Below are 55,887 nucleotides of genomic sequence, written 5' to 3' on the forward strand. Positions count from 1 at the left end.
GATCGGCGCGGGTGCGCAGCCAGGCTGGCGGCGATTCGACCAGATCAGGTAGTCGGTATCGCCCGCCGGTGCGCCGATCGCCTGGTAGACCTGCGGCAAGATCGGCACATGGTCACCGAAGAAGCACAGCAGCGCCTCGTTCGGCTGGGCCATCAGCGTGTCGCGGAGCATGCCGAGCATGCGATCGGCGTTGCCGATGTGCCGCAGGTAAGGCGCCAGGTCGCTCATGCCCGGTTGCAGCGGGCGCTCGAACCAGGCTGGCAGCTCGCTGTCGGCCACAGTCTCCAGGTGCAGCGGGCCGTGGTTCTCCATGGTCACGGCATGGATGAACAGCGGCTGCTCGCGGCCTGGCGCCTGCAGCAGTTCGCGGATCTTCTGCGCCACCGCGCAGTCGCCAATGAATGGCCCGGCCTTGTGCGAGGCGTCGAAGGCGCGCACATCGATGAAGGCGTCGAAGCCCAAGGCCGGTAGCACCTTGTCGCGGCCATAGAAACTGCCGTCGTAGGGGTGGATGCAGACCGTGCGATAGCCTTGCGCCTTGAGTGCCGAGGCGATGCTCGGCAGGCCCTGGCGAGCCAGCACGCGGTAGGGGTTGAAACGGTGCACGCCAAGGCGCCCGGCAGGGATGCCGGTGAGGTAGGCGAACTCGGTACGCACGGTGTTGGCCCCCCAGGCCGCCACCTGCAGCTTGCCCCGTGCCAGGGACTCGCGGCCCAGGCGGTCGAATTCGCCGAGGACGTCCCGGCGCACGCCGGGCCACAGGTCGCGGACGTCGAAGAACGACTCGCTCTGGATCGAGACCAGGTCGGGGAGAGGGCCTGTGGCGGTCTGCGCTGCCGTGCAGGCAAACGGCGACCCCAGCCCCGCCCGATCCACCGGCACCCGCGCCGCCCAGAAATACCGCCACAGGCTGGCTGCCAACCCCCACGTCCGTACATCCTGCTCGGCGTCGAAGCTCGGCGTCACCCGCCGGCTGCCCAGCCGCAACAACCCCAGCCCCAGCGCCAGTGGAACCAGCGCCTCCAGCCGCGCGCCCGGCGTCTCGAAGCTCAAGCCCGCCCACAGGTACACCAGGAACCCCAGCGCCAGCAGCGCCGCCTTGCCGAAGCCGAAGAACGGCAGGTACAGGCGCGGAAAGCGCACCGCGTCGCTGAAGTACTCGAAGTCGGCGCACACGAAGGGCTCGCGCAACGAGTGGTACTTGGCGTTGCTCACCAGCACGATCAGCAACCACAGCAGCAGCAGGTTCACGCCGCTGAACAGGGGCCGCGCGGTGAGCCCGTACAGCAGCCCCAACCCCACGCACCACAGCCCCGCATGCAGCATCCAGCAACTGGCCGGGCGACGCAGGGCAGGTCGGGGCACCAGCAAGCGCTCCACCAGCACGGTCAACGACAGGCCGATCAGCGCGACCGGCAGGAGAGAAACGTCAATCACTGTACTTCAGCCCACGCAGGATCATCGAAGAAAGCCACTGCGGGATCAGCCCCAGCAGCCAGGTACCCAGGTTGAGCGGGAAGGGGAAACTGATGCGCGCCTGGTTCGCCGCCAACCCGCGCTTGATGCGCCGGGCGGCCTTCTCGGCGGTCCACAGGAAGGGCTTGGGCCCAGGCATCTCGAAGCACATCTTCGACTCCACGTAGCCCGGCACGATGACGTTCACCTTGATCCCCTCCGGCGCCAGCCAATCGCGGATCGCTTCGCCATACACGCGGATCGCCGCCTTGCTGGCGCTGTAGGTGGGCGTCACCGGCAGGCCGCGCCAGCCAGCCAAGGAGCTGAACAGCGCAATTTGCCCATGGCCGCGGCTGCGCATGGTGGGCAGTGCCGCCTCCACCGTAGCCAGGGCCGCCAGCACGTTGACCTCCAGCAGCGCACGGCTGTCGTCCCAGTGCTCGGCCTCGCCATTGCTGCCGACTGCCGTGTTGAGGCCGGCACCGACCAGCACCAGGTCTGGCTGCTCCTGTTCGCTGACGCGCCGCACCATGGCGCGCAGGGCATCGAGGTCGCGCACGTCGATGGCTTCGAGCAGCACGCGGGCACCGAGGGCACGGCATTGCTCGGCCATTTCATCCAGCCGGTCCTGGCGGCGGCCTTGCAGGATCAGGGTCACGCCCGGTGCGGCATAGGCCGGCGCCAGCGCGCCACCGATGCCGCCGGTAGCGCCGGTGATGAGGATGCAGCGAGGCGAAGCGGTGTGGTTCATAGGTAGTTTTCGATTCTCGACGTTCTGGCCATCAGGACTTCCAGGCAGTTGGCCACGGCCATGTCGATGCCGCAGCGGGTGTAGAAACCGCCATTGACCTGGGTGGTGTGGATGACCGTGTTGCGAAAGCGATGGAACAGGGTGTTGTCGGGCGCCTCGGGGTTCTGCCAGAAGTCGTCCAGATGGCCCTGGTGGGTGAGCCCCGGCATGGCGTAGATCGGGTCGGCCAGCACGCACGTCGGGCGGTGGTGCAGCAACGCCGAGGCACCGGCAGTGCTGTTGACCGTGATCAGCCCGGCAATGTGCGACAGCAGCGTGGGCATGTGCCCGCTTTCGAGGAAGTCGACCCGTTCGGCCACATCGTATTCGCGTGCCAGGCGCTCGGTGACCTTGCGGTAGTTGACCAGGCCCGGGGTCAGGGGATGGTTCTTGATCAGCAGCCGTGCATCGAACGGGGCATTGAGCGAGAACGAGTTGATCACGTGGTCGATCACCTCGGTCATGTTCTGGAATGGCGAGTGGTCGCGGATCTGCGCATCGCTGTCCAGCTGCAGCGGCAGCAGGAAGGTCGGGTGTCGCTCACGGGCCACTTCCGCCACCAGCGCATCGTCATGCACCCGCGCGCGCAGCAGGCGCAGGCCCTGACGGACGAACCCCGCGTATTCCACCGCCGCGTTGAAAGGCGCATGGGTGCGGTACCTGGGGAAGCACAGCGCGTTGAGCGCACCGCCGGCGTGGTACAGCACATCGTGGGTGGCGCGGGCGGTGAACGACAGCTTGAAGGCGTTGCCGTTCTGGTAGCGCGGGATGTGCTTGCCGACCTGGCGGTACCAGTCCGGGTCGCGCGGCAGGCGCGAGTTGTTGTTGACCCCATCGCGCTCCAAGGTGACCCAGTAGGGGCGGAAATAGCCCTCCTCGAACACATGCACGCGAATGCCCAGCGTCCGTGCCAGGCTCACCGCTGGTTGGTGCACCGGCCGGCAATCGCCGAACAACACCAGGTCGGTGATATCCAGTTCGTGGAACACCTGGGCGTAATAGGCGTGCAGTTCTTCCTGGCGCTGCATGCAGGTGCGCACCGATCCACCGGCGCCGTAGAGCACGTCGCCGACGTTGAAGCGGATGCTGTGCACATGCTGCCCGATATCGCGCAGCGCCTTGGCCAACTGACGGAAGAACGGCGAGCTCACACCCTGCAGGAACAAGAAGTTGTTGCACGGAAGGCGCAGCAGCGGACCGCGCGGCGCCTTCGCATTCAGTTCGCTGGGCGCTTCATGCCCAACAAACTGCTCAAGCGTCGTATCAAGTCCTGCCATCGGGAGGGTGCTCCTGGCTGCGGTAGCGCGTGCCAATGTTGTAGTTCGTAAAGGGTCTGTTCAGCGGTGGTGAAACGGTTGGTGATGCGGCTGACATAGGTGGGGTAGAGCAGTAGCGTCCCCGCCACCAGTTCGTCGAGGGTGAGTCGGCGGCTGCGCCGGGCCTGCACCTGGGGATCCAGGTCGCGGTCTTCGGTAAGCCCCCAACCGGCGTAGAACGGCTGGCCGTAGGTTGTGACCGGTACGCCACGCAGCAGCGCCTCGAAGCCGGATTGCGACGTCAGCACGTGTACCTCGTCGACTACCTCCAGCAACTGTTGCAGCGGCGTATCGCCGATCACCTCGTTGCACCAGTGCACGGTCTGCGCCTCGTCGTCGCCGCGCGCGCGGGTGCCGGCCAGGACTTCCGGGTGCGGCTTGTACAGCACCCAGGCCTGCGGGTTGGCCTCGCGCACCGCACGCAGCAACTGCAGGTTGCTGCGAATACGGTTGCCACCGAAACGAATCGATGCATCGCCCTCGACCTGGCCCGTCACCAGGATCACCTGGTGCGCGTCGGCCGGCCGCTGCCAATGGGCACCGGGCAGGTTGTACTTGGTCAGCCCGGCGCGGCAGATGGCCAGGCGCAGGGCCGCGGCGCGCGCCAGCAGGTCGCTGTCGAACGCCTGGGTGGCGAGAATCCGCTCCAGGCGGGAAGGGCGCGTGGCGTCGTAGTAGATGCCCAGGTCATCGACCACCCACGACAACGGCCGGGCCTTGCCCGCGCCCAGGCCGACCGATCGCAGGAAGCCGTCTTCGACGCGGTTGATGGCGTGAGGGTGGTCGTGCAGGTCGTCGTCGTGCTTGCAGCCCCAGGTCACTACCGGCAGGTCGCGGGTCAGTGGTTGCTCGGGCTTGACGAAGCGAATGGCCGCGCCGTTGAAGAACAGGTCTGCCAGCGGCTCCTTCCAGCGGCTGAAACCGAGCATCTGCACCTGTTGTGGTAGAGCGCTGCGGTGATGACGCTGCAGGCCCAGCCACTCGATCAGCGCTTCTGGCGTGCACGGCTCGCCGCGCTCCGGGCACACATAGCGCGGGTAGCGCACCAGGCTGGCGTGGATCAGTTGGGCCAGGTTCACCGGCTGGCGCCGTGCCGGTGCCGGCAGACGGTCGTCGGTCAGGCCCCAGCCGGCGTAGAAGGGCATGCCCCAGGTGTGCACCGGCACATCCCACAGCAGTGCATCGAAGCCGAGTTGCGAGGTCATCACGAATACCGCGCGCATGCGTGGCAGCAGTTCGGCCGGATGGACATTGCGCGCCAGCACCTGCACCCGCGGATTGCCGGCCAGCGCTGCCAGGTCGAAGTGCCCAGCCTTACGGCCTGCCACCACGTCTGGATGCACCTTGAGCAGGATCGTGCTGTGTGGATAGCGCGCCAGTGCCGCCTCGAGCATGGCGCGAAAGTCATCGGCTCCGGCGCCCTGCAAGGACGCATCGGCGCAAGTCTGGTCGGCCACCAGTACACAGTCGTCGGGCAACTCCAGCGTTTCGATGCGCGCATCGTTGTACTTGGAAACCCGCTGGCGCTGCCACAGCGCCTGCAGGGCCAGGGCCCGTTCGGTTTCCTGCGCGGTGAGCGGCGTGGCGATCAACTGCTCCAGGCGCGAGGGCGCGCTGGCATCGTAGTACACGCCCACATCGTCGACGATCAGCGACAACGGCGGGTCGTCGGCACCGAGCCCCACCGAGCGGAGAAAGCCGTCCTCGAGCGTCAGCACCGGCTTGCCGGCCTTGCGCGCCTCGGCGATGGCCTTGAGTGCACTCGGCTTGCGTCCCCAGGCCATGATCCAATCCGCCTGCGGCACGTCGCGCACGGCACCGTTATGCAGCGCGTAATCGGGCAGCAGGGCGGGCAGTGTCGTGATGCTTTGGGCCCCCTTGGAAAGGACCAGCAGGCGTGGGCGGGACGAAGCGTCATCCATAGAAGTGAAGCGGCTTTCCGTGCGAAATGGGACGGTTTGGGCGTAGGCCCAATGGATCCAGAGGAGGAAGATTTAGTGCGCGGAATCTTAATACAAATTCACAGATTGTAGGATCTGTTCGACAGGAAATCGTATGAATAATTCCGGCATACCAGACATCGGTCAATGAATGATGTCAAAATGACAGTTTTACAGCAAGCTCAGCAGGTACTCGTACTTGTCGCGCAGCAGCGGCATACGCTCGCGAGCCTGGTACTCCTCGAGGGTTTCCGGGCGCAGGCAGTGGAAGAGGGCGGTCAGCAGGAACACATAGCGCAGATTGCCTAGCGCCTGCTCTCCCTCGAAATGCGCCGGCAGCGCCTCCCGGTAGGCTTCGGTAAACTCCGACTGGGCGGTGAGAAACATCGCCATTTCCTTGCGCCGGAACAAGCTGCCCAGGTACGCCCCCCCATCGAACCCCACCCGCCCGATTTTCACCTCGCTCCAGTCGATCAGGTGCAACTGGCCCTTGTCGATGAACAGGTTCTTGCGCAAATAGTCCATGTGGCTGATGCAGCGCGGGCTGCGCCGCGCCTGGCTGGCCAGGTGACGGACCAACGGCACGAAGCCGCTGAAACGCTCGGCCAGGCCGGCAAAACGCGCATCCTCCTGCCCCAGCTGTTGCAGCCCCGGCAGGCAACGGGCGAAGTTGAAGCGCGGGCGCAGCAGGAACCACGGCCGGAAGAAGTCCATGCTCCACAGCAGTGGCGCCTTGCCTAGCGGTTGCGCTGCCAGGTATTCATGGCTGCGGCTTTCCAGTTCCGCGATACCCAAGGCCAGTTGATGCGCGATCGCCTGCATGCGCGGCGGCTTGCCACGCACGAACTCGGTGAAGATCAGGCTCTCGAAGGGCGTTTCGATCACGCCCAGGCAGGATGGGTAGCGAAAGTGCGTGCTACCCGCCAGCATGCCTTCGGCGCGGTGGAAGCGGGCTTCCTGGCTGCTGATGAAGGCCAGCTTGCGGATCGACTTTTCCACCAACTCCACTGGCTGCCCCGTGCAGGGGTCGAGCAGGCGGTGATGGCGCACGTAATTGACGAACGACGCATTCGACGCCAGGTCCTGGCTGGTGATCGCCAACGGGAGCTCGCCCCAGTGGGGCATCAGTGCGCGCAGGTGATTTTCGAGAGGGGCCCGTTGCCAGCGGTAGAGCGTCTTGCGCTGCGCGGGCGAGGGAGAAGGGGCATTCATGACATCCAATCAGGCAGCGCCGTACGTCCGATTTGTAACTGTTCTGGTAACAATATGCTGCGTCATACGTCGGCGACACACAACGAAAAGTTTCAACAACGTATTGATTTGCAACGTCGCAGCTTGTCAGTTGCGCTGTCCGGCGGGCTGATTCAGCCACTCTGGAGCAGAGAAGAACCGCCGGCTGACGGCAGGCCCTGAGCTTTCTATCTGACAGGGAGCCCTGTGAGGGATTACCCAGCTCTCCGAACTGCCCTGCCGCGCAGAGAACGGGACCGAAAGCACAACGGGCACTCAAGGGGCGAGCTTGGCCACGAATAGGTCGGTCCTGGCACCACCGGTGTATGGCAAGCGCTCGCCACACGTCCTGACACTCCGCTAGAGCAGAACGAAGTTTCGCTCCATGAGCAGTCCGTCAACTGGCCAGACAGTCTGCGAGCAAATAACGTCTGCCTGAGAGGGAACCCTGTGGGAACGAGCTTGTCCCACTGCTGATCGGTTAAGACTTCCAACCGCCAGTTGATGTTGTGAAACAGGCCTAGGATTGCAAGGCTCCACTTAACTGACCGGCATTGGGGCTTGCCCCGTGAATAGGCTAACCCACTGATGTATGGAAAACCGCCTTCTCATTGGCAATGCAAGCCTCCAACCATCTGCTTAGCGACTGCGGTTCCGGCTTCCTCCGTGACCCACTAGTCATATTTCGCTTCAATTCCCATCATCGCGCTTTGCTTATATTTGCAAAATCTTTACCATTCGCCGTTTCTCAACTATCTGCAGTCTTCAAGGACGAACATGAATCACCTCACGATTGCCAAAGAAGCCCTCATCGCTCAGGCCCAAGCCGTTACCCAGCTGGCCGAGCGCATCAATGGCGAATTCCAGAGCGCCGTCGAACTCATCCTAGGCTGCAAGGGGCGCACGGTCGTCTGTGGCATGGGCAAATCCGGCCTGATCGGCCAGAAGATGGTCGCCACCTTCGCCTCCACTGGTACCCCGAGTTTCTTTCTGCACCCAGCCGAAGCCTTCCACGGTGACCTGGGCATGCTCAAGCCGATCGACGTGCTGATCCTCATCAGCTACAGCGGAGAGACCGAAGAGCTGATCAAGCTCATCCCAAGCCTCAAGTCGTTCGGCAACAAGTTCATCGCCATGACCGGTAACGGCAACTCCACACTGGCCAAGCACGCCGATATCTGGCTTGACATCTCCGTCGAGCGTGAGGTTTGCCCGAACAACCTGGCCCCGACTACCTCTACCCTGGCTACCATGGCCATGGGCGATGCGTTGGCAGTAGCCCTGATCGAGGCCATCCAGTTCAAGCCGATGGACTTCGCCCGCTACCACCCCGGTGGCAGCCTCGGCCGCAGGCTGCTGACCCGCGTGCGCGATGTTATGCATTCGCCTGCCCCAGTCGTGACGCCGAGCACCAGCTTCCACGATTGCTTGCTGGTAATGACCCAGAGCCGCCTCGGCCTGACCGTGGTGATGGACGGCGACAAGCTAGTCGGCATCGTCACCGACGGCGATCTGCGCCGAGCGTTACTGGAGGATGAAGGGATCGTTCATTCCACGGTCGAGCAGTTCATGACCGCAAGGCCGCACACCATCAAGGAGGATGCGCAACTGTCTGAGGCCGAGGCCTATATGCTGGATAACAAGATCCGAGCGTTGGCGGTGACTGATGCTGAGAATAATGTGATGGGCGTGGTTGAAATTTTTGACTAATCCCAAATCATGAAACAGGGCCGATAGGCGAAAGCGTCGGCCCTGTTTCATGTGTGATTAGGCTAGACATACCCTATCCGTTCTCGAGTAGATATAGATAATTTTCGTGTCATGGGCATGGCTTATGCACTGAAAAGTCATTTTCCAGATGAGCGGGCTCTCGGTCGTCCTGATAGATCAGGACTGTTTTGGTGGTGCGTGCAAGCTATCTTTTTTAGCTTGCCGTACATTAATCGCTTCATCAATCGACAAGCTTCGAAGCCAGTAACGGATATATCTTCAAAACCTCTACCGTTGGAGGTTGTCATGGCCATCTTCAGAAAGACATGCGTGCAGCTTTGAGTCTGACACCGCTCGGATAGTGGTTGAGTTTCGATTGGCCTGACGGCTGGCGTTTCTTATCCATAGTCAGAGTGAGTACCTTATCCACTACTCCAGATATCAGGCAAAAGTCATATGACTTCCTGGTATGTTGTTGTCTATTTTTTGTGTGCGAATATTTTGCTCAGGCTGATGGGGTAGCACCATCCAGCGGCTCTACCTTGTATTACTGTGGCTAGCGCTGTACCGTGGCATTGATAAAGAAAAGCTAAATGACATTAGCCTTTGGTCAGCAGTCATCTTGCGGATCATGAACTTGAATTGGTGTGCGCTCTACTCGACTATATATGCCGCCCAAACTACGGTTGCTAAGCAGCTGCTTTAGCCAAGACGTAATCGTCTTAGGAGGGCCGGACTGAGCCATAACGAGCAGCGGGCTGGTTGGCTAACATTTTACTTTGCATATCATGAAATTGGTAAGGAGTCAATAGTCATGACGTGGCAGCTTGCACACCGTGAGTTCACACCGAGCATTAGTGGGGCGCCAATAACTGAGACCAAGCTCCCTGTGAGGCAGTGGTGCCTGTCGCTGGACTGAAATATGCGGGATGAAATGGCAGGGGTAGCGCAGTCTCTTGAGTGATGGCAGAATGACTCCAGGGCGGTAGGCATCCATTCATCTGGCGGGCGACTGCCATAGTTTAAATAGTGTATTAGAGAGCTTTTTAGATATGCCAGTTACCGTAAATGATAAAGGTGTTAATAATAAAATTGATGTTCCTGATGATGCCCAAGGTGTTATTACAATACAGGTTGAAGGTAATGGGAATGTTGTAAAAATTGGAAACTTACAAAGGGTAGGGAAGCTTAATATCACGATTTCCGGTGATGGTGGCGTTTTCGAAGCCGATCCTCGGCGCTTGGGGGATCTGCGGGTGCTTATAAAAAATGGTGCGAAAGTTGTTATTGGTGAGGATACTAGTATTGAGGGGGCTTACATACTAGCAGATAATGGACGAGAGGTACGCATCGGTAGGGACTGCATGATCTCTTTTAATGTCCAGTTGCGAACAACTGATGCGCACGGAATATATAGTGTTGAGACGGGAGAGAGATTGAATTCTCCTGGGGATATTTTAATCGAAGATCACGTTTGGGTTGGGCAGGCAGCTTTAATCAGTAAGGGTACGCAGATCGGTAGGAACTCGATAGTTGGGGCTTCTTCATTTTTGCAAAATAAGGAATACCCAGCCTCTTGTATAGTCGCCGGTACTCCAGGAAAGCTGATTCGTACTGGGGTGGTTTGGGATAGAAGGCAGGCAGAAAAAGTTACTTTTGAAGGTGAAAGCATGGATCCAAATTTTCAGCATTGGTGGCATGCTGCGCAGGAAGACTATGCTGCTGAAGCCGAGTCTTCCGCTGATAAGATTGATTGAGTTGCTTATTCATATAAGGGGGCGTCGCGATATCGGAATTTGCCCCCTTGATCCAATATCTATAAGGTGGCTCGAACAGGGAGCTTGATTACTTAGCTATGAAGCTAGGTCCTCGTTTCAAGAAAGCGAACTGAGTTCGAGCGGTGGCTTCATTAGTCAGTCGAATAGTTCAAGAGTCTCGTTCGATAAGATAAATTTGTTTCTTTTGGCAATTGGCTTGTGTTTCATCTCGCTTAGTTGCTCAAGTGCCCTTTGTGGGTTCGTGAATTCGATCTTCTTGATAACAGAAAGGTCGTAGGTCCACCATTTGCTTTTGATAAGTGCATCTATCAAATTATCATCGAATCGATATTTTATGATTTTTGCAGGTGCGCCGCCAACTATAGCATATGGAGGTACGTCTTTGGTCACAATGGAGTTGGCCGCTACAACGGCTCCAAGGCCGATAGTAACTCCTCGCATAATTTTGACGCCTGCTCCAATCCAAACATCATGTCTGATTATTGGAGGGGTCTTGCTATCGCTCCATGGTTGGATCGGAAAATTTCTCGACTCCGCAAAAAAACCATACTTATTTTTCTGATAAAAAATCCCGCTTGTTCCTAGCCACGGTGTAGGATGATTTCCTTCTCCCATCATTACATCTGGGGCGATAGAGCAATAGTCACCAATGATTGCAGATATGCGCCCGCCACGAACTACTGAATACCTGCCAACGCTTGATGAATTTAGCACCTTTGTATCAATCAAGCTAATTGGCAACGCACCTTGGAGTTTCTGTCCTTTTCTGATGTGGCTATTCTCGTACTGGATTCCTTTGCTAAGAAGAAAGTCACTCCAATCTTGATCGTTTCTTCCAGCCCTTTCGAATATCATGCGTCCTCCTTGATCATTTTTAGGTATTACTAGCTTTTATGATGGGCATATTAAACAACAAAAAACATCATAAAATCAACAGGTTAATAGCCGTGTGCTCATGGTGTGCTTGGGAAGGTATTTCGAAATACTGATTCGCTACTGCGCGAAATAGGTTCGAGGTTTGACCATTTTTCGTATGGGGTGAGAGGTTGGTCAGAGTTATTACCGCATCGCTGGTTCGGATAGCTCGCCGATGTGGTGTGAAGCCTGAGTATTTTTCTGCGAAAAAATAACTCTGTTTAGCGTCGACTGAAGAGTTTTATCGTGGCAACCGGTAAAGGCGCTGACACTGACGATTAGGGCGCTACACAAATGCATTGCGCTAGTAGTTTCGTTTTTAAAAAAAAGGGGTATTTAAACCCCTTTGTGTTACTGTGCCATTTTGGCCATTATTCTCGCATATCCTTCCGCTGTGCCAAGCACGGCGTCTTTGCCTTGAGCAAAGAGAATAGCATCAGCGACCTCACGGAATGCTCCGGTACCACCAGATGCAGACAGCGTCTGAGTTGCCGCAGCCTTTACGTAAGTCGGTGCATCTGCTACAGCAAATGAAATTCCGCAAGCTGCAAATGCTGGCAAGTCGATGCAGTCGTCGCCAATGCAGAGGGTCTGCTCAGGCTTCACTCCGGCATCAGCCATCAACTGACTGCAGGCTGCCAGCTTGTCCTTCACGCCAAACTGAAAAAGGGTCACACCCAGATCAGCCACGCGCTTGCGCAAGGTCGCCGAATCACGTCCCGACAGTACCGCCACCCGTACGCCATTTTCTTCCAGCAGACGCATGCCCATGCCATCACGAACATGGAAGCGTTTGAGGCATTCCCCCGTGGCGTCGTAGTAGATGCCGCCATCGGTCAATACGCCATCCACATCAGTGATCACCAAGCGGATATCTGCCAAGGTCGGTTTCGGTGGAGGGACTTGTCCGCTGATCAGTGCTCGTACCTGTTCCAGGCACTCAGGCGTATCGACACCCGGGCCGGTGGGTTCGACCTGGTAGGCGCGGATGCAGTAACCGGCAGCCAACAAGCGCAGTTGCTCGAGCTTCTCGGCATGCTCCATTATCGGCTGCGGCAGGCTTGCATATTCGGCCAGCACTTCGCGGCGATAGGCATACACACCCACGTGTTTGAGGTAGCGAGCTGCCTCGTCGTCACGCGGGTAGGGGATCGGCGAGCGGCTGAAGTACAGCGCATTGCCATTGGCTGCCAGCACTACCTTGACGGTATTGGGATTGCTGGCTTCATGCGCGTCTATCGGGTGGCACAGGGTACCGACATTGACGCTGGTATCGGCCAGCATGCCAACCGCCAAGGCCTCGATGTCCGATGGGCGCACCAGCGGCTCGTCACCTTGCAGGTTGATGTAGATGTCTGCATCGACTTGGCCCATGACTTCCGCAAGACGGTCGGTACCGGACGGATGATCCGGCGAAGTCATCACGCATTCACCGCCGAAGCCACGTACCGCTGTGGCAACGCGCTCATCGTCGGTGGCGATGATCACCACATCGGCATTCGTTACCTGCAGGGCCCGTTCATAGACATGTTGCACCATGGGTTTGCCGGCGATGTCGGCCAATGGTTTGCCCGGTAGGCGGGTGGAGCCATAGCGGGCCGGAATGACGATCGCGACCCGTTGTTCAGAACTTGCCATGTTCACAATCCTTGCTAAGGCAGACGCGGGGTTAGGCGATGACCAACGGCGGGAAGGACTTGACCAGATCATCCAGCGCCTTGATCTGTGCCAGGAACGGTTCCAGCTTATCCAGCGGCAGAGCACTCGGGCCGTCGCACTTGGCCTGGTCCGGGTTCGGGTGCGCTTCCAGGAACAGGCCGGCGAGGCCGACACCCATGCCTGCACGTGCCAGATCGACGACTTGTTCGCGGCGGCCACCGGAGGCTGCGCCGGAGGGGTCGCGGTTCTGCAGGGCGTGGGTTACGTCGAAGATGATCGGCAGGTCTTCGCAGGTGCGTTTCATTACGCCGAAGCCGAGCATGTCCACTACCAGATTGTCGTAGCCCATGCAGGTACCACGATCGCATAGGATCAGTTGGTCGTTACCGGCTTCCTTGAACTTGTGCACGATGTTTTGCACTTGCGATGGGCTCAGGAACTGCGGCTTCTTGATGTTGACCGGTTTGCCGGTCTTGGCCAGAGCAATTACTAGGTCGGTTTGGCGGGCCAGAAAGGCGGGCAATTGCAGCACGTCGGCCACTTCGGCGACAGGTGCGGCCTGGAATATCTCATGGACGTCGGTGATTACCGGTACGCCGAACTCGGCCTTCACTTTCTCAAAGATGCGCAGGCCTTCTTCCATGCCTGGACCACGGTAGGAGTGGATCGAGGAGCGGTTGGCCTTATCGAAGCTGGCCTTGAAGACGTAGGGGATGCCTAGTTTCTCGGTGACGCGTACGTACTCAGCGCAGGCGGTCAGGGCCAATTCTTCGGACTCGAGGACGTTGATACCGCCGAAAAGGACGAAAGGCGCGGTGTTAGAGCATTGAATATCTTTAGTGATTTGAATCATAAAATTAATCTCTAGTGCGTACTCGACTCAATGTTGAGCAGCAAAGTAGTTGAAAAGCTCGCGATAAACGTTTTTGTTCGAGAATAAGCTTTGAGCTTTGTTCTGGTTGTGGGTCCGAACGCCGGTATCCTTTTTGATATCGAACTCATATTTTTTCAAGAAAGACCGAATGTCCGACTCACTTGAAATTATTGTAGAGGGGAAATCAGTGCCCAGGCATTCTTGTCCGAGTTTATTGGTAAACAAGTGTTTGCCGGCAAATACTGCTTCAACACTTTTGAAGTTTAAACCTCCCTGAACAACAACAGGGTTGAGGGAAACTTCGATACGATCGTAAAAGTCGCTGATGTTATCAACGAAACCTAGTGCTTCAATGTTGTTGTCGAAGAATATCTTGGGTAGGATGTCCGGCGCATTGCATACGGAACCCGCAATGTAAAACTTGCTGTCCGGTGAGTATTTTTTTATAGCAGGCCACCATTCGTCCAAGATAAAGCTCAGGGATTTTACGTTGGCGGACATCTGGCCACCAATAAAGCCAAAGGCTAATGGTCTACCATGAGGACGTCTTTTTACTGGTGCGAGCGCGTAATCGAAGCCAGAGGAGGCTTTGATTACTTTAACGTGTGCAGGTAGCGTCTCAGCAAGAATTTGTTCATCAGACTCTGAAATGGCAATTACCGAGTCGCAAATTTTTAATTTTTTCAGCTCGCAGCGTTTTTCTCTAGAAGCACTGAAAAACAAACGTTCGCTGCGATTAAGGATTTGCTCATTACGAGTGAACTGCACGTCATGGGTGTCGCAAATTAACTTGAAATTTTCGCGGTCATGCTTTATATATTTGACGGCGTCCATCATCCAAGCATATGAGACGATAATGGACTGGTAGCGATTTGCGACGTGTAGTGAGTTAGCCCAACGTTTGCATGATTCAGTTGGTCTAAATTTTGCGCGCTCAGAAAATAAATCGGGAAGGTCTGCCGTTTTTCCCAACGCCTTGCGTGCTTTTATTTCTATGGCACGTGTATATTGCTCAAGTTTTGAAGGTTTTTTCTTGTTGTTTTTATAGAAGTAAACGTTATTGCAGAAGGTTTCAAGGGCGGTTTTGAAACGCGACTGTTTGACGTTTTTGGGCGTGGTTATCAGCAAATCAACAGCGACACCTTGCTTGCTTAAATTGAAAAGCAAGTTGAATGCGCGCTGATGTGAGCCCAGAGTCAGAGGCAATATGGATCCGGGGAAAATCAAAAGTACAGATGCTTTACGACGCGGATTTAAGCGATATTGCTTGGTTTCGCCATCTGGGAGCATGTGCCAAACATTGCCTAGGCGATGAGAATAAAAGCTATTTAGCATCTTCTCATCAATTTGGAAATCAACATCTGCAAGGATAATCAGGTCATCGGCATCACCGCATATGTTCAAAAAATCGGCTTGCTCGCTAACTTGCTTTATATTCTCGCCCTTGATGTTTGCTCCCTGCAGGAAAAATTGATTGTTAGGTTCACGTTCGGCGAGGCTTGCAATGCTTTCAAGCTGTACGGTAGTGGTTGATGATGCAAATATGGCAATTTTTTTCATGGCTCTTCCTTACCGTACAAGATTCCCGTAAATATCAATGGTTTTGCTATATCGCGGATCCGCTTTAGCCGTCTTTTCCTCGCTTATTATTTTTATAGCAGTAGGGGATGCTGGAGCCGAACCGCAAAGACTTATCGAGTAGCTTTTGGCTGCGATATGCTTCTGGGCAATCGATATGATCCAGGCCTGATCTATCTTTACCTTGTTTTTTCGATATGTTAAGTCGACTGTTGTGTTAAGTGGAAGGTCCACTTCAATAACAGCCTTCTCAGCAAATGGAATCGGTTCGCAATGATTTTTTTTAGTTGGCGTATATTGTTCGATAGGGATGTCAAGTTGCTTAGAGACAGCGATATGGTTTTCCTCACTGTCAGGGAGTAGTAAGTTTGACTTGGTCAGGTAGGCTAAGTACTTTATCAGCCTGGCACGTATTTGGCTGTTGCTCAGGTTGAGCTCTTTGGATAGGCTTGATGTCAGGCCCGCAGACGAATATATTGACCCGCCAAGAGATATTACTCTTTTCCCTTTGATCAGTGCTTCCAAACCAACCGTACTGTTGATGGTCACTACTAAGTCCGACCATTCCAGCCAGTAGTCAAGTGTTTCATCGGTAGAGACCTTGACATTCTCAAAGCGAGGGATGTTGGGTAGAGTATCAGGTAGCTCTTCAGGGTGTGGGCGCACCAAAAAGTTGCTCGTACTGTTGTTTAGAGCTTCATATATTTCAAAAAAAGTCTCACGCATCGATCTGTACTTACTGTACATGATGATGTTTGTGTCTAACTGAACCTGAAGTGGGAAAAAAATATTTCTTCTGTTGCCAGATTGCTCGGGTTGCTCGGGTGGTATCTTGAAAAGTTCGATGATTTTTTGGGTTTCAAGATCTGAGATGGCCAGGTTGTCGAGCCAGTCACCGTTTATTTCGTTGAGAGAGGATGCACCATTCACACCTAGACGATCAATAAATAGCGAGTTTTTCAGCAAGCCTCGTTCAAGAAATGCGCTAGGGATTTTTCTATTTGCAGCTATAAGCCTAAGTATGTTGGCAATGTAGCCAGTAAAGCCATTCCATACAACAATCTTATCTGGCTTGCACGTGGCAATAATAGAGTTAAGTGCGTTGTAATGTCGGTGAATATCGCGGATTGATCGGGCGCGCTGACCTGGCCAGCCAACTTTTGGACGGCGGCGTTGCTCAGGTTGTAGGACATCATTATAGGTGATGCCATCTTCCAGTGAGCTTTCAATCGTTGTGCCGCTATCAACAGGGGTGGCGGTTACATGATCTTCAAAGGCAACGGTTCTTATACCTGCGTTTTCGAAGTAGCGACCTTTTTTGTTTGAATACAACAAAACAATAGGCTCGCACCCGAAGTTCTTCAGGGTTGCAGCCAGGGTCATGATCCTGTTTTGGTTCTCTAAATGATCGCCACACTGAATAAGTATTTTCATGAGTACTCTAAATGGGCAAAATTTCTTACGCGGCGAAGCTCGCAGATCGTAATGCCATCATTTGATGGCATTGTTAGGAGGGCTAAGAGGCCGTTGCCTCAAGCGGAGTGACGCGGCCATATCTATCGGAGAACCGTACAATATCGTCCTCTCCTAAATAAGACCCTGATTGCACTTCAATCATTTCCAACGGGATCTTGCCTGGGTTCTCAAGGGCATGAACCACGCCAACGGGGATATAAGTCGACTGGTTTTCTGTCAGAAGGAGATCGTCGCCACCTATAGTTACTTTTGCTGTGCCGGTAACCACGATCCAGTGCTCTGCCCTATGGTGGTGCATCTGAACAGATAGTTTTTGGCCAGGTGCTACAGTGATACGTTTAACTTGATATCTTTCGCTCGCATCGATGGAGTCGTAAGCCCCCCACGGTCGATAAACTTTTCGGTGGGAGGTTGCCTCTGAACGATAGTTCTTTTTCAGCGTATCAACGAGCTTTTTTACATCTTGTGCTTTGTCTTTGGCGGCCACCATGACTGCGTCTGCAGTTTCAACAACTACCACATCTTTCAGGCCGAGGACGGACACCAGTCTATGTTCAGCATGAACGTACGCGTCCACGGTGTCTTCCAAGATCACATCCCCGCGGCTTGCATTGCCGTGATCGTCCTTTTCTGCGATCTCCCACACAGCAGACCACGATCCGATATCATTCCAGCCCGCATCGAGAGGAACAACAGTAACAATGTCGGATTTTTCCATGACAGCGTAGTCAATAGAGATATCGGGAGCTTTGGCAAATGCCGTTGGATCCAAGCGCTGGAAGTCTAGGTCAGTAGAAACACTGCTCAGAGCGCTATCCACAGCATTTAATACATCTGGAGCATATTTTTGAAGCTGGGTAAGCATGGTGCTCGCTTTGAACAGGAACATCCCGCTATTCCAGAAATAGCGCCCATCATTCAGGTATTGCTGAGCTGTTTCAAGGTCAGGTTTTTCAACGAAAGCCGCTACAGCCTGAGCGTGTGTACCCTTCTCTTCTACTCGTATATAACCGTAGCCTGTTTCAGGCTTGTCGGGAGTAATGCCGAAAGTAACAATTCGGCCACTCTCCGCTTCTGGAACGCCTTGTTGGAAGGCCTCTTTCAGTGTTGCTAGGTCGCTGATGTCATGGTCAGCAGGTAGAACAAGCAGCAGTTCGTCTTTCTTTAAGCTAAGGGCTGTCAATGTAGCCGCTGCTATTGCAGGGGCTGTGTTTCGTCCAATTGACTCCAAGAGAATGGCGCTGGGTTTAACGCCCAGTGCTCTGCACTGTTCAGCGACCAAGAAACGATGGTCTTCATTGCTGACGATAATCGGGGAAATGGATTCCTCAACTACTTTTTCCAGCCGTGTCAGTGTTGTCTGAAAAAGCGACTGCTCGGCATTGATGTTCAAAAATTGCTTTGGGTGAAGAGCACGTGATAGTGGCCAGAGCCTAGAGCCTGAGCCACCCGAGAGGATTACGGGGATCATATAATTTCCCTATCGTTGATCAATGTATTATTACTTGTATGCACCAGTGGTGCTCCCCAGCAACATGGTCTGCACAATTGGCGAAATGACTTTTTGCCATTCATACACAGCTGCGTTGGTTACATAAATCGTGTCATCAGGCTTGATAGCGATCTGCCGTGCGTAGAATACAGCTGCCGGATCACGCATGTTTAAACGCAGGACGGTGGGTTTATTATTCGTGCCGCTCCCCATGCGGAATATGAATACACCTTCTGGGTTGGCATTGGCCTCGCGTAGCCCGCCCACACTACCCAGAGCATCAAGCAGGCTAGTATTCTGGCTTGGGAGATCCTTCAAGCCTGGCTCACCCACTGCGCCCATTGCTACAAATCGCTGGCGCGCACGGTCCAGCACTACTTCCGAGTTTGGTCGTAGCACCATGTTATTGCCCGCCAATACGTCCTCATAGTTGAACTGCTGTACTTGGCTACCATTGCGTACAGTCACGTTAACCAGATGCGGCTCCATTACCGGCCCCCCTGCTTGGTTAACGGCATCCAACAGAGTCAGTGGACCTTGCAGGGTGCTGAAGCGACCCGGGCTCTTTACTGCGCCGGCAACCAGCACCGATCCTGACAGGTCGCCTACCAGCTCGACATGAGTCTGGACGTCAGTGGTGATGCCTTTGAGCTGACGCCGAATCATGTTCTCGACATCATTGAGCGTCATGCCTGCAACAAATTGGCGACCTACATAAGGCAGCGACAGCATGCCATTAGCATCAATGCGCGACTTCAACTGGGTGCCCCCAGTCGCCAGTGGGGCAAACAGGGCAGAGCCTTCGGGTGCGGTATCTGCAATCAGCACATTCAGCGTATCGCCCGGCGCCAGGCGCACTTCCGGCGACAGCGGCTTGGTGATGCTTGCCAGGGCAGGGCGTGGGGCACCGGCCATGTACGGTCCGATGGTGCTGGCGTTGATGTCGACGAGGTTGTACGTCTCGTTCTTGCTTTCGATTTCTCCCTTGTAGGGGCCTGCGCCCGACAAGGTGCCACCGCAGCCCGCTAGGCCCAAGGTCGCCAGGGCCAATGCTGCCAATTTCAGGTTGAACGTCTTGGAGACAGCCAGGGATTTAATCACGATGATCCTCGATCGAAGCCAGAATGAAGCGGGTGATGCCGTACACCATCAGCAGGCCAAGCAGGATGGTTGCCAGGTTGTACAAGCGCTCCGGGTACAGGGCGAGTTGCGGGGTATTGGGGCTGACCACGGTGACCAGCGTGCGGATCTTCTTACTGGCCTCGATGCGGGCGTTGTCCAGCGCAGCGACGGCGGTCTTGTAGGTTTCTTCGGCGATGCCGGCGTCGAGCATCAGTTGCTGATAGCGCGAGGCGACCACGTTGAGTTGTGAGCCCTGTGGCGAGGAGACGAGCAGGCGTTTTTCCTTGGCCAGTTGCTGGGTGATGGCTTCGACCTTCTGCTTCTGCTGGCGGATCTGCGGGGCGTCGGCGCGTAGCTTGAAGGACATCTCGGTGAGCGCGGCTTGTTCGGCGGTGTACTGCCCTTCTAAGTTGGCGATGATGGTCGCGCGACTCTGAGCAGTATTGCCGCCGTCGAGCACCTTGTTCTCGTTCTGGAAGTTCAGCAGCTGGGTCTTGCGCTTGGAGTAGTTCACGCGTGCGGTTTCCAGCTCGCCTTGGGCGAACTTCATCTGCTCACGGGCGATATTGTGGCTGACTTCGTTCACGAAGTGCTCGCTGGCCTGGAGGATCACGCGCAGCATCTGCTCGGACAGCTCAGGCGTGAACGCCTGGACTTCGACGCGCAGCAGGCCAGTGGTTTCGTCGTAGTGGGCCGAGACCATGCGCTGGTAGTACTCGAGCAGATCTTCGCGTGGAGCGTCCTTGTCGAGCCAGAAGAACATGTCGCGGCTCTGGTCAGCGTACTGCTCGATCCAGTGCACGCGGTCTTCGAGCAGCAGCATCATGTCCATCGAGGTGATGTACTCGCGCAGGTAGAGGGTCTCTTCCCGCGAGGCCGGATTGGTGCCGGTCAACAGGGTCGCAAGCCCCGGCACTTGGGCGGCCGGGTTGGTGCCATCCTGGCGGACCACCACCTGGGCGGAGCTGACATAACGATCGATGGCGAAGATGCCGTAGTAGATGGCCGCAAGGACCATTGGCACGACGACCATGGCGATCGCCAGGCCCCAGCCCTTGTGTTTACCCGTACTGCTCATAGTGTGATGCATCCTTGATGTGGAACGGTGCTGCGAAGCGGTAATGGTGTGATCAGTTGTTGTAGGCCTTGATGCCTTCGGCGACGTCGTCATAGACCTGGATGCCGCCGTCACGCACCAGCAGGACGATGTCGCAGAGCTTCTCGATCTCCGGCATGGAGTGGGAAACGAGCACGACATTGGATTTCTGCAGTTTTTCCTTGAACACTGCGGCGCACTTGCGCTTGAACTGCGCATCGCCCACCGACATCACTTCGTCGATCAGGTAGTAGTCGAAGTCGAACGCCATGCTCAGGCCGAAGGCCACCCGCGAGCGCATGCCCGAGGAGTAGGTCTTGATCGGCTCGTCTATCCAGTCGCCGATCTCGGCGAACTCCTGCACGTAGCGGACCTTCTCGCGCATGGCGTCGCCGGTGGCGCCGTAGATGTGGCAGACGAACTTGATGTTGTCGCGACCGGTCATGCTGCCCTGGAAGCCACCGGTCAGGCCTACCGGCCAGGAGATGCTGCGGTCGGTGACGATGGTGCCGGAGTCAGGCACATCGGCGCCGCCGAGCAGGCGCATCAGGGTCGACTTGCCGGCGCCATTGCGGCCGATCAGGCCGATGTTCTTGCCGGGCGGAATGGCCAGCGACAGGTTGCGAAAGACATAACGCCGCCCCTTGGGCGTGAGGTACGACTTGGTGACGTTTCTGAGCTCGAACACGTGGGGCCTGTAGTTAACCGTTCTTGGTGGAAATCAGGTGCATCCTGCGGGCGCGATAGGCGCCGAGGGAGAGGAACAGCAATGCCAAGGTGAAGGCGATCACATAGGTTTCGGACACGCCATCGACCGGGGTGTAGTGGGGCAGTACCTCGGCGCGGATCAGTTCGAGGATGTGCAGGAAGGGGTTGAGCAGCAGCACGGGCATCATCGCTTGGGGCAGGTAGGCTGCAGGGATGAGCACGCCGGAGACAAAATACAGGGGGAAAAAAGCCATGCGGATGATGATTTTCAGGCTCGGTAGAGCATGGGTAATGAGGGCCAGAAGCATCCCCAAGCCAAAGGCGAACAGCAGGCCGAGGAACAGGTTGGCGACCCATTGCAGTGGGCTGTGCACCGACATGTCGAAGCCGAACCAGGCGAAGCCGAACACAAGGATGGCGTAGACCGTGGCAGCGATGCAGGTTTCCACGATGACGCGGGCGACGTAGGTGTCCAGGGGCTTGATCTGTTTGTAACCGAACAGCGAGCGGTTTTCTCGCAAGCTGTCCATTAGGCGCAGGGCGGTGTTGCGGTAGAGCAGGAAGGGGGCCATGCCGACCAGGACGAATACCGGGTATTCGACCCCTGAGACGGTGCGCCCGCGCAGCATGGCGAATAGTAGTGAGAAGACCAACAAGTGGCAGATGGGTTCGATCAGCATCCAGACCGCCCCCATACGACGGTCACCGAAGCGGGCACGGGCTTCACGCAGGACCAAGGCGAAAATGACCGATTTTTGGATCTGGAAAGAGGAGCGAGGCTTCAAGATGTTTACCGCAAAGCAAAGCAGCGCGCCTAGGCACGCCGGGGTTCATCTTCAGGAAAGACCCGCTTCCAACTTGCGTATGGCTAGGGAGGATCTCGGAGACTTCCATGTTCTAAGACGCTCGAGAGTAAGCTCAGTAGGGTATAAGCGTCAAGGCTAGGACATGGATCTGCCAGAAAGTTCCACTGGATTAGAAGGATTTGTGACTAGTGTCCTTTAACAATCTCCCTATGCATAGATCGCTATATTTTTGCAAGTATCGTATGTCGGATTTTTTGTGAGTGATGGCTGTCAGAATTTCATGTGTGGAACCAGCCTCAGTATGTGGGGCTGCTCTTCGCAGCCCGCTCCTACGGAACCATGCTGATCACGAATGTGGTGATCTGCAGGGCATGTGAGAACGGGTTTGCCCGTGATGAGGTTGACTTGACTGACATGTGGGGGGACAAGAGCCCCGGTTAGCCAGGGCAAACTGCTCTAGGCCCGGCCCTACGAGATATTCACACCTTCAACACCAACTTCCCAAAATTCTCCCCACTGAACAACCTGAGCAACGTCTCAGGAAACGTCTCCAACCCCTCCACCACATCCTCCTTGCTCTTCACCTGCCCGCTGGCCAACCAACCGGCGATCTCCCGTGCAGCCTTCCCATACTCCTTGGCATGGTCGAACACCACGAACCCTTCCATGCGCGCACGGTTGACCAGTAACGACAGGTAGTTGGCCGGCCCCTTAACCGCCTCTTTGTTGTTGTACTGGCTGATAGCCCCGCAGATGACCACGCGGGCCTTGAGGTTCAGGCGGGTGAGCACGGCATCGAGGATATCGCCGCCGACATTGTCGAAGTACACATCGACCCCCTGGGGGCATTCACGCTTGAGGCCGGCGAGCACGTCTTCGGCCTTGTAGTCGATGACGCCATCGAAGCCCAGTTCGTCCTTGAGGTACTGGCATTTCTGCTGGCCACCGGCGATGCCGACCACGCGGCAACCCTTGAGCTTGGCGATCTGCCCGGCGATGCTGCCGACCGCGCCGGCGGCGCCGGAGATGACCACGGTTTCGCCGGCCTTGGGCTGGCCGACCTCGAGCAGGGCGAAGTAGGCGGTCATGCCGGTCATGCCCAGGGCGGAGAGGTAGCGGGGCAGGGGGGCGAGCTTTGGGTCGATCTTGTGCAGGCCCTGGGCGTCACCGGTGTAGTAGTCCTGCACGCCCAGCAGGCCGCTGACGTGATCGCCAGGCTCCAAGCCAGGGTGCCGGGAGGCGATCACTTCGCCCACGCCCAGGGCGCGCATTACCTCGCCGAGGGCGACAGGTTGAATGTAGGACTTGCCTTCGTTCATCCAGCCGCGCATGGCCGGGTCCAGGGAGAGGTACAGGTTCTTCACCAGCACCTGGCCGTCGGCAGGGTCGGTGGTAGGGACCTGTTCATAGGTGAAGTCGTCCCGGCGCACGGCACCGACCGGACGTTTGGCGAGCAGGAAGCGGCGGTTGGTCTGGGGCATTGGGGGTTCCCTTTGGTTGGGGGAGGCAGTGCCGGCCGATTTGCAGGCGGCTTGCGTGTGAAGTAGGCCATCACTGGCAACGCAATTCACGGTGGCAGACTCCATTAGATAGCCCGCCCTCGCCCTTGGATCAAGTTCCACAGTCCCCGCAAATACACCCCGATCCACCTGGTTGATCCTGCTGCCCAGCGTACGCCGCTCCTGTCTAGACTCCCTCCACCCCTACGAATCCTTTAAGGAGCCAGCAATGAGCATGAGGTTTTCCGGCCAGGTCGCCCTGGTCACCGGTGGTGCGGCGGGCATTGGCCGGGCGACGGCGTTGGCGTTCGCCGCCGAGGGCCTGAAGGTGGTGGTGGCCGACCGCGATGCGGTGGGCGGCGAGGCGACGGTGGCGCTGATTCGCGAGGCGGGTGGCCAGGCGTTGTTCGTCGCCTGCGACGTGACCTGCGAGGGCGAGGTGCGCCAACTGCATGAGCGGGCCATCGAGGCCTTCGGGCGCCTGGACTATGCCTTCAACAATGCCGGCATCGAGATCGAGCAGGGGCGGTTGGCGGAGGGGAGCGAGGCACAGTTCGACGCCATCATGGGCGTCAACGTCAAGGGCGTGTGGTTGTGCATGAAATACCAGCTCCCGCTGATGCTGGCGCAGGGCGGCGGGGTGATCGTCAACACCGCCTCGGTGGCGGGGCTGTCGGCGGCGCCGAAGATGAGCATCTACAGCGCCTCCAAGCATGCGGTGATCGGCCTGACCAAGTCGGCAGCCGTCGAATATGCCAAGAAGGGCATCCGGGTCAATGCGGTATGCCCAGCGGTGATCGACACCGACATGTTCCGCCGGGCCTATGAGGCCGACCCGCGCAAGGCCGAGTTCGCCGCAGCGATGCACCCGGTCGGGCGTATCGGCAAGGTCGAGGAGATCGCCAGTGCGGTGCTCTACCTGTGCAGCGACGGCGCCGCCTTCACCACAGGCCACGCGCTGACCGTCGATGGCGGTGCCTTGGCGATCTGAATGGTCTACCAGCGGCTTTCGATGTGGCCTGCGAGGAAGATATCGCGGCGCGCCAGGCGCCCGATGTCCTGGTGCTTGGCGATGGCGTACACCCGGTCGAACGCGGCCCGTTCGACCTGGGGGAAATACGTGGCGAGTGCCTGCTCCACCTTGGCGTCGTAGTCCGCTTCGGTGATGTAGCGGTAGATTTCGTGGTAGTAGAGGAAGCCGAGCTGGAACCCCAGGGTTTCGTTGGGGAAGTCCGTCGGTTTGCAGAAGCTGTTCTCCAGGTCGATGGCCATGGGCTGGGCGCGTTCGTCGAGCGGCAGCATCACGTTAGCGGCCCAGAGGTCCATGTGGGTGATGCCTTGCGCCTGCAGCGCATGCAGCAATTCAAAGGCTGCCTCGAGCACGCGGTCGAGGGCCGCCGGGTTCTGGCGGATCAAGGTCAGCCCGTCGACATGGCCTTCCAGCAATTGGGTGATGAGAAACAGGTCTTGCACCAGGCCCAGCTTCGAGCGGCTGTAGCCGTAACCGACCAAGTTGGGCACCCGTGCGCCGCGCCTGGAGGCTTCGCAGGTATTGATCAGCTCTTCCAGAGTCCAGTCGTAGAGGCCGCTGCGCTTGGGCGTGCCCCGCTGCACGCGCCATTTCTTCTTCAACGAATCCAGCTGTTCGCGCTTGGTGAACAGCGCGCTCTGGGCGCAGCCCAACGGTGCGCTGACACGCTTGGCGCCCGGGCGCTGTTCGATCAGTTGCTCGATGGCGGCACGAGTATGGGGGGTAAGCGGGGCTTGGAAATGCAGCGTGGTGCGGCGGTGTTTCAGGGTGTAGGGGTATTCGCCGGCGAGAAGATGAATGCTACGGACCACGCTGCCTTATTCCTAGTGATATCAAAGTGACATTGTTATTTCCTTGAAATATTACAGTTATTTAATAAATTTCCTACAGATTTTTACGTATTTTCACACTTGCGAAGCGGCGAGTTCCTCCAAGTGCTGTTGACGCATCCGCCGCAACAGGGCGCTTGCGACCAGCAGGCAGCCGATGAGCAGCGCCACGCCGAATACCACCAGCGCCATGCGTGGTCCCAGTCGGTCGTTCAACCACCCGGTCACGATCACCGGCAGGCTGAATCCGAGGTAGGCCAGCAGGAAGAATCCGGCGCTGGCGCGGGTTTTTTCGCTGCTGGCCAATTGGTTCACCGCAGCCAGCCCTCCGAGGTAGATGAAGCCGTAGCAGGCGCTGCTGGCAGCCACCGCGCCCAGCAGCACCGCGGCCAGGTGCCCGCCGGCGGCGCCCCAGGCCAGCACGGCATAGCTGCAGGGCAGGATCGCCAGGCCCAGCAGGGTGGCGTGGGCATTGGGCAGGCGACGGGCCATGGGCTGGAACAACAGGCCGCAACTGATCACGCAGAAGGTGGAGAAGCCCGACCAGGCACTGAGCGCGTGCTGGCGCAGGATGCCTGGCAACAGGGCAATGACCAGGCCGACGCAGGCCCAGGCCAGGAGGATGGCAAAACCGTAGGCAAGGCTGCCGGCCGGGTAGCAGGGCAGGCGCAGCATGGCGCTGCGTTGGGCCGGGCGTGGATCGGGCAGGCGCCACACCAACACCAGGGCGACGGTGGCGAGCAGCAACTGCAGGTGGAAGCTGGCCGGTGCCAGGGTGGGGCCGGCCAGCAGGCACAGGCTGGTCAGTGCAGCACCCAGGCCAAAGCCCAGGGAGGTGCTGGCGGTCACCCAGTTGGCGGCGCGGCCGATATCGCCGCCGGCCATCAGTTCGCCCATGTAGGCGGTGGCGGTGGCTGTCGCCATCCCGGTGCCCAGGCCCAGGACCAGGCGCGCCAGGCCGAGGGTTTCCAGCCCTGGGGCGAGCAGGAGCAGGGAGGTGGCGATCATCGACAGGCACAGGGCGGCGAGGATCAACGGCCGGCGCCCGACGCGGTCGGCCAGGCCACCCAGGGCGATCAGCACAGGCAGTACGCCCAGCACATAGCTGGAGAAGGCCGTCGCAGTGGCCGCCGCGCCACGGCCGGAAAGGTCTGCATAGGCGATGTACAGGGGCGCGGGCAGGTTCACAGCCAGGGTGATCAGGCACAGGGCGAAGGCCAGGCGGGCCGGGGCGGAGCGGGTGGGCATGGGGGAATCCTTCTTGAGGGCGCGAAGCGGCCCCGGAGGGCAACCGAACGTCTTGGGCTCGTGAGCACAACAGTGGGCCTGGCCCCCTTGACCAACAAGGCACACTCCCAGCCCATTTGTGATTAACTGTTCTGTCAAAACAACCGAACACCTGACGATGAACATCCACCTCGACCGCCACGCTGCCACCCCCCTGGTGCAACAACTGACCGACCAGCTGCAAGCCTGGATCACCCGGCAACGCCTGCGCCCCGGCACCCGCTTGCCGTCGATCCGCACCCTGGCGCGCAACCTGGCCGTCAGCCCGTCCTGCGTGATCGAGGCCTACGACCGGCTGGTCGCCAGCGGCTGGCTGGAGGCGCGCCATGGCACGGGGTTCTTCGTCGCCGAGCGCAAGCCGGGCCTGGAGCAGGATCAGGCACAAGCCTGGGGCGAGGCGGTGGATGGCAGTTGGCGGCAGTTTCGCGAGGGCCATGACGAACTGCTCAAGCTGGGCTGTGGCTGGCTCCCCAGCGCCTGGCGGGCCGGCGACGAGCTGGCCCAGGCCATTCGCCAGGTCAGCCGTAGCCACCCCGAAGCGCTGTTCGACTACTGCCCACCTCTGGGCCTGGCCAGCCTGCGCCTGCAACTGCACAAGCGCCTGGCGCGCCTGGACATCCCCGCCGGTACGGAGCGCATCCTCACCACCCAGGGGGCCAGCCATGCCCTCGACCTGCTGGTGCGCACCCTGTTGCGTCCGGGCGATGCGGTACTGGTGGAAAGCCCCGGCTACTACAACCTGTTCAACCTGCTGCGCCAGCACCAGGTGCGCATGCTGCCGGTACCGCGCACCCCCAGCGGGCCGGACCTGAACGCACTGCAGCGCCTGCTGGCCGAGCACCGCCCGCGCTGCCTGTTCGTCAACAGCCTCTACCACAACCCGACTGGCACCAGCCTCACGCCCAAGGTCGCCTATCGCCTGCTGGAACTGGCCCGGGAGCATGACCTGAGGATCGTCGAGGACGATATCTACGCCGACTTCCAGGACGGCCCGGCAACACGCCTGGCGACCCTCGACAGCGAGCAACGGGTGATCTACATGGCCAGCTTCTCCAAGACCCTGAGCAGCGCCCTGCGGGTCGGCTACCTGGTGGCCGACCCGGCGCTGGTCGCGCGCCTGGCGGAGCTGAAGATGGTCACCGGCATCGGTACCTCGCGCTTCGCCGAGCAGGTGGTGGGGCAGATGCTCGCCAATGGCAGCTACCGCAAGAGCATGCAGCGCCTGCGGCTACGCCTGGGGCAGCACATGGCCAAGCTGCTTGGGCAACTGGAGGCCTACGGCTGGGAGGTGTTCTGCGAGCCCTATGGGGGCATGTTCGTCTGGGCGCGTGCACCTAGCCTCGACTATGCCCGCCTGGAGCGGATCGCCCTGGACAACGCCGTGCTGCTGACGCCGGGCAGCGCCTTCGATCACCAGGGGGCGTCGAGCGACTGGCTGCGCATCAATGTCGCCTATGGGCAGGATGTGCGTGCCCAGGCGTTCTTCCGGCATGCAGGGCGACCTTCAGCCTGCTGAAAACGACACAGGCATAGCTATTTGACATCATTGTGGCGGCTGGGCCTTGTGAGCAGGGCGCGCCTGTTGCCATTCTTGGCCTGAAAAAGGGCTGCTCTGCAGCCCCCATCGGCATACATGCGACTGGCAGGGGGAATCGGTGATGCGGGCGACCAAGCACGGTGTTCTGGCCAACCTGGGCATGGCCCGCAAGCTGGGCCTGGGTTTCGCCCTGGTGCTGTTGCTGACCCTGGCGGTGGCGGCCATCGGCGTCGTGGCGCTGCAGGGAGTGGGCCAGCGTTTCGACGGGTTGCGCCAGATGAGCCAGTTCAACACCGACCTGCTCAGGCTGCGCCAGCACGAACAGGCCTTCGCCCTGCGCTCGGACATCAAGGAGGCCGACGCCCTGCGCAGCGGCCTGCAGGGCCTGCTCGAGCGCGCCCGCGGCGTGCCGGCGCTGGCGGCGGCGCAAGCGGACCTGCAAGCCTATGGCCAGGCTTTCGAGGCCTTCGTCGAGGCGGTGCAGGGCAAGGAGCTGGCGCTGGACATGGCCAGTTGGTCGGTGTCCAGCGTGGCCAACAACCTCGATGTGCTGCAAGCGGGCCTGGCCGACGATGGCACCTATACCTTGCAGCAGTCCCAGGGCCAGGAGGGGGGCGAGTTTCTCGAGCAGGCCGCGCAGGTGGCCCAGGTCTCGCGCCTGATGCTGCAGGCCATGGACGAGGCGCGGGTGCGCCTGGAGCAAGGGCGCAAGGGCGAGGAGGCGGTCAACGAGGGGCGCATCGCCCAGACCGTCGAGGCCGCGACCCTGGTCGACCAGCTCAAGGCGGCGGTCAGCGATGCCGGCTACCAGAGCGTGCTCGGCGAAGTGGCCGGGCATATCGCCAGTTTTTCCGACAAGCTCAACGAATACACCGACCTGTTGGCCAAGGAGCAGGGCCTCAAGGCGCAGTTGCAGGCGCGCGCCGGGCAGGTCACGGCACGGGTCGACCAGGCCTACGCCACCCAGGAGCAGGCCATGCAGGGCGAGCTGGGCCGCAACACCCTGGCCATCGTCCTGGCCACGGCGCTGGCCTTGCTGGTGGGGGTATTGGCGGCCTGGTTGATCACCCGGGCGGTGGTCGGGCCGCTCAAGCGGGTGATCGACCGCGCCCGGCGCATTGCCGCCGGTGACCTGGCCATCGACGGTGAGGTGGCGCGCCGTGACGAGGTGGGCCAACTGATGCAGGCCATGCAGCAGATGGCAGCGGGGTTGTCGGGCATCGTCAGTGGCCTGCAGCATGGCATCGAGCAACTGGCCGGCAGTGCCCAGGCGCTGTCGGCGGTGACCGAGCAGACCAACCGTGAGGTGGGCAGCCAGAAGGAGGAGACCGAGCAGGTGGCCACCGCCATGCAACAGATGACCGCCACCGTGCACGATGTGGCGCGCAATGCCGAAGAGGCCGCCCAGGCTGCGCAGAGTGCCGACGACAAGGTCGGCTCCGGCCAGCAGGTGGTACGCCAGAGCATGCAGCGTATCGAGCAGTTGGCGGCGGCGGCGGAAACCGCGAGTGCCGGGATCGACAGCCTCAGCGCCGAGATCCACACCATTGGCGATGTGCTCGACGTGATCAAGAGCGTGGCCGAGCAGACCAACCTGCTGGCGCTCAATGCGGCCATCGAAGCGGCCCGGGCCGGTGAGCAGGGGCGTGGTTTCGCGGTGGTGGCCGATGAAGTGCGCGCCTTGGCCCGGCGTACCCGGCAGTCCACCGAGGAAATCGAGCGCCTGGTCGCCAGCCTGCGCGGCAATGCTCAGCAGTCGGTGGCGCAGATCCGTGGCAGCACCGAGCTGGTGCGCCTGGCGGTGGCCGATGTGCTGCATACCGAGAGCGCCCTGGGCAGCATTGCCGCGGCGGTTTCGTTGATCCAGCAGATGAACCAGCAGATCGCCGCAGCGGCCGAGCAGCAGAGTTCGGTGGCCGAAGAGATCAGCCGCAGCGTCACGCAGATTCGCGGCAGTGCCGATCAGGCGGCGTTGGCCATGCAGGGCAATGCCCGGTCGAGCGTGGCGCTGGCGCAGTTGGGAGATGAGCTGAAGGGGATGGTGGGGCATTTCCGGTTGTGAGTTGCCTGCGTTGGCTGGTTGGGGCTGGCCAATGCTGGGGCTGCTTTGCAGCCCATCGCCGGCAAGCCGGCTCCCACAAGTTCTCTGCATGACGCATGATACGTGAGCACCTCGGGCTCTGTGGGAAGCCGGCTTGCCGGCGATGGGGCGCGAAGCGGCCCCAAGGTTTCCCGCTGGCTTCGAAATAGTGCGGAGCCAGCCCCATCGATCAAGCCCTGCGCGGGCTCAGGATCAGCAAGGTCAACACCCCCGCCACGATCCCCCAGAACGCCGACCCGATCGAAAACAACGTGAACCCCGATGCCGTGACCATGAAGGTGATCAACGCCGCCTCACGCTCGCGGGCCTCGCCCATGGCCACGCTCAGCCCGTTCATGATCGAGCCGAACAGCGCCAGCGCAGCGATCGACAGCACCAGCTCCTTGGGCAAGGCGGCGAACAGCGCCGCCAGGGTGGCGCCGAACACCCCGGCGATGCCATAGAAGATCCCGCACCACACCGCCGCGGTATACCGCTTGCCTGGGTCTTCATGGGCATGCGGCCCGGTGCAGATCGCCGCGCTGATCGCCGCCAGGTTCACCCCGTGCGAGCCGAACGGCGCCAGCAACAGCGAGGCCAGGCCAGTGGCCGAGATCAGCGGCGAAGCCGGCACCTGGTAGCCATCGGCACGCAGCACCGCGACGCCGGGCATGTTCTGCGAGGTCATGGCCACCACGAACAGCGGGATGCCGATGCTGATGGTCGCCGCCAGGGAGAAGCTCGGCGTGGTCCACACCGGCCTGGCCACTTCCAGGTGGAAATCGCTGAAGTCCAGCAGCCCGAGGGCGCCGGACAGGGCGGTGCCCACCAGCAGCGCGGCGAGCACGCAATAGCGCGGCGACAGGCGCTTGACCAGCAGGTAGCTGAAGAACATGCCCAGCACCAGCACGGTGCGGTGCTGGGCCGCGACGAAGATCTCGCTGCCGATCTTGAACAGGATCCCAGCCAGCAGCGCCGAGGCCAGCGACGCGGGGATGCGCCTGACCAGGCGCTCGAAGCTGCCGGTCAGGCCGCAGATCAGCACCAGTACGGCGCAGGTGATGTAGGCGCCGATGGCTTCGCCATAGCTGACCCCGCCGAGGCTGGTGATCAGCAGTGCGGCGCCGGGCGTCGACCAGGCCACGGTGACCGGCGTGCGGTAGCGCAGCGACAGGCCGATGCTGCACACCGCCATGCCGATCGACAGGGCCCAGATCCACGAGGAAATCTGCGCGCTGGTCAAGCCGGCCGCCTGGCCCGCCTGGAACATCAGCACCAGCGAGCTGGTGTAGCCGGTGAGCATGGCGATGAAGCCGGCGACCACCGCCGACGGGGAACTGTCTGCCAGGGGGCGCAGGCGCGCGGAGGTGGCATCGGTCATGGGAAAGTCCTTGTAACTATGTAAGCGTTTTTTTCAGACTACCCTGCCAAGGCTCGATCCTTGCGATACAGCGACCATTGCTTTTAACCGTACAGTCGCCAACCATTGGGCTCGAACCGGCAACTGCATGCGAGGGGGAGGGGTGATGTACAAGGTCTACGGGGATTACCTGTCGGGCAACTGCTACAAGGTCAAGCTGATGCTCCATCTGCTCGACCGTCCGTATGAATGGCAGGCGGTGGACATTCTCAAGGGCCAGACCGAGACGCCCGAGTTCCTGGCCATGAACCCCAACGGCAAGGTGCCGGTGCTGCAACTGGAGGACGGCACCTGCCTGTGGGAATCCAACGCCATTCTCAACTTCCTGGCCGATGGCAGTGCCTTCCTGCCGAGCGAGCCGCGCCTGCGTACCCAGGTGCTGCAGTGGCAGTTCTTCGAGCAGTACAGCCACGAGCCGTACATTGCCGTGGCGCGTTTCATCCAGTTCTACCTGGGGCTGCCGCAGGAGCGGCTGGAGGAGTACAAAGGTCTGCACAAGGGCGGCTACAAGGCGCTCAAGGTGATGGAGAAGCAGTTGCAGATGACGCCCTATCTGGTGGGTGAGCAGTATTCGATCGCCGACGTGGCGCTGTATGCCTATACCCATGTGGCGCATCAGGGGGGCTTCGACCTGGGGCCATATCCGGCGGTGAAGGCCTGGCTGGCGCGGGTGGCGAGCCATCCGCGGCATGTGCCGATGGGGGAGTGAGGGGCAGGGCCGCTTCGCGCCCCATCGCCGGCAAGCCGGCTCCCACACGGATCAGCGGTGCTCACAAATGATGTGCCAGGCGCAGAACCCTGTGGGAGCCGGCTTGCCGGCGATGGGCTGCAAGGCAGCCCCAAGATGACAAGGCACTGCGTGCCTGACGGGATCGAGGCCGCAGCAGGCGACCGAAAAGCCAGTCTCAGATCGCCGAGAACCGCTTGTCCAGGTAGGCGATGATGTCGTTGGATTCATACATCCAGGTCACCTTGCCGTCGTCTTCCTCGATCCGCAGGCACGGCACTTTCACCCGACCGCCGCCTTCGAGCAGGGCCTGGCGATGCAGCGGGTCGTTCTTCGCGTCGCGCAGGGTCACCGGCACGTTGAGGCGGTGCAGGGCGCGGCGGGTCTTGACGCAGAATGGGCAGGCATGGAACTGGTACAGCGCCAGGCCCTTGGCCTGCTGCTCGACACGCGCCTGGGCCGCCGCGTCGCGCTTGCGCTTGGCCGGGCGGCTGATCCAGTCGCCGAACACGATGAGCTGGCCGAGGCCGACCCGCAGGGCTTTGACGATCATGGGCAACTCCTGGGCAAAAGAAAAAGCCGACCCGCGAAGGGTCGGCCCGGGGTCACAGGCCGATCACTTGATCAGGCTGAGGAACTCGCTGCGGGTGGCGGCGTTCTCGCGGAACTCGCCGAGCATCACCGAGGTGATCATGGTCGAGTTCTGCTTCTCGACACCGCGCATCATCATGCACATGTGCTTGGCCTCGATGACCACCGCCACGCCGGCGGCGCCGGTGACCTGCTCCACGGCCTCGGCGATCTGGCGGCTGAGGTTCTCCTGGATCTGCAGGCGGCGGGCGAACATGTCGACGATCCGCGCCACCTTCGACAGGCCCAGGACCTTGCCCTTGGGCAGGTAGGCGACGTGGGCCTTGCCGATGAATGGCAGCATGTGGTGTTCGCACATCGAATAGAGCTCGATGTCCCGGACCAGCACCATCTCGCTGTTGTCGGAGCTGAACAGCGCGCCGTTGGTGACTTCTTCCAGGGTTTGCTCATAACCGCGGCAAAGGTACTTCATGGCCTTTGCGGCCCGCTTGGGCGTGTCGAGCAGGCCCTCACGGGAGACGTCCTCGCCGAGCTGGCTGAGGATCTCGGTGTAGTTCTGTTCCAGGGACATGGATCTACCTGTGGGAATAATCGCAAAGGCGAAGGGTACGGCGGCGAGGGCGGCGCTGCAAGCGCGGCGTCACTCGTCGCGGCCTTCGAGCATGGTGCGCTTGAGCATCACGTACACGGCGCCGGTGCCGCCATGGCGGGCCTGGCAGGAGGTGAAGCCGAGCACTTGCGGGTGCTGGCGCAGCCAGGTGTTGACGTGGCTCTTGATCATCGGCCGCTTGCCGTCCAGGCGCGCGGCCTTGCCGTGGGTGACGCGCACGCAGCGCACTTCCAGCCGGGTGGCTTCGGCGATGAAGTCCCAGAGGGTCTCGCGGGCCTTTTCCACGGTCATACCGTGCAGGTCGAGGCTGCCCTCGAAGGGGATCTGGCCGAGCTTGAGCTTGCGGATCTGGCTTTCCTGCACGCCGTCGCGGCGCCACATCAGTTCGTCTTCGGCACCGACGTCGATGACGAACTGGTCGGACAGGCCATCGACCACCAGCGGCTGGTCGCTGCGCAGCGTCGCGGCCTGGCGCAGGCTGGCCATCTGCTTGCGGTCGGGCTTGGGCTTGCCGACATCGGCACGGTCGTGCTTGATCGGTTTCACGCCGCGCATCTCGGAGTGGAACAGGGAAAAATCGTCGTCTTGCATGATGCCTCCACGTGGGCGGCGTAGTTTACGCGACTGTGGGCGGGCGTACAGCCTGTGGCGGCCTATTCGCGGGTGGCTTCGGTGTCACCGCATTGAGGCGCGAAGCGGCCCTGGAACCTCAGTCGTGTTTCTTCATCAGATGCGGCGCCAGGTTCAGTTCTCGGCTGCGGCGCAGGCGAATGCGGCTGCGTCGCCAGAAGCGCACGCCGACATACAGCAGAAGCAACCCGACCACGGCCAGGGTGACGGCCAGCGGCCGGTTGGCATTGAGTTCAGCCAGGGCTTCGTAGTTGCCCAGCAGGCCGGCGATGCCGGCCATGGCCAGGAGCACACCCAGCGTGGCCAGCAGGGCGGACAGGCCGGCAGCCAGGCGTGCACCCCAGTTGCGCGGTTCGCGCGGGCGCAGGCGCTTGGCATCGAGACTGTCGCGGAGCTTCATTACGGTTTCCTCGGGATCTTGCGTCGCTGATCCAGAATTCGACCTGAAGCCGGCCGGCAGGTTCCGCCCGGCCGCCGGGCGGTCGTCGCGGTCAGATCAGGCTGGCGGTCGGGGCGACGCAGGCGAAGTTGTCGGCCATCACGGCCATTTCGCACTGGTGGATCTGCGCGGCCGGGATGACCGTGTCCTTGAACGCCAGGTCGCGGGTGGTGGAGGCATCCTCGACCAGGGTGCAGCGGTAGCCATAGTCCTTGGCCCGGCGCACGGTGGTGCTGACGCTGGAATGGCTCATGAAGCCGCAGACGATCAGGTCCAGGTGGCCCAGCTCCTGCAGCGTCTCGTGCAGCTTGGTGTTCTTGAAGGCGTTGGGCATGCGTTTTTCGATGATGATCTCACCTTCGTGCGGCTCCAGGCCGGGAATGAATTCACCGCGGCTGCCCTGGGGGTCGAACAGGCCGCCGACGGTGCCCAGGTGGCGGACGTGGATGATCGGACGACCGGCGCTGCGCGCGGCGTCGAGCAACCGGGCGATGTTGGCCACGGCCTCGTCCATGCCCGACAGCGCCAGGGGACCGCTCAGGTACTCCTTCTGCGCATCGATGATGATCAGGCTGGCTTGGCCCAGCTTGGCCGGCGGGTAGTCGCGGCCGCTGAGGCGGAACATCGTGGTTGGAACAGACATCAAGGGCTCCTTTGGATAGGGCTTTTGTGCCCCTATTCTCCCTTGCCTCGTCGCCAATGTGAATGGTTGACATCGCAGGCGGCATGGTTACTGGCCTCTGGCCGGCAAATGGCGAACCCGGGGGAACATTTGCGCGGGTGGGCTGTTAGACTTTTGTCCTGTCTGAAAAGGAGTCCCCCGTGATCACATCCCGCCTGCGCACCCTGCGCGACCATATCCGCTGGGCGGTCAGCCGCTTCCATGAGCACGAGCTGTTCTTCGGCCACGGTGCCGACAACGCCTGGGACGAGGCCCGCCTGCTGGTGCTGGGTGCCGTGCACCTGCCCTGGGAAGTGGCCGACAGCTACCTGGACTGCCAGCTCGAGGATGACGAGCGGGTGCGCCTGCAGCACCTGCTCAAGCGCCGTATCGAGGATCGGGTGCCGACCGCCTACCTGCTGGGCGAGGCCTGGTTCTGCGGCATGTCGTTCCTGGTCGACGAGCGCGTGCTGGTGCCCCGTTCACCGATCGGCGAGCTGATCGAGAAACGTTTCGAACCCTGGCTGGCGGCTGAGCCTGCGCGGATCCTCGACCTGTGCACTGGCTCTGGGTGCATCGGCATCGTCGCCGCCGACGTGTTTACCGAAGCCGAGGTGGTGCTGGCCGACCTGTCCTACGATGCCCTGGAGGTGGCCAACCAGAACATCGAGCGGCATGGCCTGGAGGCGCGTGTCTACACCGTGCAGGGCGATGGTTTCGCCGGGTTGCCGGGGCAGCGTTTCGACCTGATCCTGTCCAACCCCCCCTATGTCGATGCCGAGGATTTCGCCGACATGCCGGCCGAATACCACCATGAGCCCGAGTTGGGCCTGGCCTGTGGCAACGATGGCCTGGACCTGGTACGGCGCATGCTCGCCGAGGCGGCCGACCACCTGACCGAGAAGGGCCTGCTGATCGTCGAGGTGGGCAACAGCCAGGTGCATGTGGAGGCGCTGTATCCAGAGGTAGACTTCACCTGGCTGGAGTTCGAGCGCGGCGGGCATGGGGTGTTCATGCTCACGGCCGAGCAGTGCCGGCAGCATCAGGAGCTGTTCCAGGCGCGGGCCTGATCGGGGCAGGGGGCTGCTTTGCAGCCCATCGCTGGCAAGCCAGCTCCCACAAGTTACCCTGCAAAGCGAATCACCTGTGATCGACTCGGACCTGTGGGAGCTGGCTTGCCAGCGATGGGCCGCGAGGCGGCCCCGCTCGATCTCAGCGCGTAGCGATCCAGATCAACAACCCCGCCTGGAACACCGCGAACGCCACCAGGCAGGTGATGGTGAAGCGCAAACCGCTGTCCTCGCGACGGTACTTGGCCACACGCTCATCGCGCTCGCGCAGTTGCGCTTCCTTCTCCTGCAGGTTCTGCTCGGCCTGCTGCAGCATCCCCGCCGCCTCGAGAATGTCGACGCGCTGCACCTTCTCGCCGTTCCAGCCGCCCTTGAGCTGGCCCACCGGGGTTTCCACGGTGCGGCCCTTGAGCAGTTGCCCGTCGGTGTACTCCACCTCCAGGCCGACACTGCGCAGCACATGGTCGCGGCGCAGGCGGGAGTCCTCGTTGAGGGCGTCCTTGCTCGGCAGGCTCATGCCTTCGATCTGGTAGTGCGACCACTTGCCCTGTAACCACTGCGCGGCCTGGCCTAGCAGGAAACGGCCAAGGCCACGGTTGAGCGGCTCGAGCTGCAGGCCGCCGTCGCCACCGATGCGCACCTGGCGCTGCTCATGGTCGACGCGGATATCCAGGTGGTTCTGCTCCTTGCGCACCTTCTGCCCAGGCAGGCGGATCTCCATGCGCAGCAGGCTATGCGTCTTGCTGTGCCGCTCGGCATGGCCGAACTGCACGAAGCGCAGGGGGCGGGCGCCGCTGTTGCGGTCGGTGGGCAGGGGCGCCAGGCGCAACAGCTGGAAGTGCTCGACGGCAAGGTCTTCCCAGGGCAGCGGAGCGCTTTGCGGGGCTTGTGAGTCTTCGTCCGCCTCAACGGCGGCGGGGGCATCGGTCATCAGGGGGGTCCTCGAATGCACGGCGGGCGGAATGGGGGCATAGGGCTGCTGCGCAGCAGCCCCAAGAGCACCGGTACCGCCTCGATACCGCGTTATCGGCAGCGACGAGGACTTCCTGAGCGCAATCTAGGCCGGCGGCAACTGGCGGATGAACGCGACGATCCGCTCACCCAGTTCGTGGGCCAGCGGCAGGCCGGGGTTGTTGTAGCTGTCGCGTTGCTGGCGCATGCCCCTTGGGCTGATGCGCAGCATATGGTTCATGCCATCGATCAGCGCCAGTTGCGCATCGGGCTTGGCCGCCTTGAGGCGCTCGGCGTCGGCGACGTCCACCTGCACGTCGTTGCGGCCCTGGACGATCAGCGCCGGCACCTTGAGACGGGCGAAGGCCGCCGCCGGGTCCTGGCGCAGCAGGGAGATCAGGTACGGCTGCACCGTTGGGCGGAACACCTCGCGCAGCGAGGGCGGTACGTCGAGGCTGGTCTGCCCGGCCTGCAGGCGATCGATCAGCGCGTTGCCGCGCGCCAGTTGCGCCGGCGGCAGGCGTTGGGCCAGCTGTTCGCGCAGCACTTCGGCCACCGGCCGGCCGCTGCCGGCCACGGTGATCACCGCGCTGGCGCCGGCCTGTTCCGCGGCCAGGCTGGCGATCAGCGCACCTTCGCTGTGGCCGAGCAGGATCAGCGGGCCGAAGCGCGGGTCGGCCCTGAGTTTGCGACCCCAGGCCACCGTGTCGGCGACATAGCGCTCGACGCTGAGGTCGCGCTCGTCGGGCGTGGCCGGCTGGCTGGCGGCCACGCCACGCTTGTCGAAGCGCACGCTGGCGATATGCTCGCTCGCCAGCAGTTGGGCCAGGCGCTTGAGGTTGTCCAGGCGCCCGCTCGCCGGGTTGTTGCCGTCGCGGTCGGTAGGGCCGGAGCCGGCGATGATCAGCACCACCGGTGGCGGGCTGTCTTGCTGGGGCAGCAACAGGCTGCCATGCAGCACGCCCTGGCCGGTGTCGAGGTCGATGGGGCGATGCAGGACGGTGGGGGAAGCAGCCTGGGCGAGGGTGGTACAGCACAGCAGGAGGAGGGCGGCAAGGCGCAATATCATGGAGCTACTACCTGGAGGGATGCTGGTTGGACCGGGTGGTGGTGGGAAGGTTCGCGCGGGCCAGTGGCGGCCAGATATTTCGAATTTTTTCGCAAACCCCCGGCTTTCCGTATACTGGCGGCCTCCTTCCCATTCAGGCAGATTCGCGGAGCGTCCATGTCCGGCAATACCTACGGCAAGCTGTTCACTGTCACCACCGCTGGCGAAAGCCATGGCCCGGCGTTGGTCGCCATTGTCGATGGGTGCCCACCGGGCCTGGAGATCTCCCTGGCCGACCTGCAGCACGACCTCGACCGGCGCAAGCCCGGCACCAGCCGGCACACCACCCAGCGCCAGGAGCCTGACGAAGTGGAGATCCTTTCCGGGGTCTTCGAAGGGCGCACCACCGGCTGCTCGATCGGCCTGCTGATCCGCAACACCGACCAGAAGTCCAAGGACTATTCGGCGATCAAGGACCTGTTCCGCCCCGCCCACGCCGACTACACCTACCACCACAAGTATGGCATCCGCGACTACCGTGGCGGTGGCCGCAGTTCTGCGCGCGAGACCGCCATGCGCGTGGCCGCCGGCGCCATCGCCAAGAAGTACCTGGCCACCCAGGGCATCCGCGTGCGTGGCTACATGAGCCAGCTGGGCCCGATCGAGATCCCGTTCAAGACCTGGGACGCGGTGGAGCACAACGCCTTCTTCAGCCCCGACCCAGACAAGGTGCCGGAGCTGGAGGCCTACATGGACCAGCTGCGCCGTGACCAGGATTCGGTCGGCGCGAAGATCACCGTGGTCGCCGAAGGCGTGATGCCGGGCCTGGGCGAGCCGATCTTCGACCGCCTCGATGCCGAGCTTGCCCATGCGCTGATGAGCATCAACGCGGTCAAGGGCGTGGAGATCGGCGCCGGCTTCGCCAGCGTCGCCCAGCGCGGCACCGAGCATCGCGACGAACTGACCCCGGACGGTTTCCTCAGCAACAACGCCGGCGGCATCCTCGGCGGGATTTCCTCCGGGCAGCCGATCGTCGCCCACCTGGCGCTCAAGCCGACCTCCAGCATCACCACCCCGGGCCGCTCGATCGACATCGATGGCAACCCGGTCGAGGTGGTCACCAAGGGCCGTCACGACCCCTGCGTGGGCATCCGCGCCACGCCGATCGCCGAGGCGATGATGGCCATCGTGCTGATGGACCACCTGCTGCGCCATCGCGCGCAGAATGCCGGTGTGCAGGTGGGGACGCCGGTGCTCGGGCAGCTCTGATTGCGTCTGTGATTGTGCTGGCCTTTTCGCGGACAAGCCCGCTCCCACAGGTTCAACGCTGACGTGCAGAGCAGCGCAACCCCTGTAGGCGCGGGCTTGCCCGCGAATGGGTCGGTAGGCGACAACATTCCTGACCGCCGGCCCGCCCCATGACCCCCATCCCTTATTGGCGCCTGTCCAGCTTCTACCTGTTCTACTTCGCCCTGCTCGGTTCCACCGCGCCGTTCCTGGCGTTGTACTTCGACCACCTGGGCTTTTCCCCGGCCCGCATCGGCGAGTTGGTAGCCATCCCCATGCTGATGCGCTGCATTGCGCCCAACCTGTGGGGCTGGCTGGGCGATCGCAGTGGCCAGCGCTTGCTCATCGTGCGCCTGGGCGCCTTGACGACCCTGGCGACCTTCTCGCTGATCTTCCTGGACAAGAGCTACGCCTGGCTGGCGTTGGTCATGGCCTTGCACGCGTTCTTCTGGCACGCGGTGCTGCCGCAGTTCGAGGTGATCACCCTGGCCCACCTGCATGGGCAGACCGCGCGCTACAGCCAGGTCCGCCTGTGGGGCTCGATCGGCTTCATCCTCACCGTGGTCGTCCTGGGTCGGTTGTTCGAATGGCTGAGCCTGGACATCTACCCGGTGGCCCTGGTGGTCATCATGGCAGGGATCGTCGCCGCCAGCTGCTGGGTGCCCAACGCCCAGCCGGTGGAGCATGCCGAACGCCGTGCGACGGGCGGCTTCCTGCGCCAGCTGGCGGCGCCGGGCGTGGCGGCCTTCTATGTATGCGTGGCGTTGATGCAACTGAGCCACGGGCCGTACTACACCTTCCTCACCCTGCACCTGGAGCACCTGGGCTACAGCCGTGGCGCCATCGGCCTGCTGTGGGCGCTGGGGGTGGTGGCCGAAGTGCTGGTGTTCATGGCCATGAGCCGGATCTTTACGCGCTTTTCCGTGCGCCAGGTGCTGCTGGCCAGCTTTCTCCTGGCGGCGCTGCGCTGGCTGCTGCTGGGCAACCTGGCCGACCTGCCCGCAGTGCTGGTGTTCGCCCAAGTATTGCACGCGGCCACCTTCGGCTGCTTCCATGCCGCGGCGATCGCCTTCGTCCAGGCCAGCTTCGGCGCCCGCCAGCAAGGCCAGGGCCAGGCGTTGTATGCGGCGTTGTCCGGCACCGGCGGTGCATTGGGCGCCTTGTATTCGGGCTACAGCTGGAAACTGCTGGGCCCGTCCTTCACCTTTGGTATGGCCAGCGTCGCGGCGCTGGCGGCAGCCGTTATCATTGCCATCCGTTCGAACCAGACCAGGAACAGCCCCTGATGAGCATTCTCAGCGTTTTCCACCCGTCCAGCCCGGAGCTGCCGAACAAGGTGCTGACCCACCACGACGATATCACCGCGACCCTGGCCGAGCAGGGCTTGCGGTTCGTGCACCGCCCGCATGAGCTGCGGGTTCGGCCGGGCAGCGGCCAGGACGAGGTGATGGCTGCCTGCAGCGGGCTGCTCGATCAACTGATGAGCGAGCATGGGGGCGCGGCCTTCACGTTGCTGAACCGCGACGGCGTGGACCCGGGGCAGATCGACTTGCGCGACGAGCACGTGCATGACGCCGATGAGGTATTCGCGGTGGTCACTGGCCGTGGGCAGGTCAGCCTGCGCGTGAACGATTACGTCTTTGCCGTGCTGTGCGAGAAAGGGGATGTGCTGGTGGTGCCGGCTGGGGTGCGGCGTTGGTTCGACCTGGGCGATGCGCCGTTCTGCCTGGCCTTGCGAGTGTTCGGCAGCGAGCAGGGGATGCCGCCGCGCTTCACCGGGGATGACAGTGCCCGGCAGTTTCCGGGGATCGATGAGTTCTAGCAAGGGGTGACGCTTGAGCCCATCGCTGGCAAGCCAGCTCCCACAGGGGCCGAGTCGATCACGCATCATGTGATTTGCAGGCCCTTGTGGGAGCTGGCTTGCCAGCGATGGGCTGCAAAGCAGCCCCAACATCCTCGGATCAGCGATACGTCGGCAGGGCGAACCGCTGCTGGCTCTGCAACATCGAGATCACCGGCAGCTCACTGGCCTGTTCGGCCAGGTCGCGGCGAATGGCGCTGATCGCCCAGGACAGTTGCTCGGCGCTGTGCAGTTGGGCATACGACAGCACGCGGCGGGTGATCTTGCCATCGGCGGCGCGCAGGCTCAGCAGGATGCCGCCATCGGGGCGGGACTGGGTCTCGACCTGGTAGGCGCAGAAGACCGAGGCGAATTTTTCCTGGATGAGGTCCATATCAACTCCTGACTGTTATGTTTGCAGACGTGAGTTGAGTGCTGCAGCGACCGTGCCAGGCTTTACGGCCTTATAAAACCCTTTTGAATCAGTAGCTTACTCGTTTGTGCGGATCGCTGGGCCGTGCATTCTGCATGGTCGTGCATTTTGCACAGTGCATTTTGCAAGGTCATAGGCTCTGTCTCTGGCCCCCATAGAATCTGAACCTTTGACCCGCCGCCATTGCCTGACGAAGACTTGGGCTCCCAACGATGCCAGGAGGTTCCCCGATGTCCGACCAACAGCCCACCGCCATGACCGACGAAGAAACCGCCGCCTTCGCCGAGGAGGTGTTCGAACGGGCCCGCCGGGGCGATGCCCAGATGCTCGGGCGCCTGCTGGAAAGCGGCCTGCCAGCCAACCTGCGCAATCACAAGGGCGATACCTTGCTGATGCTGGCCAGCTACCACGGCCACCATGACGCGGTGCGGGTGTTGCTGGCCCATGGCGCCGATCCGCTGATCGCCAACGACAACGGCCAGTTGCCCATCGCTGGCGCGGCGTTCAAGGGCGACCTGGCGATGATCCGCCTGCTGCTGGAGCACGGTGTGCCGGTGGACGCGGCCGCAGCCGATGGGCGTACCGCACTGATGCTGGCGGCCATGTTCAACCGCCGCGAGATCCTCGACTACCTGCTGGCCCAGGGCGCCGACCCGGCGCGCCAGGATGTCCGTGGCGCCACCGCCCTGGCTGCGGCCCAGACCATGGGCGCGGTCGACACCGCCGCGCGCCTGCAGGCGCTGGCCGGCTAACCCTGCGGGGGCGTTTGCGGCTATCCTTGGCGACTTTTTTCGCCAGCGCAGGGCCCCCGTCATGAAAAACCAGTTGCTCGAACTCATCAGCCTCATCGGCGCCGGCTGCATGCGCGAGCAGGATATCGAGCGCATCGCCGACGAGGCCGCCCAGGCCTACGCCGATCCCGCCGGTTTTCTTGCCGCCAACCCGGACATCAACTACGACGACAGCTTCCCCATCCCCCTGGGCGAATGGGTGGTGGTCGGCAGCCTGCCAGACACCGTGCTGTTCCAGGCCGACAGCTACCAGGAACTGTTCCAGCGCATTACCGACTCGTTCGACAAGCGCGTGCCGTTCAACCTCAAGCCCAAGCAACTGGCGCGCACCGAGCCGCTGACGGCGCTCAACCGCATCCAGGTGCAGATGGCTGCGCTGAACAAGGAGGCCGGCGGTTATGTGCTGCTCAATTTCAGCCAGTTGCTCGATGACGAACTGCAGATGGTGATGGTGGGGCAGAACGACCTGGCGCGGGTGCTGGCGCTCGGTGCCGAGGTGGGGATCAAGGTGGAGCCGGCATTGGAGGCATTGAAGGTCGCGGTGCACGTCTGAGTCGGGGGCTGCAAAGCAGCCCCCAAAGGCTCAACCCAACGCGGTATCGAGGAACATCATCACCCCGAACCCACCCATCAACCCGAGGGTCGCCGCAGTCTGGTGGCCATTGCGGTGGGTTTCGGGAATCACCTCGTGGGACACCACGAAGATCATCGCGCCCGCCGCCAGGCCCATGCTCACCGGGTAGGCGAGGGCGAAGCCGGTGGATATCCCCAGCCCGATCACCGCGCCCAGGGGCTCCATCAGGCCAGAGCCCACGGCCACCAGCGCCGCTTTCAGGCTCGACAGCCCGGTGGCGCGCAAGGCCAGGGCCACGGCCAGGCCTTCGGGAATGTCCTGGATGGCGATGGCGCTGGTCAGCGGCAGGCCGATGTGCATGTCGCCATTGGCGAAGCTCACGCCAATGGCCATGCCTTCGGGCAGGTTGTGCAGGGTGATGGCCAGGACGAACAACCACACCCGGCTGATCCGTTCCGCCTCGGGGCCGCAGGGGCCAGTGCTTTCATGTTCGTGCGGGGTGAAGCGGTCCAGGCCGAGCATCAGCAGGACGCCCAGGCCCATGCCCAGCACCACGGTGAAGGCCGCGGCCGGTCCGTTGCCGGTGATCTCCCGGGCGGCATCCAGGCCGGGCAGGATCAGCGAGAAGGAGCTGGCGGCGAGCATCATGCCGGCGGCAAAGCCGAGCATCACGTCCTGGCTGCGCGCGCTGACGTCGCGCAGCACCACCGCCAGCACCGCGCCCAGGGCGGTGGCGCCGAAGCCGGACAGCCCGCCGAGCACCGCCAGGTGCAGGTACTGGGCATGGTCGCCGTGCACCGCGTTCCACAGGCTGGCCAGCAACAGGACGAGAATGGCCAGCAGGCTCACGCCAAGCCCGGCACTGAGCCAGGGCATGTCCTGGGCCTGTTGCCGCCAGGCGCTCAACAGCGAGACGGGGGCGGTGCTTTCGGTGCTTTCAGTCTGGGCAGGGGGCATACGGACCTCACGGCAATGTATGGAAACAGTCTACCCAGCGACCCACCCGGCTGGCCAAGGATTCCCCTCTATCGACGTGATAGCCGGCTATGCTCAGCAACACAGGTTGCCAAGGGAGTGAAGGCATGGGTTCGACATTCAACGGCCTGGTGGGCCTGATCATCCTGGTGTTGGACATCTGGGCGATCCTCAACGTTCTCAAGAGCAGTGCCGAGGTGGGCATCAAGGTGCTGTGGATTCTGCTGATCCTGTTGTTGCCGGTGATCGGGCTGATCATCTGGGCCATCGCCGGGCCCAGGGGCAACGTGCGCCTCTGAGCCAACATCGCTCGTCACGAAATTTTCACACCCTATTATCGAAAATCCGCGCCGCACGCAATGCTGCGTTGGCCCTATTGCCATGCCAGCTGCAGGGCGACACCGCCTTTTTCGCAAACCCGCAATCCTAGGATCTTCCCATTCATGGCTAACACGGATGCCTTGAAACAACGGGCCGTGCCGGCCCCGTTCGCGCCGACCCTCAAATCGCACCTGGCCTACACCTTGCTGAGCGCCCTGGTGATCATGCTGATGCTCAGCCTGGTCCGCCTGGCGCTGCTGGTCTACAACAGCGACATGATCGGCGACACGCCCCATGCGACCGTGGCCGAGGGCTTCTTCAACGGCCTGCGCTTCGACCTGCGCGTGGTGGTGTACCTCAGCATTCCGCTGCTGCTGGCGGTGCTCAGCCCCTGGGCCATGGCCCGTCGCGGGTTCTTCCGGCTGTGGCTGACGCTGACCGCGAGCATCGTGATGTTCCTGGGCCTGATGGAGCTGGACTTCTACCGGGAGTTCCACCAGCGCCTCAACGGCCTGGTGTTCCAGTACGTCCAGGAAGACCCCAAGACCGTCCTGAGCATGCTCTGGTACGGCTTCCCGGTGGTCCGCTACCTGCTGGCCTGGCTGTTCGGCACCTGGTTGCTGAGCCTGCTGTTCAAGGGCATCGACCGCCTAACCCGTGGCGCCGGCGGCGATCATGGCCAGGCTGCCGGGCGCCGCAGCATCACCCCCTGGTACAACCGCCTGGCGGTGTTCATGGTCGTTCTGCTGGTGGCCGTGGTCGCTGCCCGTGGCACCCTGCGCCAGGGGCCGCCGATGCGGTGGGGCGACGCCTTCACCACCGAGTCGAACTTCGTCAACCAGTTGGGCCTGAACGGTACCCTGACGCTGATCGACGCCGCCAAGAGCCGTTTCGGCGAAGACCGCGCCAATGTCTGGAAGGCTACCCTCGACCCCGAGGTGGCCCGGCAGAGCGTGCGCGATTTGCTGCTGACCACCAACGACACCCTGGTCGACGGCGACGAGGCGGCGGTGCGCCGTGACTTCGTGCCGCCGGCCGACCGTACCCTGCCGGTCAAGAACGTGGTGGTGATCCTCATGGAGAGCTTCGCCGGCCATTCGGTGGGCGCCCTGGGCGGCAACGGCAACATCACCCCGTACTTCGACAAGCTGGCCAAGGAAGGGCTACTGTTCGACCGCTTCTTCTCCAACGGTACCCATACCCACCAGGGCATGTTCGCCACCATGGCCTGCTTCCCCAACCTGCCGGGCTTCGAGTACCTGATGCAGACCCCCGAGGGCGGCCATAAGCTCTCCGGCCTGCCCGCGCTGCTCAGCACCCGCGACTACGACGACGTCTACGTCTACAACGGCGACTTCGCCTGGGACAACCAGTCCGGGTTCTTCGGCAATCAGGGCATGACCACCTTCATCGGCCGCAACGACTTCGTCAACCCGGTGTTCTCCGACCCGACCTGGGGGGTGTCCGACCAGGACATGTTCGACCGCGCCGCCGAGGAGCTGGCCCACAACTATGGCAAGAAGCCGTTCTATGCCCTGTTGCAGACCCTCTCCAACCACACCCCGTATGCCTTGCCCGAGGACCTGCCGGTGGAGAAGGTGACAGGCCAGGGCCGCCTGGACGAACACCTGACCGCCATGCGCTATTCCGACTGGGCCCTGGGCCAGTTCTTCGAGCAGGCGCGCAAGCAGCCGTATTTCAAGGACACCCTGTTCGTCATCGTCGGCGATCACGGCTTCGGCAACCACCAGCAGGTCACCGAGCTCGACCTGGGCCGCTTCAACGTGCCGCTGCTGCTGATCGCCCCGGGCATCCAGGAGAAGTTCGGCGCGGTGGACCATACCGTGGGGACCCAGGTCGACATCGTGCCGACCATCATGGGCCGCCTCGGTGGCCAGACTCGCCACCAGTGCTGGGGCCGCGACCTGCTCAACCTGCCGCAGGGCGACCCGGGCGTGGGCATGATCAAACCCTCGGGCAGCGAGCAGATCGTCGGCCTGGTGCAGGGCGATCGCATCCTCATCGAGTCCAAGGACATGAGCCCGCGGCTGTATCGCTACCAGCTGGGGCGCGAGTTCAAGGCCGAACTGATCCAGAGCCCCGACCAGCCGGAGTTGCTGAAGAAACTCGAGTCGTACATCCAGACGGCCACCAAGAGCCTGCTGGACAACACGGCCGGCGTGGTCCACGGCACGCCGAAGTAGAACCAGGCGGGGCTGCAAGGCAGCCCCTCTGCCGCGCAACAAAGCCCAGGCTAGGACTGAACGAAAGCCCTCGCCAACGGTCAAGCATACAGGCGTCAACCGGTATTCCTTGATGGGAGGGCTGATCAATGAAAGAGTGGGAAGTCACCTTCGTCGACCAGGACGGTGTGCAGGGCTCGCTGCTGTACAACGCCGATCAACGCCCCAGCGACGAGGAGGCCGCACGGCTGATTCGTTCGCACTTGTTCCCGGTCATCGATGAACTGGACCTGAACGACTTCCAGGACCGTAGTCCATCCCCCACGGTGCGCTGGCTCAAGGAGCAGAGCGGCGTGTCCATCACCCGCATCAGCGAACGGCCCTGAACGTGGCCACTGGCGCCGTCCGGCGCCAGGCACTAGGATGCAACGAGGCACAGGTCTTTTCTGCGGGCCTTTGTCGGTTTCACTCGCGTCTCGCATCAGCTCGGTCTGCCAGGCACCTTGGGTGTGTCGGCAGGTGCGTAGTGCACGGAAAGTCTATCCATTGCGTTGCAGGAGGACGTTTCATGAGCAGCCAGAACGACGACATCAGCAGCAGTGTCCTTCGCCAGATGAAAGCTGGCGGTTTCGACTTCACCCGCATCCATCCCATCGAGTTCTACGCGGTGTTTCCCGACGAGGCCGGTGCGCGCCGGGCGGCGGGGCAGTTCCGCGGCGAATCCCTCAATGCCCAGGTGCGCGAACGCGACGACGGCGCCTGGCACCTGGAACTGAGCAAGATCATGTATGCCACCTACCGTGGTATCGGGGCCTTCGAAGAGGCTTTCGAACAGGTCGTCTCGCCCTTGGGCGGCGAGGTCGAGGGGTGGGGCGTCAAGCAGGAGCGGCCGGTTGCCTGAGTGGCTCCGGGATCTCACGGCTTACGCGTAGCCATGTGCGCCAGATAGGCGATCAGGTCGTTCAGTGCCTGATCGCTCAGCACGCTCTGCGCGAACCCCGGCATCCGCCCTTGCGGCCACTGCCGCAGGCTCTGCGGATCACGGATATAGCGACGCAGGAAACCCGGCTGGAAATACTCGGTCGGGTTGTATGGCACGTTCAGGTCCGGTCCGAACTGAGCGTCGCCTGCGCCGTTGAGCCGATGGCAGGCCAGGCAGTTCTGCTGGAACAGGGCAAACCCCCGGCGCACCGGATCGTCCGCCGGCAAGCCGGCATCGGGCAGCAGGGCAGGGAAGCGCTCCTGCACCGACGCCAGGCGACGGATCGTGGTGATCTGGAACGGCCATTGCTCCGGGCGGATACCGCTCGCCTGCGGATCGGTCCACACCAGGTAGAACGGCCCGGCGCTCGGCTTGCCAGGGCCCAGGGCCGGCCACGGCCTGGCGGGGTCTTCGATGGCCAGCCAGGCGCGTGCCGGGCCGGTCTGCAGCAAAGGGCCAGCGGGCATTTCCGCGGCGAAGCCGTCCAGTGCCACCGCCTGCAGGTGGTCGCCGGCGCCCACGCCGTCGAGCAGCGCGGCCAGGGGCACGGCGCGGTAATGCATGGGGCGCTTGTAGGAGACGTCCTGGGCGATGCTGATGTCCCGGGCTTGCGGGTGGGCGAGCAACTCGGCGCTTTGCCACTGGCCGTGCCTGTCGCCCAGGTCCAGGTGCAGTTGGGCCGCCGACAGCGGCAGGCAGAGCAGGAAGGTCAGCAAGGCGAAGCAGTGGCGCATGGGTGATCTCCAACCGTCAGGGTCGGCAGATTACCTGTGCGTTGCCCGCAAGAGCCACCGCTGCGTTCATCCGAACAGACGTGTCAGGTTCGGCAGGATCAGCAGCAAGGTCGTGGCGAAGAGTATGAGCCCGGCTTGGCGTATCTTGGGTTGTCTGAACATGGCGGACCGCCTTCTTGTTGTTATTCCTGAATAGCCCTTGGCTTCCTTGTCTCGCTTCGGGTCGATCGCAGTGGCGTGGCTGCACGCCATTCCTGCTTGCCTCTTGTGTCTGGATATACAACCAACAGTAGGGCGCGCGTCATCCATGTTTCAGAACCCTTTGTTCTAGATTTTTTTCTGTAGATTTCCATTGGTTTTAAGGCCAATGGCCAGCTCGCTGGCATGCTCTGGCTAGACGGGTGCGCGAAGGGGGTTACCAAGGGTGACAGGCACTACCGTTCGTCAGCGCATCCTACTTGCTTGTACGTGCCTTTCGCGTCAGTCTCTACAGCAAATCCCACCCATGTCGTTCAGGACTATCCTTATGTCGTTACGCATCTGCATCCTTGAAACCGATGTCCTGCGACCGGAGCTGACCGCGCAGTACCAGGGCTACGGAAGGATGTTCGAGCAGCTGTTCTCGCGTCAGCCGATCGCCGCCGAGTTTCGCGTGTACAACGTGATGAACGGCGAGTATCCCCCCGAAGACGAAACCTTCGATGCCTACCTGGTGACCGGCAGCAAGGCCGACTCGTTCGGGAGCGACCCCTGGATCCAGACCCTCAAGGCCTACCTGCTCAAGCTGTACGAGCGTGGCGAGAAGCTGCTGGGTGTGTGTTTCGGCCATCAGGTGCTGGCGCTGGTGCTCGGCGGCAAGGCCGAACGGGCCGAGCAGGGCTGGGGCCTGGGCATCCACCGCTACAGCCTGGCCGCCCATGCGCCGTGGATGGACCCGGAGGTGTCGGAGCTGACCCTGTTGATCAGCCACCAGGACCAGGTCACCCAGCTCCCGGAGGGGGCCACGGTGATCGCCTCCAGCGACTTCTGCCCCAATGCCGCGTACCACATTCGCGACCAGGTGCTGTGCTTCCAGGGCCACCCGGAGTTCGTGCACGAATACTCCCGGGCGCTGCTCGATGCACGCCAGGAGGTTCTGGGCGACGAGGTTTACCAGCGGGCGATCGCCAGCCTGGCCGAGGACCACCAGGGCGATCTGGTGGGCAAGTGGATGCTGCGTTTCATCGGGCATTCGGGCAAGAAGGCCAAGGAGAACGCGGCCTAGGTTTGGCGTTTCATCGAGTGGGGCCGCTTTGCGGTCCTTCGCGGGCTTGCCCGCGAAGGGCGCGGCGAAAATCTACAACCAGCCAGAACGCTTGAAGCTGGCATACAGCGCCGTGCAACCCACCCCGATCACCCCCAGTATCCCGAAATAGCCATAGTGCCAGCCCAGCTCCGGCATGTTCTGGAAGTTCATCCCGTAGATCCCGGCAATGGCGGTAGGGAACGCCAGGATCGCCGCCCAGGCGGCGAACTTGCGTTGCACGATGCTCTGGCGCGACGACTCCAGCAGCATGCCGATCTCGATGGTCTGGCTGGCGATGTCGCGGATGCTGGCGAGGTCTTCCATCTGCCGGGTGACGTGGATCTGCACGTCACGGAAGTACGGGCGCATGTTCTTGTCGATGAAGGGGAAGCTCAGGCGCTGCAGCTCTTCGCTGACCTCCACCATCGGCGCTACGTAGCGGCGCAGGCGCAGGATGTCGCGGCGCAGGCTGTGCAGGCGCTGGATGTCTTCTTCCCTGAGCGAGTTGCCCAGCACGCTCTGCTCCAGTTCCTCGATCTCGCCGTGGATGGCTTCGCTGACCGGCTGGTAGTTCTCGGTGACGAAATCGAGCAGGGCATAGAGCACGAAGTCCTCGCCGTGCTCGAGCAGCAGCGGGCGCGCTTCGCAGCGCTGGCGCACCAGGGCGTAGGACTTGGAGTGGCCGTTGCGGCAGGTGATGATGTAGCCGTTGCCGGCGAAGATGTGGGTCTCGATGAACTCCAGCTTGCCTTCATGGCGCACTGGCGAATAGGTGACGATGAACAGGGCGTCGCCGAAGGTCTCGAGCTTTGGCCGGCTGTGTTTCTCCAGCGCGTCCTCGATGGCCAGCTCGTGCAGGTTGAACTGGCGCTGCAGGTTGGCCAGCTCCTCGGCGTTGGGTTCCTCCAGGCCGATCCAGACGAAGTGGCCGGGCTTGCGCGCCCATTCGCTGCCTTCGTCGATGTTGATGTTGGTGACCTTCCTGCCGGCGCTGTACACCGCCGCTGCCACGACTCGGCCCATGGTTGCTCGCTTTTTCGGTTGAACACGCAGATACAGCTTGGGCTGTGCCGGGCCATAGAGCAACCGTCGGCTGGCCTGGTGCATTGGGGCAAGCCACTCAACCGTTAGCCAGCTCGCCCTCCACCCGCTCGAGCTCGCTGTCCATCCGGTCGATGCACTGCTGCATCTGCGTGCGGCACTGTTCGATCAGGGCCGGCAGGTCCTGCTGGCTCATGCCTGCGGTAGCGATCGGTGGCAGCGAGCGGACGATCACTGTGCGGCGCCGCCAGCTGTTGAGGCCCAGGCGTTTCGAATAGCGGCTGACGCACACCGGGACGATCGGCACACCGGCCTCGACGGCCATGTGGAACGCGCCTTTCTTGAACGCCAGCAGTTGTTCGCCAGGGTTGCGTGTGCCTTCGGGGAAGATCCAGATCGAGGTGCCATCGCCCAGGATCCGCGTAGTGACCTGCAAGGCCTTGCGCGCCTGGTAGGCGTTCTTGCGGTCTACCAGGACGTTGCCGCCGAGCCAGAACAGCTGGCCGAACAGCGGGATCCAGCCCAGGCTCTTCTTGCCGATGGCCACGGTGCGCCGGGGCACCACCTGGCCGAGGATGAACAGGTCGAAATTGGACTGGTGGTTGGCGACGATGACGCAGCCCGGCGGCTGGTCCCACAGCGGGCCGACCTCGGCCTTGACCTGGATGCGCATCAGCCAGGCGGCGGGCACGCTGTAGAGGCGGGCGAACAGGCGGCTGTTATCGGGGTTGAACGGGCGGCACAGGCCGATGACCAGGCCCACCACGCCAACGAGCAAGAAATGCAGCGCCAGAAGGAGCATGCGGAGCATATAGAGCATGATACGACTCACACCAGACAGTCGCGGCGCAGTGTACGGCTGTACACTGTCCGGGGCAAACCCTGGGTGGGCAGTGCAGGCCTGCTCGCGGGCAAGCCTGCTCCGATGATCGATTCGGACCTTGGGAACCGGCTTGTCGGCGAATGGGTCGGTAAGGTCAGCCGAGATGCTGCTGGTCCCGCACGATGGCCGCGTCCAGCGTATCGAGCAGCCCTTTGCGCACCTTCAGCTTGGTGTTCTTGTGGGCCAGCATGTTCAGCTTCTTCAACTCGCGAGCCGTCGCCAGGGCGACCTCCTGCAGTTGCTCGGCCGGTACCACTTTATCGAGAAAGCCGGCATCCACCGCAGCCAGGGGATCGAACACCTCGGCATTGATCACCGAACGATGGAAGGCCGAGCGACGCAGGCGGTCGCGGGCCAGCTCGATGCCGGCATGGTGCATGGTCATGCCGATCTGCACTTCGTTCAGGCAGATCTTGTACGGCCCCTCGACCCCGATGCGGTAGTCGACCGAGAGCAGCAGGAAGGCGCCCTTGGCCACGGCATTGCCGGGGCAGGCGACGATCACCGGGAACGGGTGGGCGAGCAGGCGGCGGGCCAGGGTGGAGCCGGCGGTGACCAGGTTGATCGCTTCCTTGGGGCCGGATGTCATCACCTTGAGGTCGTAGCCGCCGGAGAGAATGCCCGGCTGGCCGGTGATGATCACCACCGCGCGCTCTTGTTCGGCGCGGTCCAGGGCGGCGTTGAAGGCCGTGATGACATCCGGCGAGATGGCGTTGACCTTGCCGTTGTTCAGGGTCAGGGTGGCGATGCCGTCTTCGGCGTGGTAGGTAATCAGCTCGCTCATGACAGAGTCCTTTGGGTGGCGTGGCGACGACGTTACCCAGCGGCGCGGGCCAGGTAAAGCGGCAAGGCTGACTGGTCAGTCAGCAGTTGCGGGCATGCCGTGCGGCATCGGGGCAGGGGCCTTGGCTGGCTGCAAAAGCGCGGGGCAGATTGGCAGCATCGCCCTGGCGCCCAGGGTTTTTTGGGCGAAGGGCTTAAGCGCATGAAAATTCTGAAAAAAATGCTTGCCAAAGGGAATGGCTTCTACTAAATTAGCGCGCCTCGACAGGCTGAACAGCTTGAAGAGATCCGGTGAAGTGTCCGAGTGGTCGAAGGAGCACGCCTGGAAAGTGTGTATACGGGAAACCGTATCAAGGGTTCAAATCCCTTCTTCACCGCCACATTCCGCAAGAAGCCCCCGCGCTGAAAAGCCCGGGGGCTTTTTGTTTTCTGGCATGGTTCAGGGCCAAGCGGGGCCTTGTGATCCTGGGGCCGCAAAGCGGCCCCGGGGGCCCTCAGAAACTCACCGACGCCGACAACCGCGCCGTACGCGGCGCCCCCTGGAACAGGTAGTTGTCCCCCAGGTAATCCCCCACATCGCGCCAGTAGCGTTTGTCGAAGACGTTGTCCACCGTCAGCCGCAGCACCGTGTCATACCCGCCGATGCGCGTGCGGTAGCGGCTGCCGATATCGAACACGGTATAACCGCCGACCTCGACATTGCCCGCCTGGCTGGCGTACTTGCTGGCGCTGTAGCGGGCGCCGCCGAGCAGCGCCAGGCCTGCGACCGGCAGGCTGTAGTCGGCCTGCAACGCGGCGCGCAGCCGGGGCACGTTGATCGCCTGGTGGCCTTCGTAGGCGTCGGTGCCGCTGTTCTGCACCCGGGCGCGGATCGCCGCGGCGCTGGCCTGGAGCTGCAGGCGCGAGGTCAGCCAGCCGCTGGCGCCCAGCTCCAGGCCGGTGTTCTTCTGCTGGCCTTGCTGCACGTAGGTGAAGGCACCGTCAGCCTCGGGGCGTGCGTACTGGTAGGCCTGGCGGATCTGGAACAGCGCGGCGCTGAAGCTCATGCCTTGCCAGTCGCGCTTGATGCCCACCTCCAGTTGGCGCGACAGGGTGGGGGCGAGGATCTGGGCCTGGTTGGTGGCGTACCAGGGGGCGGTGCCGCCCGCGGACAGGCCCTTGGAGTAGCTGGCGTACAGCGTGGTATCCGGGCGCGGCTTGTAGATCAGTGCGGCGTTGGGCAGCAGTTGGTACTTCTGGGTATGGCGACCCGCGACACCGTTCTCGTCCCAGGTCTTCTCGTCCAGGCGGACTTCGCGGGCACCGAGGACGGCCTGCCAGTGTTCGTCGAAGGTGATGCGGTCGCTGACGAACAGGCCGTACTGGCGGCTGTCCAGGCGGCGCTCGCTCGAACCGACGGGCCTGTCGGACGGCGGCAGCGCCGGGGCGCCGGTATGGATGTTGCCGGTGCCAATCCACTCGTTGTAGTACGGCCGCTGGTCGAGGGTGCGGCGTTGGGCGCTGGTGCCCAGGGTCAACTCATGGCCCAGGCCCAGGGCCTCGAAGTGCCCGGCGAGCATGGCCTGGGCCTCGTCGACGCGCCGGGTGTCGTCCGGGCTGCGAAAGTCATAGATGTCGTAGTCGCCTTCAGGGCTGAAATGGGGCGCCCAGCCTGCTTGGCTACCCCACGCGAACGAACTGTAGTCGTCGATCACCACCTTGCTGCGCGAGGCGCTCAGGGTAGCGCTCCAGGCATCGCTGAAGCGGTACTCGAAACGCCCGCCCAGGTTCAGCGAATCGGTTTGCACCGGCTTGGCCCAATGCTGGTAGGCCAGGCGGTCGTCGGGGTCGATGCCATGGGGCACCTCGGTACCGCCGAGCAACTGGTAGCCCGGCACCGAACGTTGTTCACGGTGCTGGTATTCGGCATCCAGTTGCAGGGTGGCGTTGGGGGTGATCTGCCAGTCGAAGGCCAGGGAGGCGAAATCGCGCTTGCCGTCGGCATGGTCGACATAGGAGCGGATGTCTTCGTGGGCCAGGTTGGCGCGCAGGCCGAACTGCCGTTCGCTGCCGAACCAGCCGCCCAGGTCGGTGGCCAGGTAGCGTTCGCCCTGTTCGTTGCTCGAGACGCTGATGCTGTGCACATCCTCCGGACGCTTGGTCACGTAGTTGACCAGCCCGCCCGGCGCCGACACGCCGCTCTGCAACCCTGACAGCCCCTTGAGCAGTTCTACCTGTTGCTTGTTCTCCAGGGCCACGTTCTGCTCGCCGGCGATGGTCTGGCCGTTGATCCGGTAGCTGCTGGCGGCGTTGAGCTCGAAGCCGCGCACGTTGAAGTTCTCGTAGTAGCCGATGGGCGCGTAGCTCTCGCCCACCGAGGCGTCGCTTTGCAGCACCTCGCTGAGCAGGCGCACCTGGCGGTCCTGCAGCAGCGGCTGGCCGAACACGCTGACCGAGGCCGGGGTATCGAGCAGGGGCGCGGCCTGCCAGCCGCCTGCCTGGGCCTCGCGCACCTGGTAGCCGTCGTCGCCATAGCGCTCCGATACGCGCAAGGGCGCCAGGGTGACGCTGTCGTCGGCAAAGCCCTGGCCGCTGTGCAGGGCAAGGCCCAGGCCGAGCAGGCTCAGGGGCAGGCGGGGGCGAGGCGAGGTCATGCAAGGGCTCCTTGAAAGGCGGGCGGTGCGGGTGTGTCGGGCAGTGGGGCCGGCCGGTCTTTGTGCCGGTCAGGCAAAAGGGCGCCATGTTAGCAGGCACGGGTGCGCCGGGTGCCTGCATTTCGCAGGCGCCCGGCTAGTGGACGGATGGGATGGCGGCGGATTCAGCGAGCCGGTGGCCGCTGGTGCCTGCGCCAGGTGTCGTCGATCTTCGACCAGGTCTTGCCATCGGTGATGGCCATCAGCTTGCGGCCATCCTTGAAGGTGGCGACGAAGGTGGCTTCTTCTTCCTTGCCTCCCAGCCAGAGGCCGGCGAGCAGGCCGACCGGGCCCGCCACCAAGGCACCGGCCACGCCCCAGCCGAGCGTGCTGCCCAGGCTGCGGCTGGATTCCAGGCTGGCCAGCTTGAGAACCTTGATGCGCGCCAGCGAGATCCGCTCGCCGGGCGAGGGGCTGCGCGGGGTCTTGAGGGTGAGCGCTCCATTGCGATACTCGCCTTCACCTTGCAAGAAATCGCCGGATTGCACCGTGAGCCTTGTCATTGTGTCGTCCTGTCAGGGAAAGGGCTGTGGCTAGCAGTTAATGAGCGCTACGGCAGCGGCCAAGTCAACGAGCAGGCGACGGAGGGTGGATGGCAGGTTGCCGCATGCTTGGGCAGGGTGTCAGTGAGGGCCTATTCGTGGGCAAGCCCGCTCCCACAGGGTGCGCGCTGCTCTTGAGACCGGCGCAAGACCTGTGGAAGCCGGCTTGCCGGCGATGGGCTGCAGGGCAGCCCCAGCGCTCACGC

Annotated in this window: 51 protein-coding genes, 1 tRNA gene and 2 pseudogenes (2 of these 54 running past the window's edge); 19 read left to right on the forward strand and 35 right to left on the reverse strand. The window is 62.0% G+C overall.

Annotated features, from left to right (window positions below; translation table 11 throughout):
• From NJF35_RS16665 to NJF35_RS16685, 5 genes are all read right to left on the reverse strand, one after another.
• A protein-coding gene (locus NJF35_RS16665) for an LTA synthase family protein (protein WP_253091284.1) crosses the window boundary here: on the reverse strand, positions 1-1,437 show its 5' portion. It extends 78 nt beyond the left edge of the window; the window shows 1,437 of its 1,515 coding nt (coding positions 1-1,437); it begins with the start codon at positions 1,435-1,437; its stop codon lies beyond the left edge, outside the window.
• Complete coding sequence (locus NJF35_RS16670) at positions 1,430-2,206, reverse strand: SDR family NAD(P)-dependent oxidoreductase (protein ID WP_225788192.1); 777 nt, start codon at positions 2,204-2,206, stop codon at positions 1,430-1,432. Before NJF35_RS16670 ends, NJF35_RS16665 begins: the two co-directional genes overlap by 8 nt.
• The gene (locus NJF35_RS16675) at positions 2,203-3,522 is read right to left on the reverse strand and encodes a capsular biosynthesis protein (RefSeq protein ID WP_317235056.1); all 1,320 of its coding nucleotides are present in this window, start codon (positions 3,520-3,522) and stop codon (positions 2,203-2,205) included. The genes NJF35_RS16670 and NJF35_RS16675 overlap by 4 nt, the downstream gene beginning before the upstream one ends.
• Entirely contained in the window at positions 3,462-5,483 is a 2,022-nt protein-coding gene (locus NJF35_RS16680; protein WP_225788190.1) for a capsular polysaccharide biosynthesis protein, read from the reverse strand. Before NJF35_RS16680 ends, NJF35_RS16675 begins: the two co-directional genes overlap by 61 nt.
• Positions 5,484-5,672: 189 nt before the next feature.
• Complete coding sequence (locus NJF35_RS16685; protein WP_253091286.1) at positions 5,673-6,713, reverse strand: phosphotransferase; 1,041 nt, start codon at positions 6,711-6,713, stop codon at positions 5,673-5,675.
• 795 nt (positions 6,714-7,508) lie between these two features.
• On the opposite strand from NJF35_RS16685, the gene NJF35_RS16690 reads away from it, so the two are divergent.
• Both NJF35_RS16690 and NJF35_RS16695 read left to right on the forward strand, forming a co-directional pair.
• Positions 7,509-8,441: an SIS domain-containing protein gene (locus NJF35_RS16690; protein ID WP_253091287.1), complete on the forward strand. Its 933-nt coding sequence runs from the start codon at positions 7,509-7,511 to the stop codon at positions 8,439-8,441.
• A gap of 1,052 nt (positions 8,442-9,493) precedes the next feature.
• The gene (locus NJF35_RS16695; RefSeq protein WP_253091288.1) at positions 9,494-10,198 is read left to right on the forward strand and encodes an acyltransferase; all 705 of its coding nucleotides are present in this window, start codon (positions 9,494-9,496) and stop codon (positions 10,196-10,198) included.
• Between the two features lie 296 nt (positions 10,199-10,494).
• Here NJF35_RS16695 and NJF35_RS24905 read toward each other — a convergent pair.
• The 11 genes and pseudogenes from NJF35_RS24905 to NJF35_RS16750 form a co-directional block, all read right to left on the reverse strand.
• Positions 10,495-10,693 (reverse strand): annotated as a pseudogene (locus NJF35_RS24905) (hypothetical protein); the annotation flags it as partial.
• Between the two features lie 792 nt (positions 10,694-11,485).
• A complete protein-coding gene (gene kdsB / locus NJF35_RS16705; protein WP_253091289.1) occupies positions 11,486-12,772 on the reverse strand; it encodes a 3-deoxy-manno-octulosonate cytidylyltransferase in 1,287 nt (428 codons plus the stop codon).
• Between the two features lie 31 nt (positions 12,773-12,803).
• Positions 12,804-13,646, reverse strand: a complete 843-nt coding sequence (gene kdsA / locus NJF35_RS16710) for a 3-deoxy-8-phosphooctulonate synthase (protein ID WP_225790926.1) — start codon at positions 13,644-13,646, stop codon at positions 12,804-12,806.
• Positions 13,647-13,673: 27 nt separating this feature from the next.
• Complete coding sequence (locus NJF35_RS16715) at positions 13,674-15,227, reverse strand: glycosyltransferase (RefSeq protein WP_253091290.1); 1,554 nt, start codon at positions 15,225-15,227, stop codon at positions 13,674-13,676.
• 9 nt (positions 15,228-15,236) lie between these two features.
• Complete coding sequence (locus NJF35_RS16720; RefSeq protein WP_253091291.1) at positions 15,237-16,679, reverse strand: hypothetical protein; 1,443 nt, start codon at positions 16,677-16,679, stop codon at positions 15,237-15,239.
• An 82-nt stretch (positions 16,680-16,761) separates the two neighbouring features.
• Positions 16,762-18,192: a mannose-1-phosphate guanylyltransferase/mannose-6-phosphate isomerase gene (locus tag NJF35_RS16725; RefSeq protein WP_253091292.1), complete on the reverse strand. Its 1,431-nt coding sequence runs from the start codon at positions 18,190-18,192 to the stop codon at positions 16,762-16,764.
• 30 nt (positions 18,193-18,222) lie between these two features.
• Positions 18,223-19,314 carry a polysaccharide biosynthesis/export family protein gene (locus NJF35_RS16730; RefSeq protein WP_253091293.1) on the reverse strand — a complete coding sequence of 364 codons (1,092 nt, stop codon included), beginning with the start codon at positions 19,312-19,314 and terminating at the stop codon, positions 18,223-18,225.
• Positions 19,307-20,413 (reverse strand): ABC transporter permease, encoded by a 1,107-nt coding sequence (locus NJF35_RS16735; protein ID WP_253091294.1) that lies wholly within the window; start codon positions 20,411-20,413, stop codon positions 19,307-19,309. Before NJF35_RS16735 ends, NJF35_RS16730 begins: the two co-directional genes overlap by 8 nt.
• Positions 20,414-20,465: 52 nt before the next feature.
• Positions 20,466-21,119, reverse strand: a complete 654-nt coding sequence (locus NJF35_RS16740; protein WP_225790932.1) for an ABC transporter ATP-binding protein — start codon at positions 21,117-21,119, stop codon at positions 20,466-20,468.
• Positions 21,120-21,132: 13 nt separating this feature from the next.
• Positions 21,133-21,924, reverse strand: a complete 792-nt coding sequence (locus NJF35_RS16745) for an ABC transporter permease (protein WP_253091295.1) — start codon at positions 21,922-21,924, stop codon at positions 21,133-21,135.
• Positions 21,925-22,424: 500 nt separating this feature from the next.
• Positions 22,425-23,426: an NADP-dependent oxidoreductase gene (locus NJF35_RS16750; protein ID WP_253091296.1), complete on the reverse strand. Its 1,002-nt coding sequence runs from the start codon at positions 23,424-23,426 to the stop codon at positions 22,425-22,427.
• 247 nt (positions 23,427-23,673) lie between these two features.
• Here NJF35_RS16750 and NJF35_RS16755 point away from each other — a divergent pair, with 247 nt between their 5' ends.
• The gene (locus NJF35_RS16755) at positions 23,674-24,435 is read left to right on the forward strand and encodes an SDR family oxidoreductase (RefSeq protein ID WP_253091297.1); all 762 of its coding nucleotides are present in this window, start codon (positions 23,674-23,676) and stop codon (positions 24,433-24,435) included.
• A gap of 5 nt (positions 24,436-24,440) precedes the next feature.
• Here NJF35_RS16755 and NJF35_RS16760 read toward each other — a convergent pair whose 3' ends face one another.
• Together NJF35_RS16760 and NJF35_RS16765 are read right to left on the reverse strand one after the other, a co-directional pair.
• On the reverse strand, positions 24,441-25,286 hold the full coding sequence (locus tag NJF35_RS16760) for a lipopolysaccharide kinase InaA family protein (protein WP_253081478.1): 846 nt from the start codon (positions 25,284-25,286) through the stop codon (positions 24,441-24,443).
• Positions 25,287-25,379: 93 nt separating this feature from the next.
• Positions 25,380-26,552 (reverse strand): MFS transporter, encoded by a 1,173-nt coding sequence (locus tag NJF35_RS16765; protein WP_225787144.1) that lies wholly within the window; start codon positions 26,550-26,552, stop codon positions 25,380-25,382.
• 157 nt (positions 26,553-26,709) lie between these two features.
• On the opposite strand from NJF35_RS16765, the gene NJF35_RS16770 reads away from it, so the two are divergent.
• From NJF35_RS16770 to NJF35_RS24915, 3 genes and pseudogenes are all read left to right on the forward strand, one after another.
• Entirely contained in the window at positions 26,710-28,107 is a 1,398-nt protein-coding gene (locus tag NJF35_RS16770) for a PLP-dependent aminotransferase family protein (protein WP_253091298.1), read from the forward strand.
• A gap of 997 nt (positions 28,108-29,104) precedes the next feature.
• Positions 29,105-29,281, forward strand: a pseudogene (locus NJF35_RS24910) (HAMP domain-containing protein); the annotation flags it as partial.
• 204 nt (positions 29,282-29,485) lie between these two features.
• Positions 29,486-30,190 carry a methyl-accepting chemotaxis protein gene (locus NJF35_RS24915; protein ID WP_410900303.1) on the forward strand — a complete coding sequence of 235 codons (705 nt, stop codon included), beginning with the start codon at positions 29,486-29,488 and terminating at the stop codon, positions 30,188-30,190.
• Between the two features lie 208 nt (positions 30,191-30,398).
• On the opposite strand, the gene NJF35_RS16780 is transcribed toward NJF35_RS24915, so the two are convergent.
• Positions 30,399-31,589: a benzoate/H(+) symporter BenE family transporter gene (locus tag NJF35_RS16780; protein ID WP_225787141.1), complete on the reverse strand. Its 1,191-nt coding sequence runs from the start codon at positions 31,587-31,589 to the stop codon at positions 30,399-30,401.
• Between the two features lie 145 nt (positions 31,590-31,734).
• On the opposite strand from NJF35_RS16780, the gene NJF35_RS16785 reads away from it, so the two are divergent.
• Entirely contained in the window at positions 31,735-32,337 is a 603-nt protein-coding gene (locus NJF35_RS16785) for a glutathione S-transferase family protein (RefSeq protein ID WP_225787140.1), read from the forward strand.
• A 196-nt stretch (positions 32,338-32,533) separates the two neighbouring features.
• Here the strand turns inward: NJF35_RS16785 and NJF35_RS16790 are convergent, their stop codons facing one another.
• From NJF35_RS16790 to NJF35_RS16810, 5 genes are all read right to left on the reverse strand, one after another.
• Complete coding sequence (locus NJF35_RS16790) at positions 32,534-32,908, reverse strand: glutaredoxin family protein (protein ID WP_253091300.1); 375 nt, start codon at positions 32,906-32,908, stop codon at positions 32,534-32,536.
• A gap of 63 nt (positions 32,909-32,971) precedes the next feature.
• Complete coding sequence (gene folE / locus NJF35_RS16795; RefSeq protein ID WP_225787138.1) at positions 32,972-33,517, reverse strand: GTP cyclohydrolase I FolE; 546 nt, start codon at positions 33,515-33,517, stop codon at positions 32,972-32,974.
• Between the two features lie 69 nt (positions 33,518-33,586).
• The gene (locus tag NJF35_RS16800) at positions 33,587-34,147 is read right to left on the reverse strand and encodes a Smr/MutS family protein (RefSeq protein ID WP_253091301.1); all 561 of its coding nucleotides are present in this window, start codon (positions 34,145-34,147) and stop codon (positions 33,587-33,589) included.
• Between the two features lie 118 nt (positions 34,148-34,265).
• Entirely contained in the window at positions 34,266-34,586 is a 321-nt protein-coding gene (locus NJF35_RS16805) for a hypothetical protein (protein WP_225787136.1), read from the reverse strand.
• Positions 34,587-34,677: 91 nt separating this feature from the next.
• Entirely contained in the window at positions 34,678-35,268 is a 591-nt protein-coding gene (locus NJF35_RS16810; RefSeq protein ID WP_225787135.1) for a cysteine hydrolase family protein, read from the reverse strand.
• A 179-nt stretch (positions 35,269-35,447) separates the two neighbouring features.
• Here NJF35_RS16810 and prmB point away from each other — a divergent pair, with 179 nt between their 5' ends.
• Positions 35,448-36,356 carry a 50S ribosomal protein L3 N(5)-glutamine methyltransferase gene (gene prmB, locus NJF35_RS16815; protein ID WP_253091302.1) on the forward strand — a complete coding sequence of 303 codons (909 nt, stop codon included), beginning with the start codon at positions 35,448-35,450 and terminating at the stop codon, positions 36,354-36,356.
• Positions 36,357-36,498: 142 nt separating this feature from the next.
• Here the strand turns inward: prmB and NJF35_RS16820 are convergent, their stop codons facing one another.
• Entirely contained in the window at positions 36,499-37,287 is a 789-nt protein-coding gene (locus NJF35_RS16820) for a hypothetical protein (protein ID WP_253081484.1), read from the reverse strand.
• A 126-nt stretch (positions 37,288-37,413) separates the two neighbouring features.
• On the reverse strand, positions 37,414-38,376 hold the full coding sequence (locus tag NJF35_RS16825; protein WP_225787132.1) for an alpha/beta hydrolase: 963 nt from the start codon (positions 38,374-38,376) through the stop codon (positions 37,414-37,416).
• 156 nt (positions 38,377-38,532) lie between these two features.
• Between NJF35_RS16825 and aroC the strand changes: the two genes are divergently transcribed.
• The 3 genes from aroC (at position 38,533) to NJF35_RS16840 (ending at position 41,464) form a co-directional block, all read left to right on the forward strand.
• The gene (gene aroC / locus NJF35_RS16830; RefSeq protein ID WP_225787131.1) at positions 38,533-39,624 is read left to right on the forward strand and encodes a chorismate synthase; all 1,092 of its coding nucleotides are present in this window, start codon (positions 38,533-38,535) and stop codon (positions 39,622-39,624) included.
• A 149-nt stretch (positions 39,625-39,773) separates the two neighbouring features.
• The gene (locus NJF35_RS16835) at positions 39,774-40,928 is read left to right on the forward strand and encodes an MFS transporter (protein WP_253081485.1); all 1,155 of its coding nucleotides are present in this window, start codon (positions 39,774-39,776) and stop codon (positions 40,926-40,928) included.
• Positions 40,928-41,464 (forward strand): cupin domain-containing protein, encoded by a 537-nt coding sequence (locus NJF35_RS16840; RefSeq protein ID WP_225787129.1) that lies wholly within the window; start codon positions 40,928-40,930, stop codon positions 41,462-41,464. The genes NJF35_RS16835 and NJF35_RS16840 overlap by 1 nt, the downstream gene beginning before the upstream one ends.
• Before the next feature lie 139 nt (positions 41,465-41,603).
• Here the strand turns inward: NJF35_RS16840 and NJF35_RS16845 are convergent, their stop codons facing one another.
• On the reverse strand, positions 41,604-41,876 hold the full coding sequence (locus NJF35_RS16845; RefSeq protein ID WP_225787128.1) for a DUF3509 domain-containing protein: 273 nt from the start codon (positions 41,874-41,876) through the stop codon (positions 41,604-41,606).
• A 269-nt stretch (positions 41,877-42,145) separates the two neighbouring features.
• Here NJF35_RS16845 and NJF35_RS16850 point away from each other — a divergent pair, with 269 nt between their 5' ends.
• Together NJF35_RS16850 and NJF35_RS16855 are read left to right on the forward strand one after the other, a co-directional pair.
• The gene (locus tag NJF35_RS16850) at positions 42,146-42,667 is read left to right on the forward strand and encodes an ankyrin repeat domain-containing protein (protein WP_225787127.1); all 522 of its coding nucleotides are present in this window, start codon (positions 42,146-42,148) and stop codon (positions 42,665-42,667) included.
• 61 nt (positions 42,668-42,728) lie between these two features.
• The gene (locus NJF35_RS16855; RefSeq protein WP_225787126.1) at positions 42,729-43,259 is read left to right on the forward strand and encodes a hypothetical protein; all 531 of its coding nucleotides are present in this window, start codon (positions 42,729-42,731) and stop codon (positions 43,257-43,259) included.
• Between the two features lie 30 nt (positions 43,260-43,289).
• Here the strand turns inward: NJF35_RS16855 and NJF35_RS16860 are convergent, their stop codons facing one another.
• Positions 43,290-44,237, reverse strand: a complete 948-nt coding sequence (locus NJF35_RS16860) for a ZIP family metal transporter (protein ID WP_253081487.1) — start codon at positions 44,235-44,237, stop codon at positions 43,290-43,292.
• A 125-nt stretch (positions 44,238-44,362) separates the two neighbouring features.
• Here NJF35_RS16860 and NJF35_RS16865 point away from each other — a divergent pair, with 125 nt between their 5' ends.
• The 4 genes from NJF35_RS16865 to NJF35_RS16880 all read left to right on the forward strand — a co-directional run bounded on the left by NJF35_RS16865 (position 44,363) and on the right by NJF35_RS16880 (position 47,660).
• A complete protein-coding gene (locus NJF35_RS16865; protein WP_225787124.1) occupies positions 44,363-44,554 on the forward strand; it encodes a PLDc N-terminal domain-containing protein in 192 nt (63 codons plus the stop codon).
• A 144-nt stretch (positions 44,555-44,698) separates the two neighbouring features.
• Positions 44,699-46,780 carry an LTA synthase family protein gene (locus NJF35_RS16870; protein ID WP_225787123.1) on the forward strand — a complete coding sequence of 694 codons (2,082 nt, stop codon included), beginning with the start codon at positions 44,699-44,701 and terminating at the stop codon, positions 46,778-46,780.
• 128 nt (positions 46,781-46,908) lie between these two features.
• Entirely contained in the window at positions 46,909-47,145 is a 237-nt protein-coding gene (locus NJF35_RS16875; protein WP_225787122.1) for a hypothetical protein, read from the forward strand.
• Positions 47,146-47,327: 182 nt separating this feature from the next.
• Positions 47,328-47,660 (forward strand): ribonuclease E inhibitor RraB, encoded by a 333-nt coding sequence (locus tag NJF35_RS16880; protein WP_225787121.1) that lies wholly within the window; start codon positions 47,328-47,330, stop codon positions 47,658-47,660.
• A gap of 14 nt (positions 47,661-47,674) precedes the next feature.
• On the opposite strand, the gene NJF35_RS16885 is transcribed toward NJF35_RS16880, so the two are convergent.
• Positions 47,675-48,475 carry a cytochrome c gene (locus NJF35_RS16885; RefSeq protein ID WP_253091303.1) on the reverse strand — a complete coding sequence of 267 codons (801 nt, stop codon included), beginning with the start codon at positions 48,473-48,475 and terminating at the stop codon, positions 47,675-47,677.
• Between the two features lie 526 nt (positions 48,476-49,001).
• Between NJF35_RS16885 and NJF35_RS16890 the strand changes: the two genes are divergently transcribed.
• On the forward strand, positions 49,002-49,739 hold the full coding sequence (locus NJF35_RS16890; protein ID WP_225787119.1) for an amidotransferase: 738 nt from the start codon (positions 49,002-49,004) through the stop codon (positions 49,737-49,739).
• A gap of 72 nt (positions 49,740-49,811) precedes the next feature.
• Here NJF35_RS16890 and NJF35_RS16895 read toward each other — a convergent pair whose 3' ends face one another.
• The 3 genes from NJF35_RS16895 to NJF35_RS16905 form a co-directional block, all read right to left on the reverse strand.
• On the reverse strand, positions 49,812-50,783 hold the full coding sequence (locus tag NJF35_RS16895) for a magnesium and cobalt transport protein CorA (protein WP_225787118.1): 972 nt from the start codon (positions 50,781-50,783) through the stop codon (positions 49,812-49,814).
• Between the two features lie 97 nt (positions 50,784-50,880).
• Complete coding sequence (locus NJF35_RS16900; protein WP_225787117.1) at positions 50,881-51,621, reverse strand: lysophospholipid acyltransferase family protein; 741 nt, start codon at positions 51,619-51,621, stop codon at positions 50,881-50,883.
• 157 nt (positions 51,622-51,778) lie between these two features.
• Positions 51,779-52,468: a crotonase/enoyl-CoA hydratase family protein gene (locus tag NJF35_RS16905; RefSeq protein WP_225787116.1), complete on the reverse strand. Its 690-nt coding sequence runs from the start codon at positions 52,466-52,468 to the stop codon at positions 51,779-51,781.
• Between the two features lie 289 nt (positions 52,469-52,757).
• Here NJF35_RS16905 and NJF35_RS16910 point away from each other — a divergent pair.
• Positions 52,758-52,847: transfer RNA gene (locus NJF35_RS16910), tRNA-Ser, on the forward strand.
• A 114-nt stretch (positions 52,848-52,961) separates the two neighbouring features.
• Here NJF35_RS16910 and NJF35_RS16915 read toward each other — a convergent pair.
• The 3 genes from NJF35_RS16915 to NJF35_RS16925 form a co-directional block, all read right to left on the reverse strand.
• Positions 52,962-55,100 carry a TonB-dependent siderophore receptor gene (locus NJF35_RS16915; RefSeq protein WP_225787115.1) on the reverse strand — a complete coding sequence of 713 codons (2,139 nt, stop codon included), beginning with the start codon at positions 55,098-55,100 and terminating at the stop codon, positions 52,962-52,964.
• Between the two features lie 164 nt (positions 55,101-55,264).
• Complete coding sequence (locus NJF35_RS16920; protein ID WP_225787114.1) at positions 55,265-55,642, reverse strand: hypothetical protein; 378 nt, start codon at positions 55,640-55,642, stop codon at positions 55,265-55,267.
• 239 nt (positions 55,643-55,881) lie between these two features.
• A protein-coding gene (locus tag NJF35_RS16925) for an MFS transporter (RefSeq protein ID WP_225787113.1) crosses the window boundary here: on the reverse strand, positions 55,882-55,887 show its 3' portion. 1,182 nt of this gene lie beyond the right edge of the window; 6 of the gene's 1,188 nt are visible here — the last part of the coding sequence; the start codon falls outside the window, past its right edge; its stop codon occupies positions 55,882-55,884.

It is taken from the genome of Pseudomonas guariconensis, assembly GCF_024127895.1.
Classification (GTDB): Bacteria; Pseudomonadota; Gammaproteobacteria; order Pseudomonadales; family Pseudomonadaceae; genus Aquipseudomonas; species Aquipseudomonas guariconensis_B.

What these genes read in the sequence shown, in the direction of transcription:
- NJF35_RS16900 (WP_225787117.1), bottom strand. Translation starts at nt 51,621, where the DNA reads ATGCTCTATATGCTCCGCATGCTCCTTCTGGCGCTGCATTTCTTGCTC.
- NJF35_RS16895 (WP_225787118.1), bottom strand. Translation starts at nt 50,783, where the DNA reads ATGGGCCGAGTCGTGGCAGCGGCGGTGTACAGCGCCGGCAGGAAGGTC.
- NJF35_RS16890 (WP_225787119.1), top strand. Translation starts at nt 49,002, where the DNA reads ATGTCGTTACGCATCTGCATCCTTGAAACCGATGTCCTGCGACCGGAG.
- NJF35_RS16840 (WP_225787129.1), top strand. Translation starts at nt 40,928, where the DNA reads ATGAGCATTCTCAGCGTTTTCCACCCGTCCAGCCCGGAGCTGCCGAAC.
- kdsA (WP_225790926.1), bottom strand. Translation starts at nt 13,646, where the DNA reads ATGATTCAAATCACTAAAGATATTCAATGCTCTAACACCGCGCCTTTC.
- NJF35_RS16755 (WP_253091297.1), top strand. Translation starts at nt 23,674, where the DNA reads ATGAGCATGAGGTTTTCCGGCCAGGTCGCCCTGGTCACCGGTGGTGCG.
- NJF35_RS16865 (WP_225787124.1), top strand. Translation starts at nt 44,363, where the DNA reads ATGGGTTCGACATTCAACGGCCTGGTGGGCCTGATCATCCTGGTGTTG.
- NJF35_RS16790 (WP_253091300.1), bottom strand. Translation starts at nt 32,908, where the DNA reads ATGATCGTCAAAGCCCTGCGGGTCGGCCTCGGCCAGCTCATCGTGTTC.
- NJF35_RS16750 (WP_253091296.1), bottom strand. Translation starts at nt 23,426, where the DNA reads ATGCCCCAGACCAACCGCCGCTTCCTGCTCGCCAAACGTCCGGTCGGT.
- NJF35_RS16680 (WP_225788190.1), bottom strand. Translation starts at nt 5,483, where the DNA reads ATGGATGACGCTTCGTCCCGCCCACGCCTGCTGGTCCTTTCCAAGGGG.
- NJF35_RS16695 (WP_253091288.1), top strand. Translation starts at nt 9,494, where the DNA reads ATGCCAGTTACCGTAAATGATAAAGGTGTTAATAATAAAATTGATGTT.
- NJF35_RS16870 (WP_225787123.1), top strand. Translation starts at nt 44,699, where the DNA reads ATGGCTAACACGGATGCCTTGAAACAACGGGCCGTGCCGGCCCCGTTC.
- NJF35_RS16875 (WP_225787122.1), top strand. Translation starts at nt 46,909, where the DNA reads ATGAAAGAGTGGGAAGTCACCTTCGTCGACCAGGACGGTGTGCAGGGC.
- NJF35_RS16805 (WP_225787136.1), bottom strand. Translation starts at nt 34,586, where the DNA reads ATGAAGCTCCGCGACAGTCTCGATGCCAAGCGCCTGCGCCCGCGCGAA.
- NJF35_RS16835 (WP_253081485.1), top strand. Translation starts at nt 39,774, where the DNA reads ATGACCCCCATCCCTTATTGGCGCCTGTCCAGCTTCTACCTGTTCTAC.
- NJF35_RS16690 (WP_253091287.1), top strand. Translation starts at nt 7,509, where the DNA reads ATGAATCACCTCACGATTGCCAAAGAAGCCCTCATCGCTCAGGCCCAA.
- NJF35_RS16770 (WP_253091298.1), top strand. Translation starts at nt 26,710, where the DNA reads ATGAACATCCACCTCGACCGCCACGCTGCCACCCCCCTGGTGCAACAA.
- folE (WP_225787138.1), bottom strand. Translation starts at nt 33,517, where the DNA reads ATGTCCCTGGAACAGAACTACACCGAGATCCTCAGCCAGCTCGGCGAG.
- NJF35_RS16845 (WP_225787128.1), bottom strand. Translation starts at nt 41,876, where the DNA reads ATGGACCTCATCCAGGAAAAATTCGCCTCGGTCTTCTGCGCCTACCAG.
- NJF35_RS16765 (WP_225787144.1), bottom strand. Translation starts at nt 26,552, where the DNA reads ATGCCCACCCGCTCCGCCCCGGCCCGCCTGGCCTTCGCCCTGTGCCTG.
- NJF35_RS16915 (WP_225787115.1), bottom strand. Translation starts at nt 55,100, where the DNA reads ATGACCTCGCCTCGCCCCCGCCTGCCCCTGAGCCTGCTCGGCCTGGGC.
- NJF35_RS24915 (WP_410900303.1), top strand. Translation starts at nt 29,486, where the DNA reads ATGACCGCCACCGTGCACGATGTGGCGCGCAATGCCGAAGAGGCCGCC.
- NJF35_RS16855 (WP_225787126.1), top strand. Translation starts at nt 42,729, where the DNA reads ATGAAAAACCAGTTGCTCGAACTCATCAGCCTCATCGGCGCCGGCTGC.
- NJF35_RS16685 (WP_253091286.1), bottom strand. Translation starts at nt 6,713, where the DNA reads ATGAATGCCCCTTCTCCCTCGCCCGCGCAGCGCAAGACGCTCTACCGC.
- NJF35_RS16675 (WP_317235056.1), bottom strand. Translation starts at nt 3,522, where the DNA reads ATGGCAGGACTTGATACGACGCTTGAGCAGTTTGTTGGGCATGAAGCG.
- NJF35_RS16880 (WP_225787121.1), top strand. Translation starts at nt 47,328, where the DNA reads ATGAGCAGCCAGAACGACGACATCAGCAGCAGTGTCCTTCGCCAGATG.
- NJF35_RS16905 (WP_225787116.1), bottom strand. Translation starts at nt 52,468, where the DNA reads ATGAGCGAGCTGATTACCTACCACGCCGAAGACGGCATCGCCACCCTG.
- NJF35_RS16725 (WP_253091292.1), bottom strand. Translation starts at nt 18,192, where the DNA reads ATGATCCCCGTAATCCTCTCGGGTGGCTCAGGCTCTAGGCTCTGGCCA.
- NJF35_RS16800 (WP_253091301.1), bottom strand. Translation starts at nt 34,147, where the DNA reads ATGCAAGACGACGATTTTTCCCTGTTCCACTCCGAGATGCGCGGCGTG.
- NJF35_RS16670 (WP_225788192.1), bottom strand. Translation starts at nt 2,206, where the DNA reads ATGAACCACACCGCTTCGCCTCGCTGCATCCTCATCACCGGCGCTACC.
- NJF35_RS16850 (WP_225787127.1), top strand. Translation starts at nt 42,146, where the DNA reads ATGTCCGACCAACAGCCCACCGCCATGACCGACGAAGAAACCGCCGCC.
- NJF35_RS16785 (WP_225787140.1), top strand. Translation starts at nt 31,735, where the DNA reads ATGTACAAGGTCTACGGGGATTACCTGTCGGGCAACTGCTACAAGGTC.
- NJF35_RS16885 (WP_253091303.1), bottom strand. Translation starts at nt 48,475, where the DNA reads ATGCGCCACTGCTTCGCCTTGCTGACCTTCCTGCTCTGCCTGCCGCTG.
- NJF35_RS16825 (WP_225787132.1), bottom strand. Translation starts at nt 38,376, where the DNA reads ATGATATTGCGCCTTGCCGCCCTCCTCCTGCTGTGCTGTACCACCCTC.
- NJF35_RS16780 (WP_225787141.1), bottom strand. Translation starts at nt 31,589, where the DNA reads ATGACCGATGCCACCTCCGCGCGCCTGCGCCCCCTGGCAGACAGTTCC.
- NJF35_RS16735 (WP_253091294.1), bottom strand. Translation starts at nt 20,413, where the DNA reads ATGAGCAGTACGGGTAAACACAAGGGCTGGGGCCTGGCGATCGCCATG.
- NJF35_RS16715 (WP_253091290.1), bottom strand. Translation starts at nt 15,227, where the DNA reads ATGAAAAAAATTGCCATATTTGCATCATCAACCACTACCGTACAGCTT.
- NJF35_RS16920 (WP_225787114.1), bottom strand. Translation starts at nt 55,642, where the DNA reads ATGACAAGGCTCACGGTGCAATCCGGCGATTTCTTGCAAGGTGAAGGC.
- aroC (WP_225787131.1), top strand. Translation starts at nt 38,533, where the DNA reads ATGTCCGGCAATACCTACGGCAAGCTGTTCACTGTCACCACCGCTGGC.
- NJF35_RS16860 (WP_253081487.1), bottom strand. Translation starts at nt 44,237, where the DNA reads ATGCCCCCTGCCCAGACTGAAAGCACCGAAAGCACCGCCCCCGTCTCG.
- NJF35_RS16720 (WP_253091291.1), bottom strand. Translation starts at nt 16,679, where the DNA reads ATGAAAATACTTATTCAGTGTGGCGATCATTTAGAGAACCAAAACAGG.
- kdsB (WP_253091289.1), bottom strand. Translation starts at nt 12,772, where the DNA reads ATGGCAAGTTCTGAACAACGGGTCGCGATCGTCATTCCGGCCCGCTAT.
- NJF35_RS16810 (WP_225787135.1), bottom strand. Translation starts at nt 35,268, where the DNA reads ATGTCTGTTCCAACCACGATGTTCCGCCTCAGCGGCCGCGACTACCCG.
- NJF35_RS16820 (WP_253081484.1), bottom strand. Translation starts at nt 37,287, where the DNA reads ATGACCGATGCCCCCGCCGCCGTTGAGGCGGACGAAGACTCACAAGCC.